Here is a 56,585-nt window from a genome sequence, read left to right as displayed (position 1 = left end):
CGAGGCCGGCAGCTTCGTCTCGCCCAAGTGGGTGCCGCAGATGGCCGACAGCGCCGAGGTGTTCGCCGGCATCCGCCGCAAACCCGGCGTGGTCTACGCTGCGCTGACGCCCAACCTCAAGGGCTTCGAGGCCGCGCTGGAGGCCGGCGTCGAGGAGGTGGCGGTGTTCGCCGCCGCCTCCGAGAGCTTTTCGCAGAAGAACATCGACTGCTCGATCGCCGAGAGCCTGGCGCGCTTCGTGCCGGTGCTGGACGCCGCCCGTGCGCACGGCGTCCGGGTACGCGGCTATGTTTCCTGCGTGCTCGGCTGCCCCTACGAGGGCGAGGTGGCGCCGCGACAGGTCGCCGACGTGGCCCGCGAGCTGTTCGCCATGGGCTGCCACGAGATATCCCTCGGCGACACCATCGGCACCGGCACCGCCGGCAAGGCCCGCGCGCTGTTCGAGGTGGTCGCCCGCTACATCCCGCGCGAGCGGCTGGCCGGGCACTTCCATGACACCTACGGACAGGCGCTGGCGAATGTGTATGCGAGCCTCCTGGAGGGCATCGCGGTGTTCGACGCCGCGGTCGCCGGCCTCGGCGGCTGCCCCTACGCCAGGGGCGCCAGCGGCAACCTGGCCAGCGAGGACCTGCTGTATCTGCTGAACGGCCTGGGCATCCATACCGGCATCGACCTCGACCGGCTGATCGCCGCCGGCGAGCGCATCTGCGCCGTGCTCGGCCGGGACAACGGCTCGCGGGTGGCCCGGGCGCGGCGCGGCGCCTCGTAGCCACCCGATCCTCTATCGCCCCTCTCCCGCTTGGCGGGAGAGGGGCCGGGAGAGAGGGAATGGCTCGCCGGCCTCACTCCCGCGCCGCCAGCTCCCCGTCCTTGCCGATCCCCAGCCGCTCGCTGCACAGGCGGAACACCGGCGCCGCCAGGAACAGCACCAGCAGCAGGCGCAGCACCTGCATCGCGGTGACCAGCGGCACCAGCAGGTGCAGCGCCTCGGCGGTGAGGCTCATCTCGGCGATGCCGCCAGGCACCATGCCGAGCAGCAGGGCGCGCGCGTCCAGGCCCGAAGCCCAGCTCATGGCCAGGGCGATGGGCAGGGCGATAAGGATCGCCGCCAGCGTCGTCAGCAGGGTGCGCAGCAGGAAGGCCGGGGCGCGGCGGAAGAAGGCGCGGTCGAAGTGGCAGCCCAGGGTGCTGCCGACCAGCCACTGGCCGAACGCGCCGGCACCGTCCGGCAGACCGATGTGCAGGTCGAAGGCGATGCTGCACAGGCCGCTGACCAGCAGGGCGCCGAGCTGCCAGGCATTGGGAAAGTTGCGGCGCTGGAAGAGCAGGGCGAGCAGGCCGCCGAGGGCGAACAGCGGGACCAGCCAGGCGGCGTCGGGGCCGGGATGGACGATGTCGGCGGCCTGCCCGTCGGCGAACAGCCAGGCATAGGTGGCGGGGATGCCGAGCAGCACCACGAACATGCGCAGGCTCTGTGCGGCGGCCACGTTCTGCAGGACGGCGCCGTGCCGGCCGCCCAGGTTGACCATCTCGTTGGCGCCGCCGGGCATGCTGGCGAAGTAGGCGGTGGCGAAGCTCTCGCCGTAGCGGCGGTGCAGGAGGATGCCGAAGATGCTGGCGAGCAGGGTCAGCAGGGTGCCGAGCAGCACCAGGCCGAGGTGGGCGAGGATCTGTTCCAGCACCGCCCGGTTGAAGTGCAGGCCGATGCCGATGCCGAGAATCCACTGGCCGGCCTTGACGCCGTGCGGCACGGCGCCGCTCGGACAGCCGAGACAGCGCAGCGCCGCGACGCCGAGCAGCGAACCGATCATCCAGGGCAGCGGCCAGCCGAGCGACTGGGCGAGCCAGCCGCCGAGGGCGCCGGCCAGCGGAGTGAAGATCCAGGGGCGGCAGCGGGCCGCCAGGTTCGCGAGGGAGGGGGGAACGCCGAAGGTCACGGTAGGTCCTCGTGCAGGAGCGACGGCGCGCGCTGCCCGGGGCGGCGCTGGGTCGCGGGGTGGAGATGTCGGGCGGCTACGCGGGCGGCGGGCAGCGGCGGCCGGCTCAGCGGATCAGGCCGAAGTCCCGGGCCATTTCCCGATAGCGGGCGACCTGCTGCCTGACATGCGCCTCCAGGGCTTCGCCGGTCAGGGCATAGGGGAACAACTCGTAGCGGTCGCGCAGGCGGGCGAAGTCCTCGGAGGCGAGCAGGCGGTCGAAGGCGTCCTTCCAGCGCCGGTAGTCGGCGTCGCTCACCCCGGGCCCCATGTAGAGACCGCGCAGCACCGGCCAGACCACGTCGTAGCCCAGCTCGCGGGCGGTCGGGATGGCGGCCATCCCCGGCTCGTCCAGGCGCCGTTCGGCGAACACCACCAGCAGGCGGATGGCGCCGCCGTTCAGGTGCGGCATGGAGTCGGAGATGTCGGTACTGCCCACCTGCACGTGGCCGGCGACCAGCGCCGTGGAGATTTCCCCGCCGCCCTCCAGGGCGACGTGGTGCAGCTCGCGCGGATCGATGCCGGCCAGCCGGGCGAGCAGGGCGAGTTGCATCCAGTCCTGGCTGCCGACGGTACCGGAGGCGCCGATCACCACCGAGTCGGGGTCCTTCCTGAGCGCCGCGAGCAGATCGTCCAGGGTCTTGTAGGGCGAGTCGGCGCGTACCGCCAGGGCGCCGTAGCTGGTGCCGATCACCGCCAGCCAGCGCACCGCGCTCTCGTCGAAGCGGCCGAACTTGCCCAGGGCGATGTTCAGCAGCGAACCGCTGGAGAAGGTGACCAGGGTGTCGGGCTCGGCCGGCCGCTGCGCGGCGATGGTGTTGTAGGCCACCGCGCCGACCCCGCCCGGCATGTAGGCGAGGCGCAGCGGCCGGCGGGTCAGGCCGGCCTCCTGCAGCGCCTCGCGCGCCAGCTTGCAGACCAGGTCGAAGCCGCCGCCGCTGGCCGCCGGGACTATGCATTCCGCGGCGTGCGGTTCGGCGGCCCGGGCGCTGCACAGCAGCAGCGCGGCGGCCGCCAGCAGGGCGCGACGGATCGATGGGCCCATGGATATCTCCTCTACTGCGGTGCATGGGCGGGCGCTCGGCCGGCTGGAGGCCGAAGGGCACAGGATACGGGGCGGGCGGCCTCGTGTCCCCTCTCCCCAGGGAGAGAGGGGGTGAAGCCGTGCGGGCGGCGCGCTCTTCTCCCCTCGCCCGCTTGTGGGAGGGCGGCCGGGGGAGAGGGCGCTCGGCCTCGTGTCCTCTCTCCCCGGTCCTCTCTCCGGGGAGAGCGGGGGAAAGCCGCGCGGCCGCTCATTCCGCCAGGGCGGCCGCTGCGGCCCGGCGGGCGGCGCGGCGGCGCCAGATGCGCAGCAGCGGCAGGGCCAGCATCAGCGCGACCAGCGCCCAGGTACCCTGGGCGATACCGCTGGACCAGAGGATGTCCAGTTCGCCGCTGGAGATCGACAGGGCGCGGCGCAGGTTCTGCTCCATGTGGCCGCCGAGGATGAAGCCGAGCAGCAGCGGCGACAGCGGGAAGTCCAGCTTGCGCATGGCGTAGCCGAGGATGCCCACCGCGACCATCAGCAGCAGGTCGAAGGTGGTGGCGTGCACGGCGTAGACGCCGATGGCGGTGACGATGGCGATCGCCGGCGCCAGCGCCCAGTTCGGCACGGCGAGGATGCGGGTGAACAGCTTGATCATCGGTACGTTGAGCACCAGCAGCATCAGGTTGGCGACGAACAGCGAGGCGATCAGGCCCCAGACCAGCTCCGGCTCGTTCTGGAACAGCAGCGGACCGGGGGTGATGTTGTACAGGGTCAGCGCGCCGATCATCACCGCGGTGGTCCCCGAACCGGGCACGCCGAGGGTCAGCATCGGCACCATGGCGCCGCAGCAGGAGGCGCCGATGGCGGTTTCCGGAGCGGCCAGGCCGCGCAGGTCACCCTTGCCGAACCGGCCGTCGGCGCCGGCCAGGCGTTTCTCCGTCGAGTAGGCCAGGGCGCTGGCCAGGGTACCGCCGGCGCCGGGCAGCACGCCGACGATGAAGCCGCCGATGCCGCAGCGCAGGTTGAGCAGGAACACCCGGCGCGCCTCGTCGAGGTTGAACAGCATGCGCCCGGTGGCCTGGATCGCCTTGTGGCCGTGGTGGGTCTTCTCCAGCAGCAGGAGGATCTCGCTGACCGAGAACAGGCCGAGCACCAGGACCACGAACTGGATGCCGTCGGCGACGTGGATGCTGTCGAAGGTGAAGCGGTACACGCCGCTGTTGGCGTCGATCCCGACGCAGGAAAGGAACAGGCCGAGCAGCGCCGCGACCAGGGTCTTCATCGGCTTGTCGCCGGCCATCCCGGCCAGCGCCACGATGGCCAGCACCATCAGCGCGAAATACTCGGCCGGGCCGAAGGCGATCGCCCAGTCGGCCAGCATCGGCGCGAACAGCACCATGCCGCAGGTGGCGATGAAGGCGCCGAGGAAGGAACTCCAGGCCGACAGCGACAGGGCGACCCCGGCCCGGCCCTGGCGGGCCATCGGGTAGCCGTCCAGGCAGGTCATCAGGGTCGCCGCCTCGCCGGGGATGTTGAGCAGGATCGAGGAGATCCGCCCGCCGTATTCGCAACCCAGGTAGACCGCCGCGAGGAGGATCAGCGCCGACTCCGGCGGCAGGCCGAAGGCGAAGGCCACCGGAATCAGGATGGCCACGCCGTTGATCGGGCCGAGGCCCGGCAGCAGGCCGACCACGGTGCCGATCAGGGTGCCGATCAGGGCGATCGCCAGGTTGCTCGGGGTCAGCGCGACGCCGAAGCCCTGCAGCAGGAAGTTGAGGGTTTCCATGTCAGATCTCCAGGCCGGCGAGGATGCCGAGCGGCAGGGGCACGTCGAGCAGGCGGTCGAACAGCAGGTACAGGCCGCTCGCCAGGCCCACGGCGAGGCCGAGGCTCGGCAGCCAGCGGCCGCCGTACAGGCGGGCGAAGCACAGCCCGGCCAGGGCGCTGGCGGGGATGAAGCCGAGCGGCTCGAAGGCCAGGGCGAAGCCGAGCAGCAGGGCGATGCCCAGTCCCACCTTGCGGTAGGCCTGCAGGGTCGGTGGCGGCTCGTCGGGGTCGTGCGCCAGGGGCGTCGGGTGGATCAGCAGGTAGACCAGGCCGGCGGCCAGCAGTCCCAGCATCAACAGGGGAAAGGCGCGCGGGCCGACCGGCTCGTAGGCGAACGGCGCCTGGTAGGCGGAACCGATGTAGATCATGGCCAGCGCGGGCACGAGCCAGGCGGCCAGGAACAGGCGTTGCAGCAGCATGATGGCGTCCTCGGGCGAAACCCCGGCGGGGGCTTCGCCGCGTGATCACTGGGTGAGGCCGAATTCCCGGGCCAGCTCGCGGTAGCGGGCGACTTCCTTCGACACGTGGGCCTGCAGCTCGGGGCCGGTCATGGCGAAGGGGAACAGCTCGCGCTGGTCGCGCAGGCGGGCGAAGTCCTCGGAGGCGAGCAGGCGGTCGAAGGCGTCCTTCCACCAGGCGTAGTCGGCGTCGCTCACCTTGGGTCCCAGGTAATAGCCGCGGATCACCGGCCAGACCACGTCGAAGCCCTGTTCGCGGGCGGTCGGGATGGCGGCCATCGCCGGCTCTTCCAGACGCTTGTCGGAGAGCACGGCGAGGATGCGGATGCCGCCGCTCTCGACATGCGGCATGGCGTCGGCGATGTCGCTGCTGGCCACCTGAATGTGTCCGCCGAGCAGCGCGGTGACGATCTCGCCGCCGCCCTCCATGGCCACGTAGCGCATCTGCCGCGGGTCGACGCCGACGGCCTTGGCGATCAGCGCGGTCTGCATCCAGTCCTGGCTGCCGACGGTGCCGCCCGAGCCGATCACCACCTGCTCGGGGTTGGCCTTGAGCGCGGCGGCCAGCTCGGCGAGGGTCCGGTAGGGCGAGTCGGCGCGCACGGCGATGGCCCCGTAGCTGGTGCCGACCGCCGCCAGCCACTTCACCGCGGTCTCGTCGAAGCGGCCGAACTTGCCCTGCGCGAGGTTCAGCAGCGAGCCGCTGGAGAAGGCGGTCAGGGTGCCGGGATCGGCCGGGCGCTGCGCGACTATGGTGTTGTAGGCCACCGCGCCGACGCCGCCCGGCATGTAGGTGACGCGCATCGGTTTCTCCAGCAATTTGGCTTCGACCAAGGCGCTCTGCGCCAGCTTGCAGGTGAGGTCGAAACCGCCGCCGGGAGCGGCCGGGGCGATGCATTCGGGACGCCTGGGCTCGGCGCTCAGCGGGGCGGACAGCAACGCGGCCGAGCCGGCCGCCAGCAGGGTGTTGCGCAGCGATGGACGCAGCATGGGGGTGTTCCTCTGACTGTTGTTCTTGTTCGTTCAGATGCCCGTGGACGGGCGGGCCACGACGGCCGGGCGTAGCCGACAGGCTCGCGACGGGAGACGGACGGCTCGGGGCGGGCGCCGGCGCGCAGGCGTCGCCGGGGAAAGCGGGATGCGGTACATGCGATGGTTTCCATTTGTTGTTGTTGTCGGGAAGCCGCGCGGCGGTTGCCGGTGCGAGGGCGTCCGGGACGGACTCCGGGGGCGGCTCCCGAGCGATCCTAGAGCGCCAAGCTTTCACCAGGCTTTCACTGCGCTTTCGCCGCCAATCACGGCTGATCAACCGGGCTTCGTGCCTGTACACTGGCCGGCACCCCCAACCCGCGGAGATCGCCATGCGCATTCTTTTGGTCGAGGATCACGCCCCGCTGGCCGACAGCGTGGCCCAGGCGCTGCGCGCGACGGGGCTGACCGTGGATGTGCTGCACGACGGGGTGGCCGCCGACCTGGCGCTGTCCAGCGAGGATTTCACCCTGGTGGTGCTCGACGTCGGCCTGCCGCGGCTCGATGGTTTCGAGGTGCTGGCGCGGCTGCGCGAGCGCGGCAACCGGGTGCCGGTGCTGATGCTCACCGCCCGCGCCGAGGTCAAGGATCGCGTGCAGGGGCTCAACCTCGGCGCCGACGACTACCTGGCCAAGCCCTTCGAACTGACCGAGCTGGAGGCGCGGGTCAAGGCCCTGTTGCGGCGCAGCGTGCTCGGCGGCGAGCGCCAGCAGCGCTGCGGCGAGCTGGTCTACGACCTGGCCACCGGCCGCTTCGCGCTGGCCGGCGAACCGCTCAACCTGACCGCCCGCGAGCAGGCGGTGCTGAGCGCGCTGATCGCCCGACCGGGACGGGTGATGAGCAAGGAGCAACTGGCTTCCCAGGTGTTCGGCCTGGACGACGAGGTCAGCCCCGACGCCATCGAGATCTACATCCATCGTCTGCGCCGCAAGCTGGAGGCGAGCGGCGTGCGCATCGTCACCTTCCGCGGCCTCGGCTATCTGCTGGAAGCGCGCGGTGAATGATGCGGCCGGCGACATCCGCGTCGACGGCAGCCTGCGCGGGCGCCTGCTGCGGCGCATGGCCGGGCTGCTGGCGGTGCTGCTGGCGGTCAGCGGGCTGAGCGCCTACTCCAACGGCCGCCAGGCCGCCGACCGGGCCTACGACCGCACCCTGCTGGCCTCGGCGCGGAGCATCGCCGACGGCCTTTCCGAGGCCGATGGCGGCCTGCGCGCGGACATCCCCTATCTGGCCCTGGACAGCTTCGCCTTCGACAGCGCCGGGCGCATCTACTACCAGGTGCTGGATATCCACGGGCAACTGCTGTCCGGCTACGAGAACCTGCCCGGCGCGCCGGCGAACGTCCCGCTGACCCGCGACTATCCGGCCCTGGCGCGCTTCTACGACGCGCATTATCGAGGCCAGAACGTGCGGGTGGTCAGCCTGCAGCAGCCGGTCAGCGAAACCACCCTGAGCGGCATGGTGGAGATCCGCGTGGCCGAGACCGAGGAGGCGCGCGAACGCATGGCGCGCGGTCTGCTCGTCGACACCCTGCTGCGCATGGGCCTCCTGGCGGTCGGCGCGATGGCCCTGGCCTGGTTCGTGGTCACCGCCGCGCTGCGCCCGCTGGAGCGCCTGCGCCAGGCGGTGGAGGAGCGCAGCCCGGAAGACCTGCGGCCCCTGCCGCCGGTCACGGTGCAGCGCGAGCTGCTGCCGCTGGTTTCCGCCCTGAACCTGTTCACCGGCCGCCTGCGCAGCCTGCTGGAGCGCCAGTCGCAGTTCATCGCCGACGCCGCCCACGAACTGCGCACGCCGCTGGCGGCGCTCAAGGCGCGCCTCGAACTGGGCCTGCGCGAGCGCGAGCCGGACGCCTGGTACCGCACCCTGGAAGAGGTCCGGCAGAGCGGCGACCGCCTTTCCCACCTGGCCAACCAGTTGCTCTCCTGGGCGCGCATCGAAAGCAGCGCCCAGGCCATCGCCGAGGGCGGCGCCGAGCCGGTCGAGCTGGGCTCGCTGTGCCGCGAGCTGGGCCTGGCCCTGGCGCCCCTGGCTCATGCTCGCGGCGTGGCGCTGGCCTTCGAGGGGCCGGGCGAGGTCTGGGTGACGGGCGAGCCGACGCAGCTCAACGAACTGCTCAGCAACCTGGTGGACAACGCCCTGGCGCACACCCCGCCGGGCGGCAACGTGACCCTGCGCGTCGCCGCGCCGGCCGTGCTGGAGGTGGAGGACGACGGTCCGGGCATCCCGGAAAGCGCCCGGCAGAAGGTCTTCGAGCGCTTCCAGCGGCTCGACCCGCAGCGCGGCGGCGCGGGACTCGGGCTGGCCATCGTCGGCGAGATCTGCCGCGCGCACCAGGCGGCGATCCGCTTGCTGGATGGCGCCGGCGGCGGGCTCAGGGTACGGATCGAGTTCCCGCCGGTGCGCCGGGCGGAGGAAGCGTAGGGGCGCGACGGAGTTATATATGATTTGGAATATATTGAGTTTTTCAGAGTGCTTTTTAGAATAAAAACAACATGATTTTGCAATATTTTCCTGATAGTCAACGGTGAATGGCCGGAATGGCGCTTATTCGAGCGGTGCCGAACGCTTAGAATCACTCCCAGAGCGATGGAAAAGAATCGCTCGAAAAGAAAGATCCAGCCTTATTGAAAAAAACAGGTATCGCCGGGAAAACCCGGTGAAGGGACCGGCTTGCCTGATGCAATGGGAGAAAACCATGAAATCCTTGGCTGTTCTGATGATGGCCGCGGTTCCCTTTATGGCCATGAGTAATCTGGTCGATGCCGCCGAAGAGGAACCCGACCCTCTGACCGCCGACCTTCAACTCGTCCAGCCCGACGACGGCGAAGATGTCGCCGAAGTTCATGACTACGAGGCTGGCGAGAAACTGGATGTGCACAAAGTCATTTCCATCGAAAGCGACTCGTCGGTCTGTGGCGTGACTCCGGCCGTCATGACTTATGAAGATTCCCATGGTGCAACGCACGTCATGCGTTATCAGGTCATGGGCGGCGGTTGCCAGGGCTGAGCCCGCGCTTTCGCGCTCGACCGCTCTTGATTAGAGATATTCCGGCGGCCTGCTGCGCAATGTGGCAGTGACCGTGTCAGTGACTTGCAAGTTCGATATTCCGAAAGGCCGGGGGAGTTCCATACCCCTGGCCTTCGTTCGTCGTTGAATAACTTCCGGCCATTCCAGCGCATAACTTTCTCGTCGTCCTCGAAACTTCGCGGGCGCATGATCGAGTGTGGGCGTGATATTTATCGACGGCTCTCCATTAAGTCATGTTTCAGCTTGGGCTGATATTTAAGTGCATGTCTTGCAGAGTTCTTTTCTGCGCTTCTGGAGAGTTGTGGTGAATTCGCTGCGGTATATGTGTTTATGGCCTGTCGTGGGCTTGTTGTCGTCCGCTGTCGGATCGGTCGCGCTGGCATCGTCCGGCGGAAACGGCGCCTATCCGGAAATTCCGGAACCGATGGTCTTCGATATGATGCGTCCGCTCGGCGCACGGCAGGGCGAACTGGAGGCCAATGTACTGGCGACCGGCCCGCTGTCGGAATCCGATCAGCAAACCGACTGGGCGCCGGAGGCGGAATATGCCTTTGCCGACGGCTGGGCCGTCGAGTTCGAGTTTCCCTTCGAGGACGATCGGCTGAGCGAATACAAGGTGGGCGTGCAGGCCACGCTCGGCGCCTTCAATCAGGGCCGTTCCGCCCATGGCGTTCAATACATGAACATCTACGAGCGCGAGCACCACAAATACTTCAACACCCTGGTCTATACGCTGGGCCACCGCTTCAGCGCGCGCTGGAGCAGCATGAGCATGATCGGCCTCGCCGACATCGGTTGGTCCGGCTCCAGCGGGCGCAACCACCTGATCGTCAACCATTCGACCTTCTTCGATGCGACCGAAAACACGGTCCTCGGCGTCGAACTCAATTATCGGAGCGGCCATGACGGCCATGTCCTGCTGATGCCGCAGATCCACCACCGGCTGACCCGCACGCTGAACCTCCAGTTCGGCATCGGCGTCGACAAGGCGCGCGGCGAATCGGCGCTCCCCGAGGCCGGCCTGCGCATCGTGCGGCAGTTCTGAGGGCCCCGTGCCGGCCGGGCTCCGGCGTGGCCGGGCCGGCGCGTCGACGGCGCCTCGGCCCGGCCGGGGAAAGGTTTTCGCGCGCCCGTCCCTTCGATCCAAAAGAACTCGAAAGGCTTTCCGTGGGTCGGAAGGAAGCGGCGCTGGTTCGGCCGCCGCTCCGAGGTATCCCCGGCGCCCCTGGATATGGGAGGCCCGGCAGGTACCGAGGTGCAGTGTTCAGGTAATCGCGACAATGTCACGGGTCGGGATGGCTTGTTGGGAAAATCGGCTGTTTCCGTCCCTTTCCCTCTCATTGCGTCTGAGTACGCATTCTGAATACGGAAGCGGATAAATGGATTTCAACGTCAAGGATTTCGGGGCACTGGGCGATGGCGTCAGCGACGATCGGGCCGCCATCCAGGCGGCGATCGATGCCGCCCACGCGGCCGGCGGCGGTACCGTCCACCTGCCGGCCGGCGAGTATCGGGTCAGCGGCGGCGAACGGGGAGTGGATGGCGCCCTGATGATGAAGAGCAATGTCTACCTGGCGGGCGCCGGCATGGGCGAAACCGTCGTCAAGCTGCTCGATGGCTGGAACGGGCATGTCAACGGCATGATCCGCTCGTCCGGAACCGAGGAGACGCACGACTTCGGCGTCCGCGACCTGACCCTCGACGGCAACCGCGACAACAATCCCGAAGGCACGGTGTTCGGCTTCTATACCGGCTACAAGTTCGGCGACGGCGCCGATCGCAATGTCATCGTCGAGCGGGTGGAGGCCCGCGAGATGTCCGGCTACGGCTTCGACCCGCACGCGCGTACCGTCAACCTGGTGATCCGCGACAGCGTGGCCCACGACAACGGCTTCGTCGGTTTCGTCGCCGACCACCAGATCGACGGCGCGTTCGAGAACAACGTCGCCTACAACAACGACCTCCACGGTTTCAACGTGGTCACCAGCAGCCACGACTTCACCCTGAGCGACAACGTCGCCTACGGTAACGGCGCCGCCGGCCTGGTGGTGCAACGCGGCTCGTACGACGTGCCCCACGCCTACAATATCCGGATCGACGGCGGCTCCTACCACGACAACGCTCTGGAAGGCGTGCTGATCAAGCTGAGCCACGACGTCACCCTGCAGAACGCCCATATCTACGACAACGGTACGGCCGGCGTACGCATCGCCGGCGCACAGGACGTGCAACTCCTGGACAATCGGATCCACGATAACGTGCAGAACGGCACTTACCCGGAAGTCCTCCTGCAGGCCTTCGATGATTCCGGCATCACGGGGAATGTCTACGAAACGCTGAACACCCTGATCGAGGGCAACCTCATCACCACCTCGGGCGACGCCACCTACATCGTGCAGGAGCGCAACGACGGCAGCGACTACACCACGCTTCGCGACAACGGCATCAGCGGCGGGCGGATCGCCTCGGTGCAGCTCTCCGGCGCCCACTCGTCCAGCGGGCCCCTGCGCGGCACGGACGGCAACGACACGCTGATCGGCGGCGCGGCCAACGAGCAGCTTCTCGGCGGCGCCGGCGCCGATCTGCTCGACGGCGGTGCCGGGCGCGACCGGCTGACCGGCGGCGAGGAGGCCGACACCTTCCGCTTCTCCGCACGCGAGGACAGCTACCGCACCGCCAGCGAAAACTTCGCCGATCGGATTCTCGACTTCGAGGCTGGTACGGATCGCATCGACCTTTCGGCGCTCGGCTTCAGCGGGCTGGGCAACGGTCGCGACGGCACCCTGGCCGTACAGGTGAACAGTGCCGGCACACGGACCTACCTGAAGAGTTTCGAGGCAAATGCCGCGGGCGAGCGCTTCGAGATCGCCCTGGAGGGCAACCACGCGGGGCTGGACGAATCCAGCTTGGTCTTCGACGACAGCGCCACGGAGCTTGCGCTGGTAGGCAGTGCTCCGCAGACCGACCCGAGCGTCTGACACGTCCCCCGTGGGGCGGCCTCGCCGGCGCCGCCGGTGAGGCCGGGCAGTGGACGGGCGCCTGTTTAGTTGATGCTGTAGCCCCGTCCGCTCAGGCAGGCGCCCAGCGCCCGCCGGTAGTAGTCGGAGGTGGCGACCGCCGGCGCCTGGGTCGCGGTGGAGGGGTCGAAGCCGCTCTGGTTGACCGCCCAGCGGTGGCACTCGTAGCGGTCGCGCCCCTGCTGGTCCTGGCTCTGCCCGGCCGATGGGTAGGCGATCACCTCGTAGCTGCCGGCCGGCAGCGTCGGCACCGCGGGCGGCGGCTGGACCACCACGTATTCCTTGCGGTCGGCGTTCCACAGGTAGTAGGTGCCGGCGGCGAGGAAGTACAGGGTGCTGCCGATCCACAGTTCGCGGGCGTAATCCGGCAGGCCGTGGCCGCGGCCCGGACCGTGCGGCCCCCAGGAGGAACCGGGGCCTGGGCCGCCGTGGCCGCCCCCTCCACCGGGCGGGCCGGCCAGGACCGGAGCGGAGAGGGCCACCAGCAACAGTGCGATCGCCGTGCGTCGACCAGGGGATTTCATCGTGCGCGCCTCCTCATGGCGAAGGCGGGGCAGGCCCGCCGTTGGAGGCAGTATCGGCGCGGCGGTGGTAAGGGGCCGTTAGGGCGGAGTAAAGATGGGTAAAGGCCGCCGCGTTCCGGATTCCCGCAAACACGGCCAGCGTGCCATGAGTGTCGCCTGGCTTGCGCCGTCCCATCGCGGATGGTTCCGCCTTCCTGTCGCGGCGATCGCCCGATCGATTCTTTCCGGAAAGTACGAAACCATTGCTCAGGCTGTGAATTTATTGTGAAAGAGTGTCGCAATAATCTATACCCGGCTTCCGAAAAAAGCTGCGAAACCCGCAGACATCCGGCTCAGGCAAACGGCCCGGCGGGTTGCGCAATGCCTTCAGCCTCACTCCGTTCCGACTGAAGACTTTCAAGAGTTTGCACAGTTAGGACACCCACACGATGAAACGCTTCCTGTCCGCTTTCGTGGCTGCCGCTTCCCTCGCCGCGCTGGGCGGCACAATGGCCCAGGCCGCCGAGCAACCGGTGGTCGAGCACTATGCCTATGGCAGCAAACTGGACATCGCCAAGGTTGTCAGCATCGAAGAGCCGGCCGATGTCTGCAGGGTCGTGCCCGTGCACATGGTTTACCTGGACCATGGGGGGCATCGGCACGTCGTCGAGTACAGCGTCATGGGTAAATGCAGTCAGGGCAACTGAGGCCCGACTTTGCCGTCGGCGGCCTGGCGCCGCGCGCCGGATCGGCGCAAGGGCGCCCGGCATCGATCGACGCCGGGAGGGCGGATGGGCGATCCGCCCTCGCGTCTTTTCAAGCGGCCTGTTCGGGCTGCGTGACGCCCAGCACTTCGAGCCGGTCGGCGCTGGCCGCCGCTGCGGCGAAGAGGAAATCCCCGGCGGAAAGCTGGTCGCCGAGATCGCCCTCCAGGGCGACCTCGAAACGCCGGCCTTCGCCATCCGCTTCGAAACTCTTGAGATAGGTACGCTCGCCGTTCACCTGCACGGCCAGGGTACCGTCGCGACCGTCGCCCAGCCCGCCGAAGCCGAGCGCCGAGAGGTCGAGGCGATCCGTACCGGCCTCGAAGTCGAGGATCAGGTCGGCGAAGCTTTCGCCGGAGGTGCGCTGGCTGTCCTCGCGGGCCGAGAAGCGGAACAGGTCGGCGCCGCTGCCGCCGGCCAGGGTATCGCGTCCGGCGCCGCCGTCGAGGATGTCGTCGCCGGCGCCGCCGTGCAGGTAGTCGTCGCCGTCCGCGCCGGCGAGGATTTCCGCCGCCGCGCTGCCGATCAGATCGTCGTCGGCCGCGCTGCCTTCGAGGGGCGCGGCGGCGAAGAGCAGATTGCCGCTGTCGAGCCGGCCGGCGAGGTCGCCGTCCAGGGCGATCTCGAAACGCCGTCCCTCGGCATCCGCCTCGAAGCTTTTCAGGTAGGTGCGCGTGCCGGCCTCGTTCACCCGTACCGCCAGGGTACCGTCGTGGCCGTCGCCCAGGGCGGTGAAGCCCAGCGCCGAGAGGTCGAGGCGGTCCTCGTCGGGGTCGAAGTCGCGAATCCGGTCGGCGAAGTTCTCGCTGGCGGTGCGGTAGCTGTCCTCGCGGACCACGATGCGGAACAGGTCGGCGCCGCTGCCACCGGTCAGCCGGTCGCGCCCGGCGCCGCCGTCGAGCAGGTCGTCGCCGCCGGCGCCGTGCAGGCGGTCGTCGCCGCTCGCGCCGGCGAGGTTTTCCGCGACCGGACTGCCGGTCAGGCTGTCGCCGGCCTCGGTGCCCTCAAGAGTGAGCGGCGCGAAGATCAGGTTGCCGCTGCCGAGCAGGCTGCCGTAGTCGCCCTCCAGAACGATTTCGAAACGCCGTCCCTCGGCATCCACCTCGAAGCTCTTGAGATAGGTGAGGGTACCGGCGTCGTTCGCCTGCACGGCCAGGCTGCCGTCGTGGCCGTCGCCCAGGCCGGTGAAGCCGAGCGCCGAGAGGTCGATGCGATCCGTACCGGCCTCGAAGTCGAGAATCCGGTCGGCGAAGCCTTCGCTGGCGGTGCGCTGGCTGTCCTCGCGGGCCGAGACGCGAAACAGGTCGGCGCCCGTGCCTCCGCTCAGGACGTCGCGTCTGGCGCCGCCATCGAGGATGTCGTCGCCGGCGCCACCCTCCAGGCGGTCTTCGTCACCCTTGCCGAGGATCAGCTCGGGCGCGTCGCTGCCGGTCAGCCTGTCGCTGTCGTCGGTGCCTGTGAAGATGACGACCCCGTCGTCCAGGGCGCCGAAGTTCTTGTCGAGCGAGCCGTCGGCGTTCAGGCGAATCACGCTGAACTCGAAATCGTTGCTGCTGATGTTGTAGCTATATCCCGCAATCAGAATCTTGCCGTCGGGTTGCAAGATCAGACGCTGGCCTGCGTCATGATCCCCTCCGACATTGAAAGTGGCCTTGCCGTCGCCGCCGAAGCTGGTGTCGAGGCTGCCGTCGGCGTTCAGGCGGATGACACTGAAGTCATCGTCATGGCTGTTGGGGTTATAGCTCTGTCCGGCCACCAGGATCTTGCCGTCGGGTTGCAGGGCCATGCCATAACTCATGTCGCTGCTCTCGAGGATATCGATAGTGACTTCGCCGTCGCCGTCGCCGTCGCCGTCGCCGTCGCCGTCGCCGCCGAAGCCGGGATCGAGGCTGCCATCGGCATTCAGCCGAATCAGGCTGAAGTCGTAATGGCTGTCACCGTCGTAGTAGCTGGAGCCCGCCACCAGGATCTTGCCGTCCGGCTGCAAGGCCAGGCTTCGGCTGGTGTCGGTCAATGCGATATCGAAGGCGGCCTTGCCATCGTCGCCGAAGCCGGTATCGAGCGTGCCGTCGGCATTCAGCCGAATCACGTTGAAGCCGGAGCCGGCCATCAGGATCTTGCCGTCGGGCTGCAACGTCAGGTCATAGCCATAGCTGCTTTCCTCGGTATGGAAGGTGGCCTTGCCTTCGGTGCCGAAGCCGGTATCGAGCGTGCCGTCGGTATTCAGCCGAAGCACGCCGAAATCGTAGAAATAAACGCTGTATCCCAAGAGCAAGATTTTGCCGTCGGGCTGTACCGTCGAACCCCGGCTGCTTTCGGAGCCTCCTCCGAGATCGAAGGTGGCTTTGCCATCATCGCCGAAGCCGGTATCGAGGCTGCCGTCGGGATTCAGACGAATCACACTGAAATCAGTGTCGGCGCCGGGGTCATGGCTATAGCCCGACACCAGAATCCTGCCATCGGACTGCAGGGCCAGGCTGTAGGCCTGATCGTAGCCTGCGCCGATATCGAAGGTGGCTTTGCCGTCGCCGCCGAAGCTGGAGTCGAGCGTGCCATCGGCATTCAGCCGGACCACCGCGAACTCGGTATTTCTGGTACTGGTGTTGAAGCTGTATCCCGCCAACAGAATCTTGCCGTCGGCTTGCAAAGCCACGCTATGGGCGTAATCGCTATGTCCACCTATCCCCACGAGCATCTTGCCGGTAGCGGCGCGGGGGGTGAGGTTCGACGCGGTATCGCTCAGTGTTGCGGTTTCCATTCAACGATCCTTGTAACGTGACGGTTTTCAACGAAGGGGCGGTCGAGAGCGCCTGCCCTCCTTGACCCGGACAAGGCCGACAAGGTCGTGGCTCCGGGTAAGTCCGCCTTTATTGCGCATTGCGGCCAGGAGCCGACCCGCCATCGGCGGTACGGCGCAATGCCGTGCCGAGGAGTGCCTCCGGCCTTGCCGGAGAGCACTTCGTCTTTCCTCAGCCGACCTGTTCGGGCGGCACGCTGCCGATGACTTCCAGTTGGTTGGGCGCGGCGAAGAGGATGGCGTCGGCGGACAACTGCCCGCCGTAGTCGCCCTCCAGGGCGATCTCGAAACGCCGTCCCTCGGCATCCGTCTCGAAGCTCTTCAGGTAGGTGAGGGTGCCGGTGTCGTTCACCTGCACGGCCAGGGTACCGTCGCGACCGTCGCCCAGCCCGCTGAAGCCGAGCGCCGAGAGGTCGATGCGATCCGTACCGGCCTCGAAGTCGAGGATCCGATCGGCGAAGCTTTCGCCGGAGGTGCGATGGCTGTCCTCGCGGGCCGAGAAGCGGAATAGATCGGCGCCGCTGCCGCCGGCCAGGGTATCGCGTCCGGCGCCGCCGTCGAGGATGTCGTCGCCGGCACCGCCGTGCAGGTAGTCGTCGCCGTCCGCGCCGGTGAGGATTTCCGCCGCCGCGCTGCCGATCAGATCGTCGTCGGCCGCGCTGCCTTCGAGGGGCGCGGCGGCGAAGAGCAGATTGCCGCTGTCGAGCCGGCCGGCGAGGTCGCCGTCCAGGGCGATCTCGAAACGCCGTCCCTCGGCATCCGCCTCGAAGCTCTTCAGGTAGGTGCGCTCGCCGCTCACCTGCAGCAGCAGAGTGCCGCCGTGGCCGTCGCCCAGGCCGCTGAAGCCGAGCGCCGAGAGGTCGATGCGGTCCTCGTCGGGGTCGAAGTCGCGAATCCGGTCGGCGAGGTTTTCGCTGGCGGTGCGGTGGCTGTCCTCGCGGTTGGCGATGCGGAACAGGTCGGCGCCGCTGCCACCGGTCAGCCGGTCGCGCCCGGCGCCGCCGTCGAGCAGATCGTCGCCGCCGGCGCCGTGCAGGCGGTCGTCGCCGTCCGCGCCGGTGAGGATTTCCGCCGCCGCGCTGCCGATCAGATCGTCGTCGGCCGCGCTGCCTTCGAGGCGCGGCGGCGCGAAGATCAATTGGCCGTCATCGAGCAGGCCCGCGTAGTCGCCGTCCAGGACGACCTCGAAGCGCCGGCCTTCGGCATCCGCCTCGAAGCTCTTCAGGTAGGTGCGCGTGCCGGCACCGTTCACCTGCACGGCCAGGGTGCCGTTGCGACCGTCGCCCAGGCCGCTGAAGCCGAGCGCCGAGAGGTCGATGCGGTCCTCGGCGGGGTCGAAGTCGCGAATCCGGTCGGCGAAGCCTTCGCTGGCGGTGCGGTGGCTGTCCTCGCGGCTCGAAAAGCGGAACAGGTCGGCGCCGCCGCCGCCGCTCAGGCTGTCGCGCCCGGCGCCGCCGTCGAGGGTGTCGTCGCCGGCGCCACCGTCCAGGCGGTCGTCGCCGTCCTTGCCGAGGAGCAGTTCGCGGGCGCTGTCGCCGAGCAGTTCGTCGTCGCCGTCGCTGCCTTCGACGAGGTCGACGCCATCGTCCAGGGCGCCGAAATTCGTGTCGAGCGTGCCGTCGGCGTTCAGGCGGATCACGCTGAAGTCGTAGCGGCCGCTGGCAGAGTTGTTGCCGAGGCCCGAGAGCAGAATCCGGCCGTCGGGCTGCACGGCGAGGCTGTAGCCCTCGTCGTAGCCGCGCGCGATATCGACGGTGACCTTGCCGTCGCCGCCGAAGCCGGCATCCAGACTGCCGTCGGCGTTCAGGCGGATCACGCTGAAGTCGTAAGCGCCCCTGTCCGGCAGGTAGCTGAAGCCGGCGAGGAGGATTTTGCCGTCGTCCTGTAGGACCAGGCTGTGGCCCTGGTCGTTGCCGCCGGCGATATCGACGATGGCCGTGCCGCCGTCGCCGAAGCCGGTATCGAGGCTGCCGTCGGCGTTCAGGCGGATCAGGCTGAAGTTGTAGTGGTAATAATCGCCGCTGATGTCGTAGCTGAAGCCGCCGACCAGGATCTTGCCGTCGGGCAGCAGGCTCAGACTGCGGCCGATGTCGATCTCTCCGCCGATATCGAGAATGGCCTTGCCGCCGTCGCCGAAGCCGGCATCCAGGCTGCCGTCGGCGTTCAGGCGGATCACCCCGATGTCGGAGCCGCTCTGCCCGACCATCAGGATCTTGCCGTCCGCCTGCAGGGCCAGGCCGTAGCCGAACTCATGGCCGCCGTCGTCGAAGCTGGCCTTGCCGCCATTGCCGAAGCCGGTGTCGAGCGAGCCGTCGGCGTTCAGGCGGATCAGGCTGAAATCGTAGTTCGCGCCGTTGTGGCCGTTGCCGGCCAGCAGGATCTTGCCGTCGGGCTGCACGGCCAGGGCATTGGCCTGGTCGTAACTGCCGGCGATATCGACGGTGACCTTGCCGCCGACGCCGAAACCGGTGTCGAGGCTGCCGTCGGCGTTCAGGCGGATCGCCCCGAAGTCGTTCGCGCTCAGGCCGGCGAGGAGGATCTTGCCGTCGGCTTGCAGGGACAGGCCGCGCGCCCCGTCGCTCCCGCCGATGTCGACGACGACCTTGCCGAGGTCGCCGAAGCCGGTGTCGAGGGTGCCGTCGGCATTCAGGCGGACGAGGCTGGTGTCGTAGTTCCGGCGGCCGGGGTCGTAGCTGTAGCCCGCCAGCAGAATCCCGCCGTCGGGCTGCAGGCCCATGGCGTAGCTGTAATCGTCGTGGCCGCCCACATCCACGAGCATCTTGCCGGTGGCCGCGCGGGGCGTAGGGTTCGGCACGCTACCGCTCAGTGTCGATGTATTCATTCAACAGTCCTTGCGTCGCTGGTTTTCTTGACGAGCATTCTGGTCGAGACGTACCGGCCCCTGTCTTCCGCTGGCGTTCGAACAGCAAAGGCTCACCGATGGTCAACGGGTAAAAACGCCTGCTGCAGGCGATCCATGCGAGGGAAGGGGTGGAACCATCCGCGTCGTCGCGGACCGGAGTCGGCTCCGGCCGAGCGCGTGGAGGTTCCCGATGATTTTCGTGCATGTTCGTCAACCGGGTTGCCTTGATGGCGCCCGGGAAATGCTTGGTCGATCGCTTGTCCGCAGCGCCTTTCAAGACTGCGTTCCGCTTGCCGAGTTCCGTCTCGAATACTTTTCTCCCTACCTGGGCGGCGGCGATGGAGCCTGCGATTCGTGGCGACGTCCGCACCATGTGCTGTGGGAGTGCCCGGCTGAGCGGCGCTGGCGTGGGGTTAGCCGGCGGCGACGGGCGGCTGCCTGCGGTACTCGGCGCTCAGTTGCCGGGCCAGGGCGATGAAGTTGCGCAGTGGCGGGCTCTGGTTGAATCCGCGGCAGACCAGCGTGACCGGCGCCACCAGCCTGGGTTTCGCGCCGCGCAGGCGGCAATAGGCGACATTGTCGCGGTGCAGGTCCTTCATCGACGCGGGCACCACCGAGATGCCCGCGCCCGCCGCCACCAGGCTGACGTTGGTGAGCATGCGCTCCACCTCGAAGGCGATGGCCGGTTCGAAACCGGCGTTGCGGCAGGCGGCGATCAGGTTGGCGTACATTCCCGGCGCGCCCGGCCGGCGGACCAGGATGAAGCGCTCCCGCGCCAGCGCCGCGAGCGGGACGCCCTCGCGGCGGGCCGCGTCGGTCGCCAGCGGATGGTCCACCGGCAGCGTCAGCAGCATGTCCTCGACCAGCAGGCGGTGGAATTCGATGCCGGCCGGGTTCGCCACCGGTGCCCTCAGCACCCCCAGGTCGATACCGCCGGCGGTGACGCTTTCGGTCAGTCGCTGTGCATTGTCCTCGCTGAGAGCGATCTCGACGCCGGGGAAGCGCGCGCGGTATTCGCGGATGATCCGTGGAATCAGCGGGTGCGAGGTGGCCGAACTGGTGAAGCCCAGCGCCAGCATGCCCTCGATGCCCTGGGCCACGCGGGCCGCCTTGCTGGCGCCCTGGGCGACGCGGGCGAGGATGTCCTGCGCTTCGCGCAGGAACGCCTCGCCGCCGGCGGTCAGCTCGACGCCCTTGGGGTGGCGCAGGAACAGGGCGAAGCCGAGTTCCTCCTCCAGCGCGCGGATCTGCTGGCTCAGTGGCGGCTGCTGCATGTTCAGCCGGGCGGCGGCGCGGGTGAAGTGCTTCTCTTCGGCGACCATCACGAAGTAGCGCAGGTGGCGGAGTTCCATGGCGGTGTCTGACCGGCGGCGAGCGAGGTGGCGATTGTAGCCGTGGGCGCCCGCTACCCGGCAAACGCCGCCATCCGCCGGTTGCGGGGCGACCGGACCCACCGTAAGGTGCCCGGATAACCACAAGAACAGGCTGGCGCGGGAAGCGAATGGTCCGAAGGTGTTTGAAGAACGCTACGCTGCAGGTGCTGGTCGCCATGCTGTGCGGCCTGGCGCTGGGGCTCTGGCGGCCGGCGCTGGCCACGTCGATGAGGCCGTTGAGCGACGGCTTCGTCGCGGTCATCGGCCTGACCGTGCCCATCGTCATGTTCGTGCTGGTCGTCTCCGGCGTGGCGGGGCTGCGCGGGCGCCGTGGCCGGGCCGGCCTGGCGGGCCGGGTGCTGTTGTACTTCCAGGCGCTTTCGTTGCTGGCGCTGTGCACCGGCTGCCTGGTCGCGTTGCTGCTGCAGCCGGGCAACGGTTTGTCGGCCGCCCCGCCGATGGTGCCGGATGGCGGGCTGGTGGTGAGTGGCCTGGACCTGGACGGCGACGGCACGGCGGGCGGGCAGGCGTTCGACGTGCCGCGGGATGCGGTGCCCGCGGGGCTGGCCGCCGCCTTCCGCCACAGTCCGGTGCTGCAGATCCTGCTGGCGGCGCTGCTGGCGGGGCTGGCGCTGCCGCATCTCGGTGCCTGCGGTGCACGCCTGGAGCACGTCCTGGAGCAGGTCGTCGACCGCCTGTTCCGCCTGCTGCGCTTCATCCTGCGTTTCGCGCCGCTGGCGGCGTTCGGGGCGATGGCCTTCACCGTCGGCCACTTCGGTCCCGGCGCCGTGCTGCCGCTGGTGAAGTTCGTCGGCACGATCTATTTCGCCAGCATCCTGTTCGTCTGCCTGGTGCTGGCGACGCTGGCGCGGATGGCGGGGGCCCGGCTGACGCGGCTGGTGGCCTATGTGAAGGAGGAACTGGTGCTGGTGGCGTTCACCGGCGCCTCGGTGGCGGCGCTGCCGGGACTGGTGACCAAGCTGGAGCGCCTGGGTTGCGCGCGCGACGTGGTGCGCCTGGTGATGACTACCGGCTACACCTTCAACCTCAACGGTTCCAACCTGTACCTGACCACGGCGCTGGTGTTCCTCGCCCAGGCGGCGCACGTGGAGCTGACGGCCGGCCTGCTGGCGACGCTGCTGCCGGTCTGCCTGCTGACCTCGCTGGGCTCGACCAGCGTGGCCGGATCGGCCCTGCTGACGCTGGCGGCGACCCTCGGCGCGCTGCACCTGGTGCCGGTGGAGAGCGTCGGCCTGCTGCTGGGCGTGGAGCGGCTGATGAAATGCCGCTCCCTGACCAACGTGCTCGGCAATTGCGTCGCCTGCCTGGCGCTGTCGCGCTGGCAGGGCGCGCTGGACCGCGATGCGCTGCGCCGCGAACTGGGCGGCGCGGCGCTGGCCGTGCCGGGCTAGCGGCCGTGGTTCAGCCCTTGCCGTCGAGCAGACTGGCGAAGGCGTCGTCCAGCGCCTTGTCGGCGTTGTCGAGGCGGGCGCGGGTGTCCTTGAGCCAGCCGTCGTCGCTCTGCAGCGCCTGGCGCGCCCCGGCGAGCATGCGCTGCACTTCCGCCGGCTGCGGGCCGCCGATGCCGACGCGGGTCTTGACCATGTTCTCCGGTGACAGCGAGGCGCGGAAGGCGGCCTCGTCCAGCGGTAGCCGGTTGTCCTTCCAGCCGAACTTGTCGGCGGCCCGGGTATAGAGCTTCTGCGCGTCGGCATAGGGGAAGGTGTTGGGCACGTAGCCTTCGTTGCGCGCCTCCTCGACGATCAGCGAGGCGAAACTGTGGCCGATGCGGAACGGTACCTGGTGGGCGCGCTGCAGGGTGTCGGCCAGCTCCATGGAGGTGGTCCACTCGTTCTCCAGTTCCTCGCGGGCGCGGGCGGCGTTGATGGTCAGTGCATCCAGCACATTGTCCATGCCCTTGAACATGTCGGTGGCGGCGTCGAACACGCCCAGCGAATCGAAGGCGAACTTGTAGTCGGTCATGCCGGTGGTGACGTTGTGGGCACGCAGGGTGACCGCCTCGGCCAGCCCGACGGTGTCGGACGCCGATTCGCGCACCCGCATCAGCAGGCCGGGGTTGCGTTTTTGCGGCATGGCGCTGCTGGTATAGGTGGAGCCTTCGTCGAGCAGCAGCCAGGGGCGGATCTGGTGGTACTGGGTATGGATGTCGCCGATCAGCGCGCCGACCCGGATCGCCGAGTTGGCGGCGATGTCCACCGCCTCGATGGGGATGTCGTAGCTCGATACCTGGCTGGAGTCCAGCGAGTTCTCGCGCACCTCGTCGAAGCCCAGCAGCCTGGCCAGCCGCTCGCGGTTCAGCGGCCAGGCCGAGTTGGCGAGCACCGCGCTGCCCATCGGGCTCCGGTTGAGGCGCGCGTACAGTTCGCGGATGCGCTGGGCGTCGCGGTCGAAGGATGCCGCGTAGGCCAGCAGGTAATGGGCGTAGGTGATCGGCATCGCCTGTACGCCGTTGGTGTAGGCCGGCACCAGGGTGTCGGCGTTCCTCGCGGCGATGTCGAGGAGGCGCTGGCGGGTGGCGTTCATCGCCGCCGCGTAGTCGAGCACCTGCCGGCGCAGGGTCGCCAGCCGGTAGGTGGCGAGGATGTCCTGGCGACTGCGGCCGGAGTGCACCAGCGAAGCCTCCGGACCGATGTCGTCGATCATGATCCGCTCGATCTGCAGCACGTCGCCGGGCCGCTTGCCGCCGGGCCGGCCGGCCTGGTCGACGGTGTGGCGGATGCCGCCGGCGATCTTCCGGCCCATCTGCGGCGTGACGATGCCTTCCTCGACGAGCATGACGATGGAGGCCTTGTTGATCTTGTTGATCCAGGCGAACTGATCCGCTTCGGAGGGCTTGCCGGCGCTGGGCTTGACCTTGCCCGCGCCGATCCTCGCCGCTTCGGCGGCGCATTCGGCGGTGGTCTTGCAGGGCAGTTCCTCGGTGTTCGCCGCCTGTGCGCCGTAGCCGCCGGCGAGGGCGCAGAGGATGGCCAGGTGGAGAAGCGTCTTGGTCTTGTTCATGGGGACTCCTTGGTCGCCGGCCGGGGGCCGGCGGGGCGTTTCTGGTGGGGGAGCCCGGCGTGGCGGCCGGGGGTGGCGGGTTACAGCAGAGGAATCGTGTAGCTGACGATGACCCGGTTCTGGTCGATGTCGCTGCCGCCATTGCTGCGGTAGGTGCCGTTGCGCCATTTCAGGCCGAGGTTCTTCAGCGAGCCGCTCTGGAAGACGTAGGCGATATCGGTGTTGCGCTCCCATTCCCTGCCTTCTTTGGCGCCGCGGTCGAAGTTGTCGCCGCGCAGGTAGCGGGTCATGAAGGTCAGGCCGGGAATGCCCACGGAGGCAAAGTCGAAGTCGTAGCGCAACTGCCAGGACTTCTCGTCGGGGTTGGCGAAGTCCGGCGAGAGCATCACGTAGTTCACCAGGAACGGGTCGGTGCCATCGATGCGCGGGAAACCCGTTTCGCCGCTCATCTTCTGGTAGGCGGCGCCGAAGCCGTGTCCGTCCAGGCGGTAAGTGAAGCGGGCGCCGAAGGCGTCGTTGTCGACATTGGTGTCGCCGTCCTCGCGGGAGCGGGCGAAGCGCAGGTCGCTCCTGAACGACTGGCGCTTGTCGATGGGCAGCACATGCACGAGGTTGACGATGTGCTGCCGGTAATTCTCGTCCAGCCTGGCGTAGCTGTAGGTGGTGGTCAGTTGGTTGTCCCAGCGGTAGCTGAGGGTGGCGAAGTCGAAGCGGTCGCTGCTCCGCTCGCCGGTGATGCCCTTGCCGGTGACGGCCAGGTCCTCGCGGTTGCTTTCGTTGCGCAGGTTGTTCCGCGTCAGCCGGCCGGCATCGATGGTCAGCCCGTCGATCTCCTTGAACGTCAGTTGGCTGCCCTGGAAGGTCTGCGGCAGCAGGCGCGAATCGTTGGGGAGGACGGTCGGCAGGCGCGGGTCCAGCGTGCCGATGCGCAGCACGCTGTCGGAGATCCTGACCTTGGCGGTGGCGCCCAGGCGGCTGTAGCTGTCCGGCGCCTTGTCGTCGCCCACCGGCAGCAGGCCGGAGTTCTGTCGCTCCGGTCCGGAGTCCAGCTTCAGGCCCAGCAGGCCAAGCATATCGACGCCGAAGCCGACCGTGCCTTCGGTGAAGCCGGACTCGTAGCGCAGCAGGAAGCCCTGAGCCCATTCGTCGCGCTTGGACTGGTTGGCACCGTCCTGGCGGTAGTCGCTGTTGAAGTAGAAGTTGCGCAGTTCGAGGCTGGCCTTGCTGTCTTCCAGGAAGTCGGCCTTGGCGGGCGGGGGAAAAGCCATTCCGAGCAGGGCCGTGGCGGTCAGGCCCGAGGCGAGCGGGGTTTTGTACATGGTCGTCTCGTACGCGGATTGTTGTTGGAGTCGGCCCGTCGGGCGGGCCGTTGCGTAGCGCACCGGGTGGGGGCCGGTGCGCGAGACGATGCTAGCGGGGACGGTTTTGGATTAAAAATATATAGAAAATCTGATCTTGATATTTATTTGATATGTATGTGGGCGCGGTTTCAGCAGGTCAGAACAGCGAGAGCGGGTACTGGACGATGATCCGCTGCTCGTCGTACTCGTTGTCGGCGCCCCAGTCGCGGCGGATCGTCGAGTTCCGCCAGCGCAGGGCCAGGTTCTTCGCCGGGCCGCTCTGCACCACGTAGCTCAACTGGGTCTCGCGGTTCCATTCCTCGCCGTCGTCGATGTTGCCGGTGTGCACGTTGTGGCCCTCGATGTAGCGGGTCATCAGGGTCAGGCCGGGCACGCCCTGGGGCGCGAAGTCGTAGTCGTAGCGCACTTGCCAGGAGCGCTCGCGGGCGTTGTCGAAGCTGCCGTTGTAGCTGTCGTTGGCCAGGCTGCCGCCGCTGGTGCCGTTGACCCGCAGCCACTTGCTGTCGCCGCTGACCCGCTGCAGGCCCAGGTAGAAGGTGTGCGCGCCGTGCCGGAGCGAGAACATCCCGGTCAGCGTCTTGTTGTCCAGGTGGCCTTCGAGCGCCTCGCCGTCCTCCTCGCCGTCGAAGTAGCCGAGGTTGGCGTCCAGGGTCCAGGCCTTGCCCAGCGGCTGGCTGTGCTGGAGCTGGACGTAGCGCTGCTTGTAGATGTCCTTCAGGCGCGCGTACCAGAGGCCGACGCTGGTGCGCTTGCCGTTGAAGGCGTATTCGGCGCCGGCGAAGTCGAAGTCGTCGGAGGTGCGGTCGCTGGTGTAGGGGCTGGTGCCGTTCAGCGTCATGTCCTCCATGCTGCCGTCGTCGCGCGGGCTGTTGCCGGTGATGTGTCCGGCGTGGAGGGTCAGGCTGGGGATCTCTCTGGAGGTGAGCATGGAGCCGCGGAAGGTCTGCGGCAGCGAACGGCCGTCGTCGGCCCGCAGGATCGGCAGCACCAGCGACCACTCGCCGGCGCGCAGTTCGGTTTCCGAGAATTTCAGCTTGCCGGAGACGGCCAGGCGGCCGAACTGGTCGGCGGGCTTGCCGTCGTGGTCGAGCGGCAGTAGCTGGGTACCGCCAGTGCCCTTGCCGCCGTCGAGCTTGAAGGAGTAGAGGCCGAGCACGTCGAGGCCGAAGCCGAGCGGGCCCTCGGTGTAGCCGGACTTGAGGTCGAGGAGGAAGTTCTGGGTCCATTCCTCGGCCTTGCTGCGGGTGGCGCGGTCGTCGACGAAGTTGCGGTGGATATAGAAGTTGCGCAGGGTCAGGGAGCCCGTGGCGTCGTCGACGAAGCCGGCGGCCTGGGCGCCGGCGGCGGCGGCGAGGGCCAGGGTCAGGGCGGCGGACGGGCGGAGCGGAATGCGTAGGGTGCGGTTCTTCATTGTTGTTGTCATCGGCGCAGAGTGGGTGGAAAAGGCGCAAAAGATCCCCCTCCGCGGTCGCGGATACGTCGGACGGAAGAGGGGGCGGTCCGGCGCTGATCGCCGGGGCCGGCGGATCAGGGGCCGGAGCGGGCGTGGGCTGGGGCGGTCATGGGCGCTTCCGGTTTCTTGTTGTCGTTGTGGGGTGGTTGGAGTTGCCTGTCGCCCCTCTCCCTGGCCCTCTCCCCAAGGGGAGAGGGGAGGCGGCGGTGTAGCCTTCTCCCCTCGCCCAGGTGTGGGAGTGGGGCCGGGGGAGAGGGGGGCTTTACAGCGCCTCGCGGCTCGGCTGGCCGTCGACCAGGCGCAGGATGCCCAGCGGGTTGGCGTTCTTCAGCGCGTCCGGCAGCAGTTCGTCCGGGTAGTTCTGGTAGCACAGCGGGCGCAGGAAGCGCTCGATCGCCAGCGTGCCCACCGAGCTGCCGCGGGCGTCCGAGGTAGCCGGGTAAGGGCCGCCGTGGACCATCGCATCGCACACCTCCACCCCGGTCGGGTAGCCGTTGACCAACAGGCGCCCGGCCTTCTGCTCGAGCACCGGCACCAGGGACGCGAAGGCGGACAGGTCCGCCGGCTCGGCGATCAGGGTGGCGGTGAGCTGGCCGTGCAGGGCCTGCAGGGCGCGGACCAGCTCGGCCTGGTCGGCGACCTCGACGACCACGGTGGTCGGGCCGAAGACCTCTTCCTGCAGCAGTTCGTCGCCGTCCAGCAGCAGGGCGACGTCGGCCTGGAACAGTTGCGGCCGGGCCTGCCCGCCTTCCTGTTTCCGGCCGGCCAGGTGCCTGACCCCGGAGTGGGCATGCAGGGCGGCGATGCCCTGCTCGTAGCTCTTCAGGGTGCCGGCGTTGAGCATGGTCTGCGGGCCCTGTTCGGCCATGGCGGCGACGAAGACCTCCAGGAAGGCGGAGAACTGCGCCGAGCGCAGGCCGAGGATCAGCCCGGGGTTGGTGCAGAACTGCCCGCAACCCATCGTCACCGACGCGCTCAGTTCCCGGGCGATCTGCTCGCCGCGTCGCTTGAGCGCCTCGGGCAGCAGCAGCACCGGGTTGATGCTCGACATCTCGGCGAACACCGGGATCGGCTGCGCGCGGGCGGCGGCCATGTCGCAGAGGGCGCGGCCGCCCTTGAGCGAGCCGGTGAAACCGACCGCCTGGATCGCCGGGTGCTTGACCAGCGCCTCGCCGACGCCGTTGCCGTAGATCATGTTGAACACCCCGGCGGGCATGCCGGTCTTTTCGGCGGCGCGGACGATGGCGTCGGCCACGCACTCGGCGGTGGCCATGTGGCCGCTGTGCGCCTTGAACACCACCGGGCAGCCGGCGGCGAGGGCGGCGGCGGTGTCGCCGCCGGCGGTGGAAAAGGCCAGCGGGAAGTTGGAGGCGCCGAACACGGCGACCGGGCCGAGGCCGATGCGGCACTGGCGCAGGTCGACGCGCGGCAGCGGCTGACGCTCGGGCAGGGCGCGGTCGATGCGCGCGCCGTGGAAGTCGCCGCGGCGCAGGAGCTGGGCGAACAGGCGCATCTGGTTGCTGGTGCGGCCGCGCTCGCCCTGGATGCGCGCGGCGGGCAGGGCGGTCTCGCGGCCGACCAGGGCGACGAAGTCGTCGCCGAGGGCGTCGAGTTCGGCGGCGATGGCGTCGAGGAAGTCGGCGCGGCGGGCGGCGGGCAGGGCGCGGTAGGTCGGGTAGGCGGTGGCGGCGGCCTCGGCGGCGGCGTTCACCTCGGCGGGGGTGGCCTGGTAGAAGTCATGGGACAACTTTTCGCCGGTGCTGGCGTCGACGCTGTGGACGCGGATGTCGCCCGCGTTGCTGCGGGTTCCCGCGATGTAGTTGTGACCGATGATCCGGGGCATGAGGGACTCCTTGGACTTGGGTTCGAAGACGACAGGAACGTGGCGTGCGCCGGGCGCGCACGCCGCTCGGGCTAGAGCCGGCCCACGCCGCCGGCCCGCAGTTCCGGCTCCGCCGGGGCGATGTCGTTGCTCAGCGGCTCGCCGAACTCGGCGATGCCGATCTCGAAGCGGTCGCCTGGCTGCGTCTTCACGCCGTCGGCGAAGGACAGGGTGGCGGTGCCGAAGAAATGCACGTGCACGTCGCCCGGACGGAGGAACTGGGCGTACTTGAAGTGGTGGTATTCCAGGTTCTCCAGGCTGTGGCACATGTTGTCCTCGCCGGAGAGGAACTCCTTCTCCCACAGCACCGCGCCGTCGCGGCGGATGCGGCTGAAGCCGGACAGGTGGCGCGGCAGCTCGCCCAGGCGCAGTTCCGGGCCGAAGCTGCAGAAGCGCAGCTTGGAATGCGCGAGGTACAGGTAATTCCGGCGTTCCATCACATGGTCGGAGAACTCGTTGCCCAGGGCGAAGCCCAGGCGGTATGGCTTGCCGTCGTCGCCGATCACGTAGAGGCCGGCCAATTCGGGTTCCTCGCCGGCGTCCTCGGCGAACGGCGGCAACGGCAGGTCCGCGCCGGGGCGCACGACGATGCCGCCGTCGCCCTTGTAGAACCACTCCGGCTGCGCGCCGGCCTGGCCGGTGGTCGGTTTGCCGCCCTCCAGGCCCCAGCGGAACACGCGCATGGTGTCGGTCAGGGCGGCGTCGTCGCCGAGGTTCTGCTGGTGCATCTTGTCGCGGGCGGAGGCGCTGCCCAGGTGGGTCAGGCCGGTGCCGCTGACCAGGCAATGGGCCGGGTCCGGGTGATCCAGCGGGGCCAGCACGCGCCGCTCGGCGAGCAGCAGGGCGTAGTCGTGGGCCTCGCCCAGGCCCAGGGTCTCGATGCGGCCGGCCAGGCTCTGGCCGGCGGCGATGGCCGCCAGGGCCAGTTCGCGGGTGCTCGTCGCGTCCCGCACCTCGCGGACTAGGCCGCCGTCCACCAGGCCGACGCGGCGTGCGCCGCCGGCCAGTTCGAATTGAATCAAGCGCATTTTCGAATCCTCGTCTTGTGAGTGGCGGGCGTTTCAGACGCCGCCCAGGTGGGCCGGCTGCTGAGCCTGCCGGCGCTCGAGGCGCTGGTAGACGATGCCGGTCAGCAGCAGGCCGAAGCAGAGCACGGCGGACAGGAAGTACAGGCCCGAGGCCAGGTTGCCGGTGTGTTCCTTGAGCGCGCCGATGGCGAACGGTCCCAGGTAGCCGCCCAGGTTGCCGAAGGAGTTGATCAGGGCGATGCCGGCCGCCGCGCTGGCGCCGCTGAAGAAGCGTCCGGGCAGGGTCCAGAACACCGCGGTGATGGAGTAGAGGCTGAAGGCGACCAGCGACAGCGCGGCCAGTTGCAGGACCGGCGAGCCCAGCCAGGCGCTGAAGAACATGGCGCAGGCGCCCAGGGCGTGCAGCACCGCCAGGTGCCCGTAGCGGTCGTTCAGGCGGTCCGAGCTGCGCGGCACGACCAGCAGGCCGAGGATGCCGAAGACGTAGGGCACCGCCGCGATGAAGCCGGTGGCCAGGGTGCTGCCGCCGAACTGGTGGACGATGGTCGGCAGCCACAGGCCGAGGCCGTAGATGCTCAGGGTGACCGGCAGGAAGAACAGCGCCAGCAGCAGCACGCGCTTGTCCTTCAGGGTGTGCAGCGGGTTCTCGTGGTGGGTCTGGCCGTAGTCCTGGCGGTCCTTCTCCAGCTCGCCGAGCAGCCAGGTCTTCTGTTCGCCGCTGAGCCAGTCCACCTGGTCCGGGCGGTCCGGGAGGATGCGCAGGGTCGGCCAGGCCAGCAGTACCGCCGGGGCGCCGATGGCGAGGAACAGCCACTGCCAGCCGTGCAGGCCGGTCAGGCCGTCGAGCCCCAGCAGCAGGCCGGACAGCGGACCGGTGATCAGCATGGCGATCGGCTGGGAGAGGATGAACAGGCCGAGCACCTTGCCGCGATGGCGGACCGGGTACCACTGGGTGATGTAGTAGAGCACGCCGGGGAAGAAGCCGGCCTCGGCGGCGCCGAGCAGAAAGCGCATGACGTAGAAGCCGCCCGCGCTGTCGATGAAGGCCATGCCCATGGTCATCAGGCCCCAGGTGAACAGGATGCGGGCGAACCAGCGGCGTGCGCCGAAGCGGTCGAGCATCAGGTTGCTGGGGATCTCGAAGAGGAAATAGCCGATGAAGAACAGGCCGGCGCCCATGCCGTAGGCGGCATCGCCGAGGCCGATGTCGGCACCCATGCTCAGCTTGGCGAAGCCGACCGCGGAGCGGTCGATGTAGGCGATCAGGTACAGCAGGATCAGGAATGGGATGAGTTTGACGGTGATCTGGCGGACAAGCCGCGTTTCGGGGCTCATGTGCTGCGGTCTCCAGTTGTTGTTGTAAGGACCGGGGCGGAGCGGCGAGGACCGTCTCCGCGATGCCAGCGGACTATATAGTAATACTATTTTAAGGATCAACTCTTCCAATTTGCTTTTTATGCGGGTAATTTTGTCCTGCGTTGCTCAATATAGTATTACTAAATCAACAAGAGACCTTCCCCATGTCCGACAAGCGTCCCCTCCGTTCCGCCGCCTGGTTCGGCAGTACCGACAAGAATGGCTTCATGTACCGCAGCTGGATGAAGAACCAGGGCATCCCGGACCACGAGTTCCAGGGCAAGCCGATCATCGGCATCTGCAACACCTGGTCGGAGCTGACCCCGTGCAACGCCCACTTCCGCAAGGTCGCCGAACACGTGAAGAAGGGCGTGCTGGAGGCAGGCGGCTTCCCGGTCGAATTCCCGGTGTTCTCCAACGGCGAATCCAACCTGCGTCCCACGGCGATGCTGACCCGCAACCTGGCGAGCATGGACGTGGAGGAAGCGATCCGCGGCAACCCGGTGGACGCGGTGGTACTGCTCACCGGCTGCGACAAGACCACCCCGGCCCTGTTGATGGGCGCGGCCAGTTGCGACGTGCCGGCCATCGTGGTGACCGGCGGACCCATGCTCAACGGCAAGCACAAGGGCCGCGACATCGGTGCCGGCACTGTGGTCTGGCAGATGCACGAGGCCTACAAGGCCGGGCAGATCAGCCTCGACGAATTCCTTTCCGCCGAGGCCGGCATGTCGCGCTCGGCCGGTACCTGCAACACCATGGGCACCGCTTCGACCATGGCCTGCATGGCCGAGGCGCTGGGCACCTCGCTGCCGCACAACGCGGCGATCCCGGCGGTGGATGCGCGCCGTTACGTACTGGCGCACCTCTCCGGCATGCGCATCGTCGAGATGGTCTGGGAGGATCTGTGCCTGTCGAAGATCCTCACCAGGGAAGCCTTCGAGAACGCCATTCGGGTCAACGCGGCGATCGGCGGCTCGACCAACGCGGTGATCCACCTCAAGGCCATCGCCGGGCGCATCGGCGTGTCGCTCGAACTGGATGACTGGACCCGCATCGGCCGCGGCATGCCGACCATTGTCGACCTGCAGCCCTCCGGGCGTTTCCTGATGGAGGAGTTCTACTACGCCGGCGGGCTGCCGGCGGTGATCCGACGGATGGACGAGGGCGGCCTGCTGCCCAACCCCGGAGCGCTGACGGTGAACGGCAAATCACTGGGGGACAACTGCGCGCGGGCGCCGATCTACGGCGAGGACGAGGTGATCCGCACGCTGGACAACCCGCTGCGCGCCGACGGCGGCATCTGCGTGCTGCGTGGCAACCTGGCGCCCAGGGGCGCGGTGCTCAAGCCGTCCGCCGCCACCCCGGCGCTGATGCAGCATCGCGGCCGCGCGGTGGTGTTCGAGAACTTCGACGACTACAAGGCGCGCATCGCCGACCCCGCGCTAGACGTCGACGAAACCTGCGTCCTGGTCATGAAGAACGCCGGGCCCAAGGGTTATCCGGGCATGGCCGAGGTGGGCAACATGGGCTTGCCGCCGAAGGTCCTGGCCAAGGGCATCACCGACATGGTGCGCATTTCCGATGCGCGGATGAGCGGCACCGCCTACGGCACCGTGGTCCTGCACGTGGCGCCGGAAGCGGCGGCCGGCGGCCCGCTGGCGGCGGTGCGCGACGGCGACATGATCGAACTGGACTGCGCCGGCGGCCGCCTGCACCTGGACATCTCCGACGAGGAACTGGCCGCGCGCCTGGCCGACCTGGCGCCGCCGGCCCCGCTGTTGTGGGACGGCGGCTACCGGCGGCTGTACATCGACCACGTGCTGCAGGCCGACGAGGGCTGCGACTTCGATTTCCTGGTCGGCTGCCGTGGCGCGGAGGTGCCGCGCCATTCGCATTGAGATCAAGCCCTTTCCGGGGCTTCGGCTGCCGCCGGGTAGGAGAGGAGCGGATTTATCCGCGATGAAGCGCGAAACCGGAAGTATCGCGAATGAGTCCGCTCCCACCGAAGCGCCATCGACCGCCTCCCCCGGAGCAAGACCCCGATAAGGAGTGGCTGCGGGGCCCCAGCCCGCCATCGGTTCGCGCCGGCCCTCTGAACCACCCGCGGTCGGTGCTACTATGCCGGGCTTCCCCGGAACCGCCGCAGACCGATGGACTACCGCCAGCCCAAACCCCGCAAGAGCCAGCACGCCCGCATCGTGCACGAACTCGGTCGCCTGATCGTCTCCGGCCGTCTCAAGCCCGAGGAGCGGCTGCCTGCCGAGGCGCAGCTCTGCGAGGACTACGATGTCAGCCGCACGGTGCTGCGCGAGGCGACCCGGGTGCTGGTGGCCAAGGGACTGGTCCAGTCCAAGCCGCGCGTCGGCAGCGTGGTGCGGCCGCGCTGTGACTGGCACCTGCTCGACCCGGACGTGCTGCATTGGCTGATGCAGAGCAGCCCGCAGGGCGAGTTCTTCGACAAGCTGTCCAGCGTGCGCTGCATCATCGAGCCGGCTTCGGCCGCGCTGGCCGCGGTCAACGCCACCCCCGAGGATCTCGAAGCCATCGCCGAGGCCTATGCGCGCATGGAGGCGGCCAAGAGCCCGGAGAGTTTCCTGGAGCCCGACCTGGACTTTCACAGCCGCATCGCCGAGGCCACCCATAACGAGCTGCTGGCGCACCTGTGCAACATGTTCTCGCTGGCCCTGCGCGAGTCGATGACCCATTCCAACCGGCGGCCCAACCTCCACGAACTGGCCCTGCCGCGGCACAAGGCGATCCTCACCGCTATCCAGAACCGCGACACCCTGGGCGCGCGACATGCTTCGCTGGTTCAACTGGAGGACGCGCGCGCCGCGCTGAGCGCGGTGCTGGGCGAGGATTTTCCGCTATAGCCTTCGTCCAGGACGCCATGCCGTCCGACGAGGGCGCGGGTCGCGAAATTGCAGCATGGCGCGGTCTTATAATCAGGCTCGTCCCCGCTCCGCGCATCGGTGGACAACATCGGTTCGCCCTATCCGGATAGCTCCGTTCGGCTCGATGGAACGGCAAGGCAAGGGATTCACCTTGAAAGAACGGCCATACCCCCGCTTCCTTTCCCTGGCGGGCCCGCTTTTCGGGGCACTGCTCGCCTCCGGCGCCGATGCCGAGCCCCTGCGCTTCGCCCTGGTCGCCAAGCGGGTCGACCATCCGTTCTTCATCCAGGCCGGCGAAGGCTGTGCGGAAGCCGCCCGTGCCCAAGGCGACACCTGTCTGTTGCTGGGCGCGGCGGGTCCGACGCATTTCCGCCGGCAGAACCAGGCCCTGGAGCAGGCCCTCGACATGGGGCTGGACGGCATCGCGCTGTCCGTGACCCATTCGCAGTGGCTGGCCGATCATGCCCTGAAACGGGCGAGCCGGACGCCCCTCATCACCTTCGATTCGGACCTGGGACCCGCGGAACGGCACCTGCGTCTCGGCTACGTCGGCCTGGACAACCAGCTCTTCGGCCGGCGGCTGGCCAGGCTCGCCCAGCACTTCAGGCCGCAAGGCGGGAGGTTGTGCATACTGAGTGGCAACCTGCAGGACACCAATCTCCAGGAGCGTCTCCAGGGCATTCGCCGGCAGCTCGGCGCCGCCCGCGATGGAGACCGGCTGGACGGAGAGAACGGCTGGCGCGAACTGAACCGCTGTCCGCTCTATTCCTCCGACGATCAGCAGACCGCGCTGCTCCAGCTCGCTACCCTCCTGGACGGCAACTCGGTCGATGTCGTCATCAGCATCGCCGCCTGGCCGTCCCTCCAGGCCGCGACCTTCCGCCAGCGGCTGGGCGAACTCGGCGAGCATGTTTCCCACCCGGTCATCATCATGACCACCAACGAGCCGGATGCGGCCCAGCTCGAATTGCTCGACGAGGGGCTGGTGCAGGCCTACCTGGACATCGATAGCCGCGAGATGGGCCGCCAGAGCTACTGGATGCTCAAGCGTCTGGCGCAGGGCAAGACGGTTCCGAAGGACCTGCTCATCGATGACCGGGTGGTTTACCTGTATCTGTCCGGATCTTCGGCACCGCCGGACCGTCCCCCCGCGACCGAGCCTTGAGGCGGACGGGAGGCTCGTACGAGGAGCGGGACGCTCCTAGCGGTCCCGGGTTTTATCGTGCGACCAGAAGAGCTTGAATGCCAGGGGTATCGAAATGAAAAAGTTCGCCAGGTTTTGCAGCGCCAGCAGGCTGAGGAGAAGCATGCTCTGGAAAAGCGCGTAGACATAATAGCCGGGGCTTGTCCGGCCGGACTCGATCAGGGCGGGGGTCGATACTATCAAGTCGAGTGAGGAAAATATCAGGCTGAGCATCGAATAGCCGAGCAGGCCCAGTGGGAGAGCCATCCAATAGCTGTAGCGATCGCCGCTCGCCCTCCAGCGTTTGTATAGATATAGGATGACGACTGCCCAGGATGCGTCGAAAGCGAGAGGATAGGCCAGAAATTTCCATTTATCTTCGAACAGGGGCTCCAACTCGCCTTTATATAGGGCATGTACGAAAGCCTGCGCCAGAAACCCGAGGCTGAGCAATACGACGGTTGCCAGGAATAGAAGTATCCAGGTCTTTTTTCGCTGCCAGTCGCTGGTGGATGAGGCGCCGATGCCGCTGGTATCCTGATGGTTGGACATTGAATGGCCTTTCCATGGTTGAATTTTGTCAGGAGCCCTGACTCAAGGGCTGGAATTCATTCTTTCCGATTGACATTCCTTTCGCCGAGGCTTGCGGTCAACTGGTTTGGGGGTATGATTTATCGCTCGACCAGAAAAGTTTGAACGCCAAGGGTATCGAGATGAAGAAATTTATCAGGTTGTGGAGTGCTATCAGGGTATATAGAAATATACATTCGAAGAATGCATGAATGTGGTCGTAAGGATTTGTACGGTCGAAATTTTCCAGATTCAAAATCGACAATATTAATTCGACTGAAGAAATTGTTAGAGTAAATATCAGGTAACTGAGAAATCCAAGTATGAGAGCTATCCAGTAGCTGTAGCGAATACTGTTTTTTCTCCAGCGCCTGTGCAGGTATATGACGATGGATGCCCAGAGTGCGCCAAAGGCAGGAGTTCCGGCCAGAATTTTCCATTTTTCTTCAAGTATGTTCCCTGTTGTGCCTTTGTATGTAGTGTATATAAATACCTCTAATAGAAAGCCAAAAATGAGCAATGCGACGGTTGCCAAGAACAAGAGTGCCCAGGTCTTTTTTCGCTGCCAGCCGCTGGCGGATGAGGCGCCGATGCCGGTGGTGTCCTGATGGTTGGGCATTGAATGGCCTTTCCATGGTTGAGTTTTGTCAGGAGTTCTGACTCAAGGGCTGGAATTCATTCTTTCCGATTGACATTCCTTTCGCCGAGGCTTTCGGTCAACTGGTTTGGGGGTATGATTTATCGTTCGACCAGAAAAGCTTGAACGCCAAGGGTATCGAGATGAAGAAGTTTATCAGATTGTGGAATGCTATCATGGTATAGAGAAACATGCACTCGGAAAAGGCATAAATATAATCATAAGGGTTGGAGCGATCGAAGCCTTCCAGGGTGAGGAACGATAATATCACGCTGCACGAGGAAATTATTAGAGTAAGTATTAGGTAGCTTAGCAAGCCAAGTATGAGCACTATCCAATAGCTGTAGCGAACGCTGTTTTTTCTCCAACGTCTGTACAGGTATATGACGATGGGTGCCCAGAGTGCACCAAGGACAGGGATCCAGACCAGGATTTTCCAATTTTCTTCGAATATGTTCCCTATTGTACCTTTGTATGTTTTATATATGAGTGACTCTAATATGAAACTAAAAGTGAGCAATGCGACGGTTGCCAGGAATAGAAGTATCCAGGTCTTTTCTCGCTGCCAGCCGCTGGCGAATGAGGCGCCGATGCCGGTGTTGTCCTGATGGTTTGACATTGAATGGCCTTTCCGTGTCCGTATTTCGTCGATATCTGTCCCGCCCGTTCGTGAGCGTGCCACACGGAGCGTCCTCTGTGGCGACGTGGCTACCGCGACATACGACATTCACGATCGAGAGCCTCCGATAATTAGTGGGGCATCGGTGCTTCGGCCGCGACGCGCTCGATGGCCGCGACCACCTGGCCCGGCGCGGCGTAGTGCAGCATGTGGCCGGCCTCCGGGATCAGTTGCAGGTGGCTGCCCGGCAGCCGCCGGTGGAGCCAGTCGGCGTGCCGCTCGTCGACCACCAGATCCCGGGTGCCGGCCATGATCACGGTCGGCAGGCGCAGCTCGGAATAGCGCTGGCGCATCGTTATCACGGCCGGGATCAGGGTCACGGCATCCTGGGATTCGGCGCGGATCTGCAGGGGCCGCAGCGGGAACTGATGGGGAAATTCGCGCCTGAAGCGTTCCGGGACGGGCAGCGGGGCGAACATGACCTTGAAAGTCAACTGCAGCAGGGAGCCGTTGAGGATCGGCGTCAGGGTGTGGCGCAGGGCGCCGCCGAGCAGGGGAATCGCCGGCGGGGCCGCCGCCAGTACATCGAGGCGGACGGTCGCCGCGTAGTAGCCGCCGAGCAGCACCAGGCCGGCCACGTCGTCCGGGTGGTCGAGGGCCATCTTCAGTGCGACGAGCGTTCCCCAGGAGTGGCCGACGATCACCGGGCGCTCGACGCCGAGCTGCCGGAGCGCCCGGTGCAGCAGTTCGGCCTGCCGGCTCGCGGTCCACAGGGTGCCGAGCGGGCGCTCGCTGTAGCCGTAGCCGGGACGGTCGAAGGCGAGGACCCGATGGACCTTGGCGGCCCGTTCGAACACCCCGCTCAGGACATAGTCCTCGGCGGTCACGGCATTGCCGTGCAGCAGCACGACCGGCGATCCCCGGCCCTGGTCGAGGTAGTGCAGGCGTACCCCGTCCACCGTGACGAAGCGCCCGCTCGGCGGATGTTCGCGTTCGGCCCGGCGGGTCCGGTAGCGGTTGTAGAGGGCCAGGGCCAGCAGCGTTGTCACGAGGAACAGCGCCAGCATCGTGGTGGAGTCGAACGGGGCTGCATTCATTGGCGTTTCTCCCTGGCATCGGCCCATGGTCCCCGAAGCAGCGAACCGGCTGGCCGGATGGATTTCATTCTGGCCTCTTTTCTGCGGGCGGGTGGGCGAGTGGGGACTCGCCGGGGGGAGCGCCTTGCCCGACCGGGCCGTTTCCCTGTCCATTATGGGTGTACGTGGGACGGATTCCTCCTTGGGGCGTTCACGTCGAATGCGTCGCCGGCTGCCCGGCCCGGGCGGCGTGCCACTGGCGCAGTGGACGATTGGCGCCGTGGTATATACTGGCCCGGGTGCAGTTATTCATAGAGGTGACAGGATGTTTCCCTGGCTCTGGTTTTGGATGCCTCGAATTTATTTTCCATTGAGCGGTGGTGTCACTCAGAGAATAGATCCCGACATCAATTGGTTTTTCGATGCGATACAGCCTGGCGCGGGCATTGCGCAGGTCGAGAAGGAAATATTCGAGAACTATTCCTACGGCAGGCAGTTGGGAATAATCATCGAGGCTCTGCTCTATAGTCTGAACAGGGAAAATCCGGAGTTTTCCAACTTGCGGGAGGCGGTGGGGAAACTTGAAAAGCTTTATTCCAAGACCGAGCGGATAAAGCAGGTCAATGCGGAAAATATCTCGGAAAATGCCATTCAACTCATGAAAAGACTCCGGGAAATGAACCCGGCGGAGTTCGACAGGGCGATCCTCGAGATAGGTTTGATTTCGCGAGTCGTACCACGGAAGCTCGGCGAATAGGCGGTTTCATTCGTCTCGCGGGGCGGCCGATCGTACCGCGCAATCCGGTTTTCCCCATCGGCAATCCCATCGGGAAGGGTCTATGGCTCTTCGTTTCGAGATGCTCGCGAACGGAGGGCGGTGTCCGTCCCTGTATCTTTGGCCGGGGACGGTCTCAAACACACTCGAAATAATCGAAGCCGAAGCGCTTGCGGAACATGTCCTGCGCCAGTTGCCGTACGCTGGGGGTGGTCGCCGGGTTTTCCAGCAGCTCCACGCACAGTCGATCCATGTACGCGACGCAGTCCCTGATACGGCGTTTCTTGCGGGCGCGTTCCATGTCGACTACGTTGTTCATGACGTTTTTTCCTCCTCGATCGGTGAGCCTGGCCATCGCCTCGGGCGGGCCGGTTGTCGCTCATGGTTGGGCCTTGCCGCCGTTTCGTCGTGCGAAGAGGGGCTGCAGGGACGTGGACGAACAGGGCCGGGCGGCTGTGCGGCGCTAATGCGCGCGGTCGGGGCTCGGAGAGCGGTTCATTGCTCGACCAGCTCTTTCGGGAAGTGCTGCAGTTTCTTCAGGTGGGCGCGGCAGTGGCCGTGGGCCGGCAGTACCGAGTAAACCTGGAGCAGTTCGCCGCCGACGGTTCGCAGCACCACATAGCTCTTGCCGTCGAACTCCCGGACGGTGCTCCGGGTCATGTTCGGCAGTTGCATAACTTCTACCCTCGCGTAATAGGCGCATTTCGCGCATCGGATCGAAGCGGCGGCATCCCTGGCGCATTATCCCCATCCCCGATATGGGATCGACCTTGGTGGCAACGTTAGGGCGCTAAGCTGTGGCTTGTAAACGCGGATTGGACGAATGGACGAAGCGGCGCAAGCGCAGCGGGCGGATCGAAAAAGCCCTTCGCGGTCAGGCTCATGCGCACCGGATGGCGCGGCAGCGCAGCGGCAAGGCCGCGAGGCCGGCACGCGGGCGCCGACCGGCGCGTCTCTTCGGCTGCTGTCCTGCCAGCGTGCTGCCGGGCGGCGCCCGACGGGCGGAGACGACGATGGGGACTGCCGGAACGGGAGAAAGGCCTGCGCCAGCTACGCCGGCGTTTCTCCGTAGCACTCGATCAACTGTTCGGCCGGCATCGGCCGCCCGAGCAGATAGCCTTGCAGCAGGTTGCAGCCGAGCCGGGTGAGGTGTTTCTGCTGCTCGGGGGTTTCCACGCCCTCGGCGACGATCTTCAGGCCCAGCGTCCGGCCCAGAGCGATGATCGCGGAGACGATGGCCGCGTCGTCGCCGCCCTGGCCCAGTTCGTTGACGAAGCCGCGGTCGATCTTCAGCTCGTTGGCCGGCAGGCGCTTGAGGTAGAGCAGGCTGGAGTAGCCGGTGCCGAAATCGTCGATGGAGATGCCAACCCCCATCGCCGCCAGTTGTTCGAGTACCGCCAGGCTGGAGTCGGCATCGCGCATGGCGGTGGATTCAGTGATTTCGAGGGTCAGGTTGTGCGCTTCCAGGCCATGTCGCTGCAGGGCTGTGCGCACCGAGTCGATCAGCTTGGCATGGGCGAACTGGCTGGCCGACAGGTTCACCGCGATGTTCCAGCTCGTATGGCCCGCCGCGCGCCAGCGCTGTATCTGCGCGCAGGCTTCGTCGAGCACCCAGTTGCCGATCGGCACGATCAGGCCGGTTTTCTCCGCCAGCGGCAGGAATTGGTCGGGCGACAGCAGGCCGCGTTCGGGATGCTGCCAGCGCAGCAGTGCCTCGACCCCGATGATCGGCCCGTCTGGGGCGATCAGCTTGGGCTGGTAGTGCAGGCGCAGCTCGTCGCGTTCCAGGGCGTGGCGCAGGTCCTGCAGCAGACGCAACTGCTCCTGGGCGTTGGCGTTCATCGAGTTCTCGAAGAAGCAGTAGCCGTCGCGGCCCTGTTCCTTGGCGTGGTACATCGCCGCGTCGGCGTTGACCAGCAGTTCGTGCGGGGCCAGCCCGTCGTCGGGGTAGACGGCGATGCCGACGCTGGCGGAGACGAATAGTTCGTGATGCTCGATCGAATAGGGCTGGCGGATGGTTTCGATCAGTTTTCCGGCGATCTTCGCCGCGTCCGTCGGTTCGCCGATTTCCGTCAACAGGATGAGTTCGTCGCCGCCCAGCCGGGCGATGGTGTCCTGGCCGCGCACGCTACCGCGAATGCGCTGCGTCACCTCCACCAGCAGCAGGTCGCCGAGGTGATGGCCGTAGGCGTCGTTGATCGCCTTGAAGCCGTCCAGGTCGATGAACAGTACGGCGAACACCTTGTGTTCGCGGCGGGCCTTTTCGATCGCCTGACCCAGGCGGTCGGCGAGCAGCATGCGGTTGGGCAACTTGGTCAGGTTGTCGTATAGCGCCAGTTGCATCAGCTCGCTGTTGGCCTTGCTGAGCGCGCTGGCCAGCGACGCGGTGCGCTGTTCCAGGCGCGAGTCCAGCACCGAGATGATCAGTGTGGTGGCCATCACGCTGAGCGCCGCCATGATCACCAGGATCGACAGCCAGCCGGTGTCGATGCCGCTGTTGGCCGCCCCGCAGTAGCTGCCCTCCGGGAACTGCGAGGCGGCCATGCCGGTGTAGTGCATGCCGACGATGGCGCAGCCCATCGCCACCGATGCGCCGGCCCGACTGAAGACCACCCAGGTGGAATGCCAGCGCAGGCGGAAGGCGATCCACAGCGCCGCGCCCGAGGCCAGCACGGCGACGACGATCGACAGGGCGAACCAGGCCGGGTCGTAGACGATGCCCGGCACCATGCGCATGGCCTCCATGCCGGTGTAGTGCATGGCGGCGATGCCGGCTCCCATCAGCGAGGCGCCCATCGCCAGCCGCGGCCAGGGTAGTTCCCGCTGGCAGACCAGCCAGAGGGCGAAGGTCGACGAGGCGATGGCGATCAGCAGGGAAGCGCTGGTCAGCCACAGGTCGTAGCCGAGCTCGATCGGCAGGCTGAACGCCAGCATGCCGACGAAGTGCATGGACCAGATACCCGTTCCCATGGCCAGCGCCCCGCCGGCCAGCCAGGCGAGCCGCGCGCCCCGCTGGGCCGTGGAAACCCGGCCGGCGATGTCGAGGGCGGTGTAGGAGGCGAGGATGGCGACGATCAGGGAGAAAACGACGAGAACTTCGTTGTAGCGGCTGGCAAGCATGGACGCTCCGTACTGCGTAAGGGCAGCGCTGCATGATCGATCGGAGGGAGTTGCGTTGGTCTGGCGGACGGATGATATCACCGGGCTATTGCTTTTATTGGGATGCCGGGGAAGCGGCGTCGCATGGGGAATCGCGCCGGTTTCCCCGCCGGGCGGCTTGCCGGAGAGCGGCCATGGCCGGTTACCGGGGCCGAGGCGCTCCGTGGTCGGTCGGGCCGCTGTCGCAGCCTACGCCAAAACGCCGAGAGCCCCCGGAGATTGGTTACAAAACATTGCCGTCGACGGGCCGGATGAGCGCGGCGAAAGCCGCCGAGCTGCGGGTTTCCCTTTCCCCGGCCGAGCCGTCGGGCAGGGCTTCGGCGATTCGCCGGCAGTGCCCATGGGCTGTCCGGGGCAGGGCGGGCGCGGAGCGGAAAGTCCAGTCGGCGTGATGGGATTCATCTTCCCATGATAAGAATTCATTTTCGCTGTGGAAATAATGAGCGCGACTGGTCTGCATTGTGATGCGCGCCCGATTCGAAAGCCTGTCGTTCCCCGTATGGATGCCGGCGCAGGCCATATCCGCAGCACGGGCTCATCTCAAGGAGGAAGATCCATGTACAGCCGTCGTCAGCTTCTGCACTACTCGGCCCTGTTCGCCGCCCTGGCCGCCATGGCCCCGCTGTCGTCCATATCGCTGTTGGCCGCCGAGCCGCTACTCGCGCGACGCATCCCTTCCAGCGGCGAGGAGTTGCCGGCGGTCGGCCTGGGTACCTCGCGGACCCATGATGTCTCCCTCGACGACGAGGCCCTGACGCCCCTTCTGGAGGTACTGCGCACCCTGGTCGAGGGCGGCGGCAGCCTGGTCGACACCGCGCCGAGCTACGGTCGCGCCGAGCGGGTGGTCGGCGAACTGGCCCGGCGCCTCGGTGCGCGCGAGCGGCTGTTCCTCGCCAGCAAGGTGTCCGCCAGCGGGCAGAAGGCCGGCCGCCGGCAGATCGAGGCCAGCTTCAAGGCACTGCAGACCGACCGCATCGACCTGCTGCAGGTGCACAATCTGCAGGACACCGCCACCCAACTGGCCCTGTTGCGCGAGCTGAAGGGGCAGGGGCGGTTACGCTACATCGGTGTGACCCACTATCTGGAGTCGGCCCACGACGACCTGCTGGCGGTGTTGCGCAAGGAGAAGGTCGACTTCGTGCAGTTCAACTATTCGGTCGGCGAGCGCAACGCCGAGAAGCGCCTGCTGCCGTTCTGCGCCGACCACGGCATCGCCACCCTGATCAACCGGCCGTTCATGCGCGGCGCCCTGTTCGCCCGGGTCAAGGGCCAGTCGCTGCCGCCGCTGGCGCAGGAGCTGGGCGCGACCTCCTGGGCGCAACTGCTGCTCAAGTACATCCTCGCCGAGCCGGCGGTGACCGCGGTGATTCCGGCCACCGACAAGCCGCGCTACATGGCCGACAACCTGCTCGCCGCGCAGGGCCGCCTGCCGGATGCCGGACAGCGCGCGCGGATCGTCGAACTGTTCGCCTGAGTCGGGGCGGCAAGGCCCCGATCCTGTCGGGCCGGCTCACTCCTCCGGCTGCTTGAGCAGCACGCCTTCGGCGTCGCGGACCCACAGGCGGACGGGGATGCCCTGGGCCACGCTGCGGCCGACCGTGCAGAATTCCTCGAACTGGCCGAGGATGCGCGGCAGGTGTTCCAGCTCGGCGGCGCGGCGGCCGAGCTGCAATTCGATGCCGATGCCCAGCACGCGCAGGCGGTTCTGTTCGTTGCGGCCGACCTCCGCGCTGGCCTGGCAGCGCAAGGGCTCGGCGTCCTGCTTGAACTTGCGCAGGGCGAACAGCAGGCTGGCGGTCAGACAGTTGGCCACGGCGGAAAGCAGCAGTTGCACCGGGCTCGGACCCCGACCGGTGCCCAGCGGCGGCGGCTCGTCGACGATCAGGGGCGGCTGGCCGTCGCCGAAGTCGAGGCTGCAGCGGTAGTCTTCCTGCTGCTGCAGGGTCAGGGTGACGCGTTCGTTGTCGCTCATGGGAGGCTCCTCGCTGGGGATGGCCGGCTTCCCGGCCGCTGCTACCCTGCGGCGGGGCCCCGGGTATCGGCCGGGCGCCGGTTCGCGCAGGAGAGGATTCAGGAGATGTCGGACAGTATCAAGGTCTGGGACGCACCGCTGCGTCTGTTTCACTGGTCGCTGGCGCTGGCCGTCGGTGGCGCCATGCTCACCGGCTGGCTGGGCGGCAATCTGATGGTCTGGCACGGCCGGCTGGGCCTGTCGATCCTCGGGTTGCTGGCGTTCCGCCTGCTCTGGGGCATGCTGGGCTCGACCTATGCGCGCTGGTCGCGGATCTTCGCCGCGCCGTTGCGGCTGGGCGATTACCTGGCTGGACGCTGGCGGGAGGCCGGGCACAATCCGCTGGGCTCCCTGTCGGTGCTGGCGCTGCTCGGCCTGGCGGCCTTCCAGACCCTGAGCGGTCTGGCGGCGAACGACGACATCGCCTTCCAGGGACCGCTGTACCGGCTGGTGGAAACCGACACCAGCACCTGGCTGACCGCTCTGCACCGGCAGGCCTGGTGGCTGCTGCTGGGGCTGATCGGCCTGCATCTGCTGGCGATCCTCTATTACTCGCTGGTGCGCCGCCAGCCGCTGGTGCGGGCGATGGTCGGCGGCCGCAGCCCGCGCCGCTACCCGGAGCAGCACGAGGCCAGCGGCGGAGCGCCGTGGGCGCTGGGCGTGGCGCTGGCCGGCGCGCTGCTGCTGGTCTGGGGCGTGCAGTCGGCGGCCGGCTGGCTGGCGCCGCCAGCCGCCCCGGCGGCACCGGCGGCGCTCGACTGGTAGGGCCCTAGGTCGGCGCCGCCGGTCCGGGGCTCATTTCGTGCGGAACTGGTCGTGGCAGGCCTTGCAAGTCTTGCCGACCTCGCCGAAGGCGGTCTTGATGCGCGCCTGGTCGCCGCTGGCCGCCTCGCTGGCCAGCTTGTCGACGGCGCCGGTGAAGTTGCGGGCCAGCTTGTTGGCTTCGTCGAGGTTCTTGAAGAACTCCGGCTTGAGGCGGGTCTTGTCGCCCATCTGATCGGTGGCGGTACCGGGACCGTACAGGGAGCCCATGCCGGAATTGGCGATGGCGGCGATGGCGTTGGCGGCGGCGACCACCTGGGCTTTGTTGTAAGGCACGCTGCCGTCCACGACCTGGGCCTTGATCTTGCCCATGTTCCAGGCCATGAAGCTGTAGCCGGCCTGGCGGTACTCGATCTGTTCCTCCGGCTTGAGCTGGGCCTCGGCGCTCAGGGTGGCCAGCAGCAGGGCGGCGCCGAAGCCGCCGATCATCAGTTTCTTCACGGTATCTCCTTGTTGGGTCCGGGATGTTTTCCGGTGACGACGGACGGTCGGGAGCCGTCCGCTGGGGGCTATACTCCCCGCCAAACCGCGACGAGCGCAAGCCGAGGGCCGGCGCCGGCGCACAGCGCGGCAGCCCGCCGCGTCCTGCCGATTACGAAGGAGTGGATCGCAATGCAACTGAACGATGCCCGGCTGTTCCGCCAACAGGCTTACATCGAGGGTCGCTGGGTGGATGCCGACGGCGGGCAGACCCTCGCGGTGAACAATCCGGCCAGCAACGAGATCCTCGGCGGCGTGCCGAAAATGGGCGCGGCGGAGACCCGCCGCGCCATCGAGGCCGCCGAGCGGGCGCTGCTGGCCTGGCGCGCGCTGACCGCCAAGGAGCGCGCGGGCAAGCTGCGGTGCTGGTTCGAACTGCTGCTCGAGCATCAGGACGACCTGGCCCGGCTGATGACCCTGGAGCAGGGCAAGCCGCTGGCCGAGGCGCGCGGCGAGATCGCCTATGCCGCCTCCTTCCTCGAATGGTTCGCCGAGGAGGCCAAGCGCATCTACGGCGACACCATCCCCGGCCACCAGGCGGACAAGCGCATCCTGGTGATCAAGCAGCCGGTCGGCGTCTGCGCGGCCATCACGCCATGGAACTTCCCGGCGGCGATGATCACCCGCAAGGCCGGCCCGTCACTGGCCGCCGGCTGCACCCTGGTGCTCAAGCCGGCCTCGCAGACGCCCTTCTCGGCGCTGGCGCTGGCCGAGCTGGCCGAGCGCGCCGGCATTCCGGCGGGGGTATTCAACGTGGTCACCGGCAGCGCCGCCGAGATCGGCGGCGAACTGACCGCCAACCCGATCGTACGCAAGCTGTCCTTCACCGGCTCCACCGAGATCGGCCGCCAGTTGATGGCCCAGTGCGCCAGGGACATCAAGAAGGTTTCCCTGGAACTGGGCGGCAACGCACCCTTCATCGTCTTCGACGACGCCGATCTGGACGCGGCGGTGGAGGGCGCGCTGGCTTCGAAATACCGCAACGCCGGGCAGACCTGCGTGTGCGCCAACCGCCTGTACGTGCAGGACGGCGTGTACGACGCCTTCGCCGAGAAGCTCAGGGCCGCGGTGGCGCGCCTGAAGGTCGGCAACGGCCTGGAGGAAGGGGTGAGCATCGGTCCGTTGATCGACGACAAGGCGGTGGGCAAGGTCGAGGAACACATCGCCGATGCGGTTTCCCGCGGCGCCAGGGTGATCGCCGGCGGTCGGCCCCACGCGCTCGGTGGCACCTTTTTCGAACCGACCATTCTCGCCGAGGTGCCGGCGGATGCGCGGGTCGCCCGCGAGGAGACCTTCGGGCCGCTGGCCCCGCTGTTCCGCTTCGGGGACGACGACGAGGCGATCGCCCTGGCCAATGCCACCGAGTTCGGTCTGGCCGCCTATTTCTACGCCCGCGACCTGTCCCGGGTATTCCGCGTGGCCGAGTCGCTGGAATACGGCATCGTCGGCGTCAACACCGGGCTGATCTCCACCGAGGTGGCGCCGTTCGGCGGGGTCAAGGCCTCGGGCCTGGGCCGCGAGGGCTCCAAGTACGGTATCGAGGACTATCTGGAGATCAAGTATCTCTGCCTCGGCGGTATCTGAGCGCGCGGCGGCGCAGCCGGCGGAGCCGCGCCGCGGATCATGGGCGATGAGGGATGGGAGGTAGTTATCGACCTGCTGCTGATCGGGGCCGGGCACAGCCATCTGGGCGTGCTGCGGCGCTGGGCCCGGGGACGCCGGCCGAAAGGGCGTCTCGGATTGATCGATGCCGCGCCGCAGGCCTGGTATGCGGGGAGACTGCCGGGGCTGCTCGCCGGGCGCCACGCGCCGCAGGACTGTTGCATCGAGCTGGCGCCGCTGTGCCGGGCGGCGGACGTCGAACTGATCGTCGGCGAGGTGTGCGCGCTGCGAGCCTCGACCCGCGAGGTGCGACTGACCGACGGGCGGCTGCTCGGGGCCGAGTGGCTGTCGCTGAATGTCGGCGCCGGACGGCTCGTGCCGCCCCGCCAGGGCGAGGATATGCAGGTGCTGTCGGCCAAGCCCTTCGCCGCTTTCCTCGACGGCTGGCAGCGCTGGCGGCAGGCGCCCGAGCCGGTGGCGATCCTCGGCGGCGGGCCGGCCGGGGTCGAGCTGGCCCTGGCGCTGGCCGGTCAGGTGCCGGCGCTGTCGCTGTTCAGCGCCGGGCCGCTGCTCGAGGGGCGCGCGGCGGGCCTGCGCCTGCGCGCCCTCGGCGCGCTGCGCCGGCGCGGCGTGTGGGTGCGCGAGCATTGCCCGATCAGCGGGATCGACGGGCAACTCCTGCTCAGTGCCGGGGAGCCGGTCTGGCAGGGCTCCCGCCTGCTTCTGGCGGGCGACGCCGCGGCGCCGGCGTGGCTGGCGCACAGCGGCCTGGCCTGCGATGCGGAGGGATTCGTGCGGGTCTCCGCGACCCTGCAGAGTCTGTCCCAGCCGCGGATCTTCGCCAGCGGCGACTGCGCCGCGCTGCCCGGTGCGGACAAGAGCGCCGCCCAGGCCCTGCACCAGGCCCGGGTGCTCAGCCACAACCTGCGCGCGGTGCTGGCCGGCCGCGCACTGCAGCACCATCGGCCGCAGCGGCAGAACCTGCTCCTGCTCGCCTGCGGCGATGGCGAGGCGTTGCTCGGCTGGCGCGGCTGGAGCGCCGGCGGGCGTTTCTGCGGCTACTGGCGGGAATGGCTGGATCGGCGCTTCGTGCGGCGCCACGCCGCGAGCGGCTGAGGCGGGGCACGCCGGCGTGCGAAGGCCCGGCTCAGCCGGCCAGGGCCTTCGCCGGCAGCGCGGCCGCCGTCCGGAAGAGTTCCTCCGCCGGTTGCGGCCGGCCGAAGAGATAGCCCTGGCCCAGGAAGCACTGGTTGCGTTCGAGGAACTCCGCCTGCTCCGGCCGCTCGATGCCTTCGGCCAGCACGCTCAGACCCAGGCTCTGGGCGAGCACTATCACCGAGCGGGCAATGGCGGCGTCCTTGCTGTCGGATGGCAGGCCGGCGACGAAGCCGCGGTCGATCTTCAGCTTGTCCACCGGCATGCTTTTCAGGCGCTGCAGCGAGGAATGGCCGGTGCCGAAGTCGTCGATCGCCAGGCGCACGCCCAGATCGCGCAGCCGCTGGAGCTGGCGACGGGCGCTGTCCGGGTCGTCCATCACCGCGCTCTCGGTGATCTCCAGCTCCAGGTGACGCGCCTCCAGGCCGCTGCAGGCGAGGATCTCGGCGACCTGCAGGTCCAGCCGGCCACGGCTGAACAGGCGGGTGGAGACGTTCACCGCGACGAACTGGAGCTTGTGCCCGGCCTTCAGCCATCTGCGCATCTGCCGGCAGGCCTGCTCCATCACCCAGAGGTCGATGGTGCCGATCAGACCGTTTTCCTCGGCGACCGGGATGAACTCGCCGGGCGGCACCAGGCCGCGCTCGGGATGCTGCCAGCGCACCAGCGCTTCGAGGCTGACCAGTTGCCCGCTGCGAAGGTCGTGGATCGGCTGGTAGTGGACGCGCAGTTCGCCGTGCTCCAGGGCATGGCGCAGGGCGGCGATCAGTTCGACGCGCTGGTGCGCGTAGGCGGTCAACTCCTGGCTGTAGAAGGCGTAGGTGGCGCGCCCGTCGCTCTTGGCCTTGTGCAGGGCGGAATCGGCGTTGCGCAGCACCTGCTCGACGCTCTGCGCATCGCCGGGGAACAGGCTGATGCCGAGGCTGGCACCGATCAGCAGCCGGTGGTGCTCCAGGTAGATGGGCTGGTTCAGCGTGTCGAGGAGGGTGGTGGCCAGGGTGGCGGCCTGCTGCGGCGAGCAGTTCTCGCAGAGCAGGCCGAATTCGTCGCCGCCCAGGTGGGCGAAGGTCATGCCCTGGCGCACCACGTGGTAGATCAGTTGCTGGCTGACGCTCTTGAGCAGTTGGTCGCCCAGCTTGTGGCCGAGGCTTTCGTTGACGTGCTTGAAGTGGTCGAGGTCGAGCAGCAGGACCGCGCCCTGGCCCTTCTCCAGGCGGGCCCGTTCCAGGGCGTGCTGGACGCGCTCCTTGAACAGCAGCCGGTTCGGCAGGCCGGTCAGCGGGTCGTAATGGGCCAGGTAGTCGAGTTCGGCCTGGGAGCGCTTGATCATCGACAGGTCGGAGAACACCGCCACGTAGTGGCTGATGCCGCCTTCTTCGTTGCGGATGGCGCGGATGCTCTGCCACTGCGGATACACCTCGCCGCTCTTGCGGCGGTTCCAGATCTCGCCGTTCCATTCGAGACGTTGGCCCAGCGCCTGCCACATCTTCCGGTAGAACTCCTCGTCATGCCGACCGGACTTGAGGAGCGAGGGCGCTCGCCCGAGCACCTCGGCTTCGGTGTAGCCGGTGATCCGCGTGAAGGCCCGGTTGATGTGGACGATGCGCTGGTTCGCATCGGTGACCAGCACGCCCTCCAGGGTGCTGTCGAACACCGCGGAGGCCTGGCGCAGGCTGGCGGCATGGGCGCTGCGGTCGGCGAGCTGGCGGCGGCCGACGCAATAGAACAGCAGGGCGGTGAAGAGGATGGAGACGATGCCCCTGAGCGTCTGCTAGGCCTTCAGGTCCGCGCTGTCCACCAGGGAGATCAACAGCCAGTCGCTGGCCGTGATCCACAGGAGGGAGAGAAGGATATAGGCCAGGCAGGCGAGCAGCAGGGGAAGTCGCCTTTTCATCGGCAGGGCCTTGATCCATGGCTGCCGGGCGGGATCGTGCTGTGGGAACATTTCTTATCCAGAGAAGCGCGGGTTTTCCAGCCGGGTACGCTTGCCTAACGAGCGCTCGCACGGGCTGTTCGTTGTTCAACTTCCGAGGCATGTGTACAGGTACGATGGCTTTCTCGATCCTATGCCCTGGCCGCTCATCATAGTGGCCTTATGGTTCACGCATTTGATCGTGGTCAGCGTCACCGTGCATTTGGGGATCGTGGTGCCGCGGGGCCGCGTCCGCTTGCAAGGCGTGTCCGACGCCTCCGTCGCATGGCCGGGCGCACGGCTGGAGGGCGGCGGATGGAGGCCGGTCGGCCCATTCGAAGCCGGGCGATGGGGCCGGAGGGCTTCGCAGGCGCGGCGACGCGAGCGGCGCATGGCGGAAAACACCAAGCCCCGCACTTCCGGGCGATCGACCTGTCGCCCGGTCGGTTCTTCACGGGATGGCCAAGGGCCGCGAGGGAAGGGGTGGCCCGCTCCGGGGCCGGCCATCCGTGCGATGACGAAACATGGCAGAGCCTCGCCGATGACTCTGCCGCAAGGTCTCAGCCCAAGCGGAATTTCAATATGTCTTCCGGCATGGGAACGTCCGGGAGGTTGCGCGGGTCAGGCTCGGGCGGCAGCACCTGGTAGCGTATCGGGATCACCCCGGCCCAGGAGGGGAAGGCATAGTCCTCTTCGTCGTCGAGGGGCGGGCCGGTGCGCACCTTGCAGGACGCCTCGGCAATGGACAGGGAGGCCACGGCCGTCGCCTCGATTTCCTTGGCATGCACGGGCCGCAGGCGCTCCCACTCGCCTGGAATCAGTCCATCGACGAAGTTTCGCAGCTTCTCCGCCTTGACGGCCTCGTCGCTGATCAGTTCCGCGCGTCCCAGCAGCATGACCGAGCGGAAATTGCAGTTGAAGTTATAGGCGGAGCGGGCGATCACCAGGCCATCCAGCAGGGAGACCGTCAGGCAGATGTCCTGGTGCTCCAGGGCCTTGAACAGGCGGCCGGCGCTGGAGCCGTGCCAGTACACCCGGTCCCCCTCGCGCCAGAAGAAAGTGGGGGTCACGAAGGGAACCCCGTTCATCATGCAGCCCACGTGGGCCAGGGGCGTCGCGTCCAGAATGGCCTTGACGGTTTCCTGGTCGTAGCGGGCCAGCCAGTGGTAGCGCTTGACATGGGTACGATCGCTGGGCGCTTCGGGGTATTCGTCGTCCGTCCGGTTCGTCATGGGAATTCGTTCCTCGATTCGTCGTTGTCTGTCGGTACTTCAGAGCGGCGGCAGTTCGGGCAGTACCAGGATGGGTTCGTTTTCACCCAGGGCCAGCATCAGTTGCCGACGGATGCCGCCCAGGGTTTCTCCCGAGGCGGTACAGCCGGCGCACATGCCTTTCAGGCGCAAACGCACCTTGTAGCCGTCGATGGAGACGATCTCCATGTCGCCGCCGTCGGCCTGGAGGCCGGGGCGCAGCCGCTCGATGGTTTCGGTGATGATGCTGCTGCGTTGCTCTTCCGTCAGAGGCTTTGCGGCGGAGCGTTCGAGGTCGGGCTGGGTGTTCATGGCAACTCCTGAGCAGAAAGAAGGCTGTCCGGCCCGCAGGCCGGGAACAGCGCGGTTCCCGATGGAATGCTGGCTTTGCGTGAGCCATCGCTCAGGAGGGTTGGCAATAAGCATGCCGCGCCGGATGCGCCCGCCATTCGCCATTGAAGAGGGATGGATTTGATTCGGAGCGGCTCCGCGGGACGAGGTTTTTTACCTAACGGTAAATTGCCGTGGGCTCGTATTCACCGTCGTCGCACCTTCTGGAAAGCGCCTCGCGCCGTTGGCTTGCCGCCTGTCCTCGGGATAGCGTTATATAGACATATATATCGATAAGGCGGGCTGGCCCTAAAATTGCTCTTACTCGAGACCAATGGATAAACAAGGCGGATTGGCATGAGCGATCAGGCAACCTTCGAGTTCGACACGGATTACTTCGTCGAGGAGTTCAGCCACTGCTTCACCGGCGAGTGCCGGGTGAAGATGCTCCCCATCCTGTACAAGATCAGCCAGATCATTACCGGCAATGCCGATCTGGCCGATGCCCTGTCCATCGTTCTGGGCGTCATGCAGCAGCACCTGAAGATGCAGCGCGGCATCGTCACGCTCTACGACATGCGTGCCGAAACCATCTTCATCCACGATAGCTTCGGCTTGACGGAAGAGGAGAAGAAACGCGGCATCTACGCTGTCGGCGAGGGCATCACCGGCAAGGTGGTGGAAACGGGCAAGGCCATTGTCGCCCGGCGTTTGCAGGAGCATCCGGACTTTCTGGGGCGCACCCGGGTATCCCGCAACGGCAAGGCCAAGGCAGCGTTTTTCTGTGTGCCCATCATGCGTGCCCAGAAAGTGCTGGGCACCATCGCTGCGGAGCGGGTTTACATGAATCCGCGCCTGCTCAAGCAGGATGTCGAACTGCTGACCATGATCGCCACCATGATCGCTCCCCTGGTCGAGTTGTACCTGATCGAGAACATCGAAAGGGTGCGTCTGGAAAACGAAAACCGTCGCCTGAAGCATGCGTTGAAGGAGCGTTTCAAGCCTTCCAACATCATCGGCAATTCCAAGCCCATGCAGGAGGTGTACGAACTGATTCACAAGGTGGCCTCCACCAAGGCCACGGTGCTGATCCTGGGGGAAAGCGGAGTCGGCAAGGAACTGGTGGCCAACGCCATCCACTACAACAGCCCCAATGCCGAGGCTGCTCTCGTCACCTCCAACTGCGCGGCGCTGCCGGAGAATCTGGCGGAAAGCGAACTCTTCGGCCATGAAAAGGGCTCCTTTACCGGAGCCTTGACCATGCACAAGGGCTGTTTCGAGCAGGCCGATGGCGGCACCATCTTCCTGGACGAGGTCGGCGAACTGAGCCCGACGGTCCAGGCCAAGCTGCTGCGGGTGCTGCAGAACCGTACCTTCGAGCGGGTAGGGGGCAGCAAGCCGGTCAAGGTGGATGTGCGCATCATCGCGGCGACCAACCGCAACCTGGTGGAAATGGTGGAGCAGGGCACTTTTCGTGAAGACCTGTATTACCGCCTCAATGTCTTTCCCATTACCGTCCCGCCGTTACGTGAGCGGGGCAGCGACGTCATCGCCCTGGCAGATCACTTTGTCAGCGCCTTTTCCAGGGAGAACGGCAAGAACGTCAAGCGCATCTCCACGCCGGCGCTCAACATGTTGATGAGCTATCACTGGCCGGGCAATGTCCGCGAACTGGAAAACGTCATGGAGCGTGCGGTCATTCTGTCCGATGACGATGTGATCCATAGCTACAATCTGCCCCCCTCCCTGCAGACCTCCAAAGAGAGCGGTACGGCCTTCGGGCTCACCCTGGAGGAAAAGATAAAGGCTGTCGAGTGCGAGATGATTGTGGAGGCCTTGAAAAACTCCAGCGGTCACATAGGGGAGGCGGCCAAGGAGCTGGGTTTGACGCGGCGCATGCTTGGCGTACGGATGGAGCGTTATGGCATCAGTTATAAAAGTTTTCGCGGTACGCATGATACCGATGAGTGAATGATCTCCGAACGCTGGTTTTCCTCTCCGTATTTTGTTCCCCTGCCAATCCGGATCTGATCTCCCGAGGCGGTTCGCGCTCGAGCCGACTCGCCTTCATGATCCACCTCCCGTATATGAAAACCTCATGATCGGCTCGGCCTGTTGCGGCAGTTAACGCAAGTATGGCCGTTTTCCATTGCCTTTTTTCAACTTCGAGTTGGATGTTCATATCGGTTCTGTGTACTTGGTCGTAGTGTGCGAGTTTTGGTGCGGCCGGGTACGAAGCTCTTTTAAGAACACTCGATTTTTCACTTTTCCAAATATACCTGGCCCGAATGGAAGTTCGGGGAAATGGCTGGGTCGGTAAATTCTTCGTTCTTGGAGCAGGGGCTGCGGAGTGACTTGCCGAGCTGTTTCCGCATCGGGCCGGACCATGACGAATACCTGCTCTCCTGGTTGCTGGAAAATTTCCAGTATTTTCAATTGATTGAATAGGGTGGTCGCTGCCGGACAACCTGTCGCGACTTGTTTGGTGGCGCGGCCGGTAAACTGGCACATGCATTGCTTTATATACGACGTCACCTCGAAAGTATTCTGTGTTGACGCGATCTCGGTTCGAACGACTCCTCTGGCGCATTTCGTTGTCGTTGATTTTTTGTGTCTTTGTTCTTGGCAAGTTATTGATAGAGAGGTTTTTTGTTATGACTCGTAAAGTAGCCATTTACGGAAAAGGCGGTATCGGCAAATCCACCACTACCCAGAATACTGCCGCAGCGCTGGCCTATTTCCACGACAAGAAAGTCTTCATCCACGGCTGCGACCCCAAGGCGGACTCCACCCGCCTGATTCTCGGCGGCAAACCTCAGGAAACCCTGATGGACATGCTGCGCGACAAGGGCGCCGAAAAGATCACCAACGACGACGTGATCAAAAAAGGCTTTCTGGACATCCAGTGCGTGGAGTCCGGCGGCCCCGAGCCGGGCGTTGGTTGCGCTGGCCGCGGCGTGATCACCGCCATCGACCTGATGGAAGAAAACGGCGCCTATACCGATGACCTGGATTTCGTGTTCTTCGACGTACTGGGCGACGTCGTGTGCGGCGGTTTCGCCATGCCGATCCGCGACGGCAAGGCCCAGGAAGTCTACATCGTGGCTTCCGGGGAGATGATGGCCATTTATGCGGCCAACAACATCTGCAAGGGCCTGGTGAAATACGCCAAACAAAGTGGCGTGCGCCTGGGCGGCATCATTTGCAACAGCCGTAAGGTGGATGGCGAGCGCGAGTTCCTGGAAGAGTTCACCGCGGCCATCGGTACCAAGATGATCCACTTCGTTCCGCGCGACAATATCGTGCAGAAGGCCGAGTTCAACAAGAAGACCGTGACCGAGTTCGCTCCAGAGGAAAACCAGGCCAAGGAGTACGGCGAGCTGGCCCGCAAGATCATTGAGAACGATGAATTCGTCATTCCCAAACCGCTGACCATGGACCAACTGGAAGACATGGTCGTCAAGTACGGTATTGCCGACTGATCGCAGATTCCATTTATCACTCTAAAGGAGATGTGTCATGCCGCATCACGAGTTCGAGTGCAGCAAGGTTATTCCCGAGCGGAAGAAGCATGCCGTTATCAAAGGTAAAGGCGAAACGCTGGCCGACGCCCTGCCTCAAGGGTATCTGAATACCATCCCTGGTTCCATCTCCGAGCGTGGTTGTGCCTACTGTGGTGCCAAGCACGTTATCGGGACTCCCATGAAGGATGTGATTCACATCAGTCATGGCCCGGTCGGCTGCACTTACGATACCTGGCAGACCAAGCGTTATATCAGCGACAACGACAACTTCCAGCTCAAATACACCTATGCCACCGATGTGAAGGAAAAGCATATCGTGTTCGGCGCCGAGAAGTTGCTGAAGCAGAACATCATCGAAGCCTTCAAGGCGTTCCCGCAGATCAAGCGGATGACCATCTACCAGACCTGCGCCACGGCGCTGATCGGAGACGACATCAACGCCATCGCCGAAGAGGTGATGGAAGAGATGCCGGAGGTGGATATCTTCGTCTGCAACTCGCCCGGTTTCGCCGGTCCGAGCCAGTCCGGTGGTCACCACAAGATCAACATCGCCTGGATCAACCAGAAGGTGGGTACCGTCGAGCCGGAGATCACCGGCGACCATGTGATCAACTATGTGGGCGAGTACAACATTCAGGGCGACCAGGAAGTGATGGTGGATTACTTCAAGCGCATGGGTATCCAGGTGCTATCCACTTTCACCGGCAACGGTTCCTACGACGGCCTGCGTGCCATGCACAGAGCCCATCTGAACGTACTGGAATGTGCCCGCTCCGCCGAGTACATCTGCAACGAACTGCGTGTCCGTTACGGCATTCCGCGTCTGGATATCGACGGTTTCGGTTTCAAGCCACTGGCGGATTCGCTGCGTAAGATCGGTATGTTCTTCGGCATCGAAGACCGTGCCAAGGCCATCATCGACGAGGAAGTCGCCCGCTGGAAGCCGGAGTTGGACTGGTACAAGGAGCGGCTGATGGGCAAGAAGGTCTGCCTGTGGCCGGGCGGTTCCAAACTCTGGCACTGGGCCCATGTGATCGAGGAAGAAATGGGCCTCAAGGTGGTGTCGGTCTATACCAAGTTCGGCCATCAGGGCGACATGGAGAAAGGCATCGCCCGTTGCGGCGAAGGCACTTTGGCCATCGACGACCCGAACGAATTGGAAGGTCTGGAAGCCCTGGAGATGCTCAAGCCCGACATCATCCTGACCGGCAAGCGTCCGGGTGAAGTGGCCAAGAAAGTCCGGGTTCCCTACCTGAACGCCCACGCCTACCACAACGGCCCGTACAAAGGCTTCGAAGGTTGGGTGCGTTTCGCCCGCGATATTTACAACGCCATCTACTCGCCGATCCATCAGCTCTCCGGTATCGACATCACTAAAGACAATGCACCGGAGTGGGGTAATGGTTTCCGTACTCGCCAAATGCTGTCCGATGGCAACTTGAGCGATGCAGTACGTAACTCGGAAACCTTGCGCCAGTACACCGGCGGCTACGACAGCGTGAGCAAGCTGCGCGAACGGGAATATCCCGCCTTCGAGCGCAAGGTCGGCTGAGGAGATAACCTGATGAGTACCGCTTCCGCCGCTGCTGTGGTCAAACAGAAGGTCGAAGCTCCCGTGCATCCGATGGATGCACGGATCGACGAGCTGACCGACTACATCATGAAAAACTGCCTCTGGCAGTTCCATTCCCGCTCCTGGGACCGGGAACGCCAGAACGCCGAAATCCTGAAGAAAACCAAGGAACTGCTGTGCGGTGAGCCAGTGGATCTGAGCACATCCCATGATCGTTGCTACTGGGTCGATGCGGTTTGTCTGGCCG

At 66.5% G+C, this 56,585-nt stretch carries 46 protein-coding genes and 1 pseudogene (2 of these 47 cut by a window edge); 21 read left to right on the top strand and 26 right to left on the bottom strand.

Features of this window, described 5'->3' with window-relative positions:
• Nucleotides 1–769, top strand: the 3' portion of a protein-coding gene (locus tag AVCA_RS22615) for a hydroxymethylglutaryl-CoA lyase (protein WP_012703408.1). Its footprint begins 134 nt before the window's first position; the window shows 769 of its 903 coding nt (coding positions 135–903); the start codon falls outside the window, past its left edge; it ends in the stop codon at nt 767–769.
• A gap of 73 nt (nt 770–842) precedes the next feature.
• Here the strand turns inward: AVCA_RS22615 and AVCA_RS22610 are convergent, their stop codons facing one another.
• The 5 genes from AVCA_RS22610 to AVCA_RS22590 all read right to left on the bottom strand — a co-directional run bounded on the left by AVCA_RS22610 (nt 843) and on the right by AVCA_RS22590 (nt 6,275).
• A complete protein-coding gene (locus tag AVCA_RS22610) occupies nt 843–1,937 on the bottom strand; it encodes an AbrB family transcriptional regulator (RefSeq protein ID WP_012703407.1) in 1,095 nt (364 codons plus the stop codon).
• Between the two features lie 106 nt (nt 1,938–2,043).
• Nucleotides 2,044–3,021, bottom strand: a complete 978-nt coding sequence (locus tag AVCA_RS22605; RefSeq protein WP_012703406.1) for a Bug family tripartite tricarboxylate transporter substrate binding protein — start codon at nt 3,019–3,021, stop codon at nt 2,044–2,046.
• A gap of 247 nt (nt 3,022–3,268) precedes the next feature.
• Nucleotides 3,269–4,789, bottom strand: a complete 1,521-nt coding sequence (locus AVCA_RS22600) for a tripartite tricarboxylate transporter permease (RefSeq protein ID WP_012703405.1) — start codon at nt 4,787–4,789, stop codon at nt 3,269–3,271.
• A 1-nt stretch (nt 4,790) separates the two neighbouring features.
• A complete protein-coding gene (locus AVCA_RS22595) occupies nt 4,791–5,249 on the bottom strand; it encodes a tripartite tricarboxylate transporter TctB family protein (RefSeq protein ID WP_012703404.1) in 459 nt (152 codons plus the stop codon).
• 45 nt (nt 5,250–5,294) lie between these two features.
• Complete coding sequence (locus AVCA_RS22590; RefSeq protein WP_175556002.1) at nt 5,295–6,275, bottom strand: Bug family tripartite tricarboxylate transporter substrate binding protein; 981 nt, start codon at nt 6,273–6,275, stop codon at nt 5,295–5,297.
• A 374-nt stretch (nt 6,276–6,649) separates the two neighbouring features.
• On the opposite strand from AVCA_RS22590, the gene AVCA_RS22585 reads away from it, so the two are divergent.
• The 5 genes from AVCA_RS22585 to AVCA_RS22565 all read left to right on the top strand — a co-directional run bounded on the left by AVCA_RS22585 (nt 6,650) and on the right by AVCA_RS22565 (nt 12,323).
• On the top strand, nt 6,650–7,321 hold the full coding sequence (locus AVCA_RS22585; protein WP_012703402.1) for a response regulator: 672 nt from the start codon (nt 6,650–6,652) through the stop codon (nt 7,319–7,321).
• A gap of 13 nt (nt 7,322–7,334) precedes the next feature.
• Nucleotides 7,335–8,738, top strand: a complete 1,404-nt coding sequence (locus tag AVCA_RS22580; RefSeq protein WP_050764416.1) for a sensor histidine kinase — start codon at nt 7,335–7,337, stop codon at nt 8,736–8,738.
• Between the two features lie 274 nt (nt 8,739–9,012).
• Nucleotides 9,013–9,324: a DUF2790 domain-containing protein gene (locus AVCA_RS22575; RefSeq protein ID WP_012703399.1), complete on the top strand. Its 312-nt coding sequence runs from the start codon at nt 9,013–9,015 to the stop codon at nt 9,322–9,324.
• A gap of 325 nt (nt 9,325–9,649) precedes the next feature.
• Complete coding sequence (locus tag AVCA_RS22570; RefSeq protein WP_236616302.1) at nt 9,650–10,390, top strand: hypothetical protein; 741 nt, start codon at nt 9,650–9,652, stop codon at nt 10,388–10,390.
• Nucleotides 10,391–10,724: 334 nt separating this feature from the next.
• A complete protein-coding gene (locus AVCA_RS22565; protein WP_012703397.1) occupies nt 10,725–12,323 on the top strand; it encodes a glycosyl hydrolase family 28-related protein in 1,599 nt (532 codons plus the stop codon).
• Between the two features lie 65 nt (nt 12,324–12,388).
• Here AVCA_RS22565 and AVCA_RS22560 read toward each other — a convergent pair whose 3' ends face one another.
• On the bottom strand, nt 12,389–12,886 hold the full coding sequence (locus tag AVCA_RS22560) for a hypothetical protein (protein ID WP_012703396.1): 498 nt from the start codon (nt 12,884–12,886) through the stop codon (nt 12,389–12,391).
• 94 nt (nt 12,887–12,980) lie between these two features.
• Between AVCA_RS22560 and AVCA_RS26230 the strand changes: the two genes are divergently transcribed.
• Together AVCA_RS26230 and AVCA_RS22555 are read left to right on the top strand one after the other, a co-directional pair.
• A complete protein-coding gene (locus AVCA_RS26230) occupies nt 12,981–13,154 on the top strand; it encodes a DUF2877 domain-containing protein (RefSeq protein ID WP_139239953.1) in 174 nt (57 codons plus the stop codon).
• 160 nt (nt 13,155–13,314) lie between these two features.
• The gene (locus AVCA_RS22555) at nt 13,315–13,572 is read left to right on the top strand and encodes a DUF2790 domain-containing protein (RefSeq protein WP_012703395.1); all 258 of its coding nucleotides are present in this window, start codon (nt 13,315–13,317) and stop codon (nt 13,570–13,572) included.
• Between the two features lie 109 nt (nt 13,573–13,681).
• On the opposite strand, the gene AVCA_RS22550 is transcribed toward AVCA_RS22555, so the two are convergent.
• The 3 genes from AVCA_RS22550 to AVCA_RS22540 form a co-directional block, all read right to left on the bottom strand.
• Nucleotides 13,682–16,387 (bottom strand): M10 family metallopeptidase C-terminal domain-containing protein, encoded by a 2,706-nt coding sequence (locus AVCA_RS22550; protein ID WP_012703394.1) that lies wholly within the window; start codon nt 16,385–16,387, stop codon nt 13,682–13,684.
• A gap of 211 nt (nt 16,388–16,598) precedes the next feature.
• Entirely contained in the window at nt 16,599–19,268 is a 2,670-nt protein-coding gene (locus AVCA_RS22545; RefSeq protein ID WP_012703393.1) for a M10 family metallopeptidase C-terminal domain-containing protein, read from the bottom strand.
• Between the two features lie 434 nt (nt 19,269–19,702).
• Complete coding sequence (locus AVCA_RS22540) at nt 19,703–20,641, bottom strand: LysR family transcriptional regulator (RefSeq protein ID WP_012703392.1); 939 nt, start codon at nt 20,639–20,641, stop codon at nt 19,703–19,705.
• Between the two features lie 149 nt (nt 20,642–20,790).
• On the opposite strand from AVCA_RS22540, the gene AVCA_RS22535 reads away from it, so the two are divergent.
• On the top strand, nt 20,791–22,074 hold the full coding sequence (locus AVCA_RS22535; RefSeq protein ID WP_012703391.1) for a cation:dicarboxylate symporter family transporter: 1,284 nt from the start codon (nt 20,791–20,793) through the stop codon (nt 22,072–22,074).
• A gap of 10 nt (nt 22,075–22,084) precedes the next feature.
• On the opposite strand, the gene AVCA_RS22530 is transcribed toward AVCA_RS22535, so the two are convergent.
• From AVCA_RS22530 to AVCA_RS22505, 6 genes are all read right to left on the bottom strand, one after another.
• A complete protein-coding gene (locus tag AVCA_RS22530) occupies nt 22,085–23,683 on the bottom strand; it encodes an argininosuccinate lyase (protein ID WP_012703390.1) in 1,599 nt (532 codons plus the stop codon).
• A gap of 80 nt (nt 23,684–23,763) precedes the next feature.
• Nucleotides 23,764–25,002: an OprD family porin gene (locus AVCA_RS22525; protein ID WP_012703389.1), complete on the bottom strand. Its 1,239-nt coding sequence runs from the start codon at nt 25,000–25,002 to the stop codon at nt 23,764–23,766.
• 178 nt (nt 25,003–25,180) lie between these two features.
• Entirely contained in the window at nt 25,181–26,467 is a 1,287-nt protein-coding gene (locus AVCA_RS22520; protein ID WP_012703388.1) for an OprD family porin, read from the bottom strand.
• A 292-nt stretch (nt 26,468–26,759) separates the two neighbouring features.
• A complete protein-coding gene (locus tag AVCA_RS22515; RefSeq protein WP_012703387.1) occupies nt 26,760–28,340 on the bottom strand; it encodes an aldehyde dehydrogenase (NADP(+)) in 1,581 nt (526 codons plus the stop codon).
• A gap of 71 nt (nt 28,341–28,411) precedes the next feature.
• A complete protein-coding gene (gene araD1 / locus AVCA_RS22510; protein WP_012703386.1) occupies nt 28,412–29,407 on the bottom strand; it encodes an AraD1 family protein in 996 nt (331 codons plus the stop codon).
• 33 nt (nt 29,408–29,440) lie between these two features.
• Complete coding sequence (locus AVCA_RS22505; RefSeq protein ID WP_012703385.1) at nt 29,441–30,742, bottom strand: MFS transporter; 1,302 nt, start codon at nt 30,740–30,742, stop codon at nt 29,441–29,443.
• A gap of 185 nt (nt 30,743–30,927) precedes the next feature.
• Between AVCA_RS22505 and AVCA_RS22500 the strand changes: the two genes are divergently transcribed.
• The 3 genes from AVCA_RS22500 (at nt 30,928) to AVCA_RS22490 (ending at nt 34,825) form a co-directional block, all read left to right on the top strand.
• Nucleotides 30,928–32,664: an IlvD/Edd family dehydratase gene (locus AVCA_RS22500; protein WP_012703384.1), complete on the top strand. Its 1,737-nt coding sequence runs from the start codon at nt 30,928–30,930 to the stop codon at nt 32,662–32,664.
• Between the two features lie 252 nt (nt 32,665–32,916).
• A complete protein-coding gene (locus AVCA_RS22495; protein ID WP_012703383.1) occupies nt 32,917–33,639 on the top strand; it encodes a FadR/GntR family transcriptional regulator in 723 nt (240 codons plus the stop codon).
• Nucleotides 33,640–33,811: 172 nt separating this feature from the next.
• Entirely contained in the window at nt 33,812–34,825 is a 1,014-nt protein-coding gene (locus tag AVCA_RS22490; protein ID WP_236616300.1) for a substrate-binding domain-containing protein, read from the top strand.
• A gap of 36 nt (nt 34,826–34,861) precedes the next feature.
• Here AVCA_RS22490 and AVCA_RS22485 read toward each other — a convergent pair whose 3' ends face one another.
• From AVCA_RS22485 to AVCA_RS22475, 3 genes are all read right to left on the bottom strand, one after another.
• The gene (locus tag AVCA_RS22485) at nt 34,862–35,395 is read right to left on the bottom strand and encodes a hypothetical protein (protein ID WP_012703381.1); all 534 of its coding nucleotides are present in this window, start codon (nt 35,393–35,395) and stop codon (nt 34,862–34,864) included.
• A gap of 97 nt (nt 35,396–35,492) precedes the next feature.
• On the bottom strand, nt 35,493–36,032 hold the full coding sequence (locus AVCA_RS26960; protein ID WP_072432464.1) for a hypothetical protein: 540 nt from the start codon (nt 36,030–36,032) through the stop codon (nt 35,493–35,495).
• 768 nt (nt 36,033–36,800) lie between these two features.
• Entirely contained in the window at nt 36,801–37,766 is a 966-nt protein-coding gene (locus tag AVCA_RS22475) for an alpha/beta fold hydrolase (RefSeq protein ID WP_012703379.1), read from the bottom strand.
• A 25-nt stretch (nt 37,767–37,791) separates the two neighbouring features.
• Between AVCA_RS22475 and AVCA_RS26955 the strand changes: the two genes are divergently transcribed.
• A complete protein-coding gene (locus tag AVCA_RS26955; protein WP_231876187.1) occupies nt 37,792–38,502 on the top strand; it encodes a hypothetical protein in 711 nt (236 codons plus the stop codon).
• Nucleotides 38,503–38,656: 154 nt separating this feature from the next.
• Here the strand turns inward: AVCA_RS26955 and AVCA_RS22465 are convergent, their stop codons facing one another.
• The 3 genes from AVCA_RS22465 to AVCA_RS22455 form a co-directional block, all read right to left on the bottom strand.
• Nucleotides 38,657–38,839 (bottom strand): hypothetical protein, encoded by a 183-nt coding sequence (locus tag AVCA_RS22465; RefSeq protein WP_231876186.1) that lies wholly within the window; start codon nt 38,837–38,839, stop codon nt 38,657–38,659.
• A 176-nt stretch (nt 38,840–39,015) separates the two neighbouring features.
• Nucleotides 39,016–39,195, bottom strand: coding sequence for a hypothetical protein (locus AVCA_RS22460; protein ID WP_012703376.1), 180 nt, complete (start codon nt 39,193–39,195; stop codon nt 39,016–39,018).
• A 375-nt stretch (nt 39,196–39,570) separates the two neighbouring features.
• Complete coding sequence (locus tag AVCA_RS22455; RefSeq protein ID WP_012703375.1) at nt 39,571–41,640, bottom strand: putative bifunctional diguanylate cyclase/phosphodiesterase; 2,070 nt, start codon at nt 41,638–41,640, stop codon at nt 39,571–39,573.
• Between the two features lie 595 nt (nt 41,641–42,235).
• On the opposite strand from AVCA_RS22455, the gene AVCA_RS22445 reads away from it, so the two are divergent.
• Nucleotides 42,236–43,153: an aldo/keto reductase gene (locus AVCA_RS22445; RefSeq protein ID WP_012703373.1), complete on the top strand. Its 918-nt coding sequence runs from the start codon at nt 42,236–42,238 to the stop codon at nt 43,151–43,153.
• Between the two features lie 36 nt (nt 43,154–43,189).
• Here the strand turns inward: AVCA_RS22445 and AVCA_RS22440 are convergent, their stop codons facing one another.
• Nucleotides 43,190–43,651: an OsmC family protein gene (locus tag AVCA_RS22440; RefSeq protein WP_012703372.1), complete on the bottom strand. Its 462-nt coding sequence runs from the start codon at nt 43,649–43,651 to the stop codon at nt 43,190–43,192.
• A gap of 105 nt (nt 43,652–43,756) precedes the next feature.
• Here AVCA_RS22440 and AVCA_RS22435 point away from each other — a divergent pair, with 105 nt between their 5' ends.
• Nucleotides 43,757–44,455, top strand: a complete 699-nt coding sequence (locus AVCA_RS22435; protein WP_012703371.1) for a cytochrome b/b6 domain-containing protein — start codon at nt 43,757–43,759, stop codon at nt 44,453–44,455.
• Between the two features lie 30 nt (nt 44,456–44,485).
• Here AVCA_RS22435 and AVCA_RS22430 read toward each other — a convergent pair whose 3' ends face one another.
• Nucleotides 44,486–44,941, bottom strand: coding sequence for a c-type cytochrome (locus AVCA_RS22430; RefSeq protein ID WP_012703370.1), 456 nt, complete (start codon nt 44,939–44,941; stop codon nt 44,486–44,488).
• Nucleotides 44,942–45,124: 183 nt separating this feature from the next.
• Between AVCA_RS22430 and gabD the strand changes: the two genes are divergently transcribed.
• Together gabD and AVCA_RS22420 are read left to right on the top strand one after the other, a co-directional pair.
• On the top strand, nt 45,125–46,576 hold the full coding sequence (gene gabD / locus AVCA_RS22425) for an NADP-dependent succinate-semialdehyde dehydrogenase (RefSeq protein WP_012703369.1): 1,452 nt from the start codon (nt 45,125–45,127) through the stop codon (nt 46,574–46,576).
• A gap of 39 nt (nt 46,577–46,615) precedes the next feature.
• The gene (locus AVCA_RS22420; protein WP_012703368.1) at nt 46,616–47,710 is read left to right on the top strand and encodes an FAD-dependent oxidoreductase; all 1,095 of its coding nucleotides are present in this window, start codon (nt 46,616–46,618) and stop codon (nt 47,708–47,710) included.
• A gap of 31 nt (nt 47,711–47,741) precedes the next feature.
• Here the strand turns inward: AVCA_RS22420 and dibA are convergent.
• The 3 genes and pseudogenes from dibA to AVCA_RS22405 form a co-directional block, all read right to left on the bottom strand.
• Nucleotides 47,742–49,643: pseudogene (gene dibA / locus AVCA_RS22415) on the bottom strand (phosphodiesterase DibA).
• Between the two features lie 578 nt (nt 49,644–50,221).
• Nucleotides 50,222–50,893, bottom strand: a complete 672-nt coding sequence (locus AVCA_RS22410) for a pyridoxamine 5'-phosphate oxidase family protein (RefSeq protein WP_012703365.1) — start codon at nt 50,891–50,893, stop codon at nt 50,222–50,224.
• A 39-nt stretch (nt 50,894–50,932) separates the two neighbouring features.
• Complete coding sequence (locus tag AVCA_RS22405; protein WP_012703364.1) at nt 50,933–51,223, bottom strand: NifU family protein; 291 nt, start codon at nt 51,221–51,223, stop codon at nt 50,933–50,935.
• A gap of 375 nt (nt 51,224–51,598) precedes the next feature.
• Here AVCA_RS22405 and anfA point away from each other — a divergent pair, with 375 nt between their 5' ends.
• The 4 genes from anfA to anfG all read left to right on the top strand — a co-directional run.
• Nucleotides 51,599–53,212, top strand: a complete 1,614-nt coding sequence (gene anfA / locus AVCA_RS22400; RefSeq protein WP_012703363.1) for a nitrogenase transcriptional regulator AnfA — start codon at nt 51,599–51,601, stop codon at nt 53,210–53,212.
• Between the two features lie 683 nt (nt 53,213–53,895).
• Entirely contained in the window at nt 53,896–54,723 is an 828-nt protein-coding gene (nifH, locus tag AVCA_RS22395) for a nitrogenase iron protein (protein WP_012703362.1), read from the top strand.
• Nucleotides 54,724–54,760: 37 nt separating this feature from the next.
• Complete coding sequence (gene anfD, locus AVCA_RS22390; protein ID WP_012703361.1) at nt 54,761–56,317, top strand: nitrogenase iron-iron protein, alpha chain; 1,557 nt, start codon at nt 54,761–54,763, stop codon at nt 56,315–56,317.
• A gap of 12 nt (nt 56,318–56,329) precedes the next feature.
• Nucleotides 56,330–56,585 carry the 5' portion of a Fe-only nitrogenase subunit delta gene (anfG, locus tag AVCA_RS22385; protein WP_012703360.1) on the top strand. It continues 143 nt past the right edge of the window, so 256 of the gene's 399 nt are visible here — the first part of the coding sequence; the start codon lies at nt 56,330–56,332; the stop codon falls past the right edge of the window.

The organism is Azotobacter vinelandii CA (genome assembly GCF_000380335.1).
GTDB lineage: Bacteria > Pseudomonadota > Gammaproteobacteria > Pseudomonadales > Pseudomonadaceae > Azotobacter > Azotobacter vinelandii.
This window is presented reverse-complemented; position numbering and strand designations above follow the sequence as displayed.

What these genes read in the sequence shown, in the direction of transcription:
- AVCA_RS22515 (WP_012703387.1), bottom strand. Translation starts at nt 28,340, where the DNA reads ATGCCCCGGATCATCGGTCACAACTACATCGCGGGAACCCGCAGCAAC.
- AVCA_RS26960 (WP_072432464.1), bottom strand. Translation starts at nt 36,032, where the DNA reads ATGCCCAACCATCAGGACACCACCGGCATCGGCGCCTCATCCGCCAGC.
- AVCA_RS22460 (WP_012703376.1), bottom strand. Translation starts at nt 39,195, where the DNA reads ATGCAACTGCCGAACATGACCCGGAGCACCGTCCGGGAGTTCGACGGC.
- AVCA_RS26955 (WP_231876187.1), top strand. Translation starts at nt 37,792, where the DNA reads ATGGTCCCCGAAGCAGCGAACCGGCTGGCCGGATGGATTTCATTCTGG.
- AVCA_RS22575 (WP_012703399.1), top strand. Translation starts at nt 9,013, where the DNA reads ATGAAATCCTTGGCTGTTCTGATGATGGCCGCGGTTCCCTTTATGGCC.
- AVCA_RS22550 (WP_012703394.1), bottom strand. Translation starts at nt 16,387, where the DNA reads ATGGAAACCGCAACACTGAGCGATACCGCGTCGAACCTCACCCCCCGC.
- AVCA_RS22525 (WP_012703389.1), bottom strand. Translation starts at nt 25,002, where the DNA reads ATGTACAAAACCCCGCTCGCCTCGGGCCTGACCGCCACGGCCCTGCTC.
- AVCA_RS22435 (WP_012703371.1), top strand. Translation starts at nt 43,757, where the DNA reads ATGTCGGACAGTATCAAGGTCTGGGACGCACCGCTGCGTCTGTTTCAC.
- araD1 (WP_012703386.1), bottom strand. Translation starts at nt 29,407, where the DNA reads ATGCGCTTGATTCAATTCGAACTGGCCGGCGGCGCACGCCGCGTCGGC.
- AVCA_RS22605 (WP_012703406.1), bottom strand. Translation starts at nt 3,021, where the DNA reads ATGGGCCCATCGATCCGTCGCGCCCTGCTGGCGGCCGCCGCGCTGCTG.
- AVCA_RS22595 (WP_012703404.1), bottom strand. Translation starts at nt 5,249, where the DNA reads ATGCTGCTGCAACGCCTGTTCCTGGCCGCCTGGCTCGTGCCCGCGCTG.
- AVCA_RS26230 (WP_139239953.1), top strand. Translation starts at nt 12,981, where the DNA reads ATGGGTAAAGGCCGCCGCGTTCCGGATTCCCGCAAACACGGCCAGCGT.
- anfD (WP_012703361.1), top strand. Translation starts at nt 54,761, where the DNA reads ATGCCGCATCACGAGTTCGAGTGCAGCAAGGTTATTCCCGAGCGGAAG.
- AVCA_RS22600 (WP_012703405.1), bottom strand. Translation starts at nt 4,789, where the DNA reads ATGGAAACCCTCAACTTCCTGCTGCAGGGCTTCGGCGTCGCGCTGACC.
- AVCA_RS22560 (WP_012703396.1), bottom strand. Translation starts at nt 12,886, where the DNA reads ATGAAATCCCCTGGTCGACGCACGGCGATCGCACTGTTGCTGGTGGCC.
- AVCA_RS22405 (WP_012703364.1), bottom strand. Translation starts at nt 51,223, where the DNA reads ATGAACACCCAGCCCGACCTCGAACGCTCCGCCGCAAAGCCTCTGACG.
- AVCA_RS22505 (WP_012703385.1), bottom strand. Translation starts at nt 30,742, where the DNA reads ATGAGCCCCGAAACGCGGCTTGTCCGCCAGATCACCGTCAAACTCATC.
- AVCA_RS22455 (WP_012703375.1), bottom strand. Translation starts at nt 41,640, where the DNA reads ATGCTTGCCAGCCGCTACAACGAAGTTCTCGTCGTTTTCTCCCTGATC.
- AVCA_RS22420 (WP_012703368.1), top strand. Translation starts at nt 46,616, where the DNA reads ATGGGCGATGAGGGATGGGAGGTAGTTATCGACCTGCTGCTGATCGGG.
- AVCA_RS22445 (WP_012703373.1), top strand. Translation starts at nt 42,236, where the DNA reads ATGTACAGCCGTCGTCAGCTTCTGCACTACTCGGCCCTGTTCGCCGCC.
- AVCA_RS22530 (WP_012703390.1), bottom strand. Translation starts at nt 23,683, where the DNA reads ATGAACAAGACCAAGACGCTTCTCCACCTGGCCATCCTCTGCGCCCTC.
- AVCA_RS22540 (WP_012703392.1), bottom strand. Translation starts at nt 20,641, where the DNA reads ATGGAACTCCGCCACCTGCGCTACTTCGTGATGGTCGCCGAAGAGAAG.
- AVCA_RS22495 (WP_012703383.1), top strand. Translation starts at nt 32,917, where the DNA reads ATGGACTACCGCCAGCCCAAACCCCGCAAGAGCCAGCACGCCCGCATC.
- AVCA_RS22545 (WP_012703393.1), bottom strand. Translation starts at nt 19,268, where the DNA reads ATGAATACATCGACACTGAGCGGTAGCGTGCCGAACCCTACGCCCCGC.
- AVCA_RS22410 (WP_012703365.1), bottom strand. Translation starts at nt 50,893, where the DNA reads ATGACGAACCGGACGGACGACGAATACCCCGAAGCGCCCAGCGATCGT.
- AVCA_RS22500 (WP_012703384.1), top strand. Translation starts at nt 30,928, where the DNA reads ATGTCCGACAAGCGTCCCCTCCGTTCCGCCGCCTGGTTCGGCAGTACC.
- AVCA_RS22565 (WP_012703397.1), top strand. Translation starts at nt 10,725, where the DNA reads ATGGATTTCAACGTCAAGGATTTCGGGGCACTGGGCGATGGCGTCAGC.
- AVCA_RS22465 (WP_231876186.1), bottom strand. Translation starts at nt 38,839, where the DNA reads ATGAACAACGTAGTCGACATGGAACGCGCCCGCAAGAAACGCCGTATC.
- AVCA_RS22440 (WP_012703372.1), bottom strand. Translation starts at nt 43,651, where the DNA reads ATGAGCGACAACGAACGCGTCACCCTGACCCTGCAGCAGCAGGAAGAC.
- AVCA_RS22475 (WP_012703379.1), bottom strand. Translation starts at nt 37,766, where the DNA reads ATGAATGCAGCCCCGTTCGACTCCACCACGATGCTGGCGCTGTTCCTC.
- AVCA_RS22555 (WP_012703395.1), top strand. Translation starts at nt 13,315, where the DNA reads ATGAAACGCTTCCTGTCCGCTTTCGTGGCTGCCGCTTCCCTCGCCGCG.
- AVCA_RS22485 (WP_012703381.1), bottom strand. Translation starts at nt 35,395, where the DNA reads ATGTCCAACCATCAGGATACCAGCGGCATCGGCGCCTCATCCACCAGC.
- anfA (WP_012703363.1), top strand. Translation starts at nt 51,599, where the DNA reads ATGAGCGATCAGGCAACCTTCGAGTTCGACACGGATTACTTCGTCGAG.
- AVCA_RS22535 (WP_012703391.1), top strand. Translation starts at nt 20,791, where the DNA reads ATGGTCCGAAGGTGTTTGAAGAACGCTACGCTGCAGGTGCTGGTCGCC.
- AVCA_RS22585 (WP_012703402.1), top strand. Translation starts at nt 6,650, where the DNA reads ATGCGCATTCTTTTGGTCGAGGATCACGCCCCGCTGGCCGACAGCGTG.
- nifH (WP_012703362.1), top strand. Translation starts at nt 53,896, where the DNA reads ATGACTCGTAAAGTAGCCATTTACGGAAAAGGCGGTATCGGCAAATCC.
- gabD (WP_012703369.1), top strand. Translation starts at nt 45,125, where the DNA reads ATGCAACTGAACGATGCCCGGCTGTTCCGCCAACAGGCTTACATCGAG.
- AVCA_RS22520 (WP_012703388.1), bottom strand. Translation starts at nt 26,467, where the DNA reads ATGACAACAACAATGAAGAACCGCACCCTACGCATTCCGCTCCGCCCG.
- AVCA_RS22430 (WP_012703370.1), bottom strand. Translation starts at nt 44,941, where the DNA reads ATGATCGGCGGCTTCGGCGCCGCCCTGCTGCTGGCCACCCTGAGCGCC.